Consider the following 56550-nt stretch of genomic DNA (forward strand, 5'->3'; position numbering starts at 1 on the left):
ATAGAGCGCAGTATCCGGCTGGCGCAGGAGAAATAAGACCCTGACGGCCCGGTGGCGTGGCGCCATCGGGCCTGGCTATCCCAACGATACGCTAAAGCCTGAAAGTGAAGCCCGTGTGCAGTATGATGACGAGCATCGTCTCTTATCAGGACATCCCATGAAACAAATCACCTTTACGCCGCGCCATCACCAGCTTACCAACACCAATACCTGGACACCTGACAGCCAGTGGCTGGTCTTTGATGTGCGGCCTTCAGGCGCGTCATTTACGGGCAAGACTATTGAGCGTGTCAATGTGCATACCGGCGACGTGGAGGTGATTTATCGCGCCGTGCAGGGCGCGCATGTCGGTGTGGTGACGGTGCATCCTGCCGACAATCACTATGTGTTTATTCATGGCCCTGAAAACCCTGATGAGACGTGGCATTACGATTTCCACCACCGTCGGGGCGTTATTGCAACGTCGGAGGGTGTGACTAACCTCGATGCGATGGATATTACTGCGCCGTATACTCCCGGCGCGCTGCGCGGCGGCAGTCACGTCCATGTGTTTAGCCCGAACGGCGAGCTGGTGAGTTTTACCTATAATGACCACGTTCTGCATGAGCGAGATCCGGCGCTGGATCTGCGCAATGTCGGCGTGGCCGCGCCGTATGGGCCGGTTACGGTGCCGGTTCAGCATCCGCGCGAATACAGCGGTAGCCACTGGTGCGTACTGGTTAGCCGCACGACGCCTGCGCCGAGACCTGGCAGCGATGACATTAACCGCGCCTATGAAGAGGGCTGGGTGGGCAACCGCCAGATTGCCTTTATTGGCGATACGCTGTCGCTGACGGGCAAAAAAGTCCCGGAGCTGTTTATTGTCGATTTACCGTGTCATGAAAACGGCTGGAAACAGGCAGGCGACACGCCGCTGACGGGAACCGAATCAACGATGCCATCGCCGCCGTTGGGCGTAGTTCAGCGGCGTCTTACCTTTACTCACCAGCGTGTTTACCCTGGGCTCACTAACGAACCACGCCACTGGGTCCGCAGTAATCCGCAGGCGACGGCGATCGCCTTTTTGATGCGGGACGATAACGGCGTAGCGCAACTGTGGCTGATATCGCCGCAGGGAGGCGAGCCCCGGCAGTTAACGCATCATGCGACCGGCGTACAGTCAGCGTTTAACTGGCATCCGTCGGGTAAATGGCTGGGACTGGTGCTGGAAAATCGGATTGCCTGCTGCGACGCACAAAGTGGGAGGATCGACTTCTTAACCGCCAGGCACGACAACCCGCCGTCTGCGGACGCCGTCGTTTTTTCACCGGATGGGCGACACGTCGCATGGATGGAAGAGGTGAAAGGGTTCCGTCAGCTATGGGTGACGGAAACCGGGCGATAAATCAGGGAGGAGGCATCTTCGCCGGGGGGATGACGGCATTGGTCATTTTCGTCTCCTCCTCGCTTTTCTCGACGCGCGATCTTACCGAACTGTCTTTGCGGAAGATGTCCCACGGCAGAAGGATCGTATCCATCACGGCGGTAAACGGCATATCCAGGATGGCCAACGATTTGGTGCCCCAGTTTGTCTCATCGTTACCGATCATCGTAGCGCTGGCGCGCGTGCCAGGATAAGTACCCTCTTTACCGCCGGTGTGCGACATGACGCTTGAACAACCGCCTAATAAAAGCATCCCATTCCATATTATCAGCGTTAACCACACGTTTTTTATCATCACTCATTCATCTGTTGGTTGTCGTTATTTGCATGATGAGTTATAGCGATCCGTTGCTAAAAATAACATCACCAGTACGTGGCACTGTGGCGGTAATCGCACTTTAACAATCAGTGCTGTCCCAACCAGTCTATGCAATAGCCAATAAACTGCAAAAAAAAGTCGGATTAAAATACTTGAAAAGTACGTATTCAGACCCATTTATAAGACGTAGTGAATAGAAGGGCACGCCTGATGGGTGTTCTGGCAATCCTGGCCTGTCCATGATGGAAGGTCTGACATTCTCGCTGATTTCAGGAGTTTATGATTATGCGTAACTTTGATTTATCCCCGCTGTACCGTTCTGCCATTGGTTTTGATCGTCTGTTTAACCTGCTTGAAAATAACCAAAGCCAAAGTAATGGCGGCTACCCTCCGTACAACGTTGAGCTGGTAGACGAAAACCACTACCGCATCGCCATTGCCGTTGCCGGTTTCGCGGAAAGCGAACTGGAGATTACTGCCCAGGATAATTTACTGGTGGTAAAAGGCGCTCATGCGGACGAGCAGAAAGAACGTACTTACCTGTATCAGGGCATTGCCGAGCGTAACTTTGAGCGTAAGTTCCAGTTAGCGGAGAACATTCACGTTCGTGGCGCAAACCTGGTCAACGGGCTGCTGTATATCGAACTGGAGCGCGTGATTCCGGAAGCGAACAAACCGCGCCGTATCGAAATTAACTGATTCCGTCGGGTCGCGTTGCGCGGCCTGTCATCCCATGCTCGCCGTCAGGGAGCATATTCGCACGTAAAGTGTGAAGGTAAAACTCGCTTCTTAGAAGGAGAAATGATTATGCGTAACTACGATTTATCCCCACTGCTGCGTCAATGGATCGGTTTTGACAAGCTGGCCAATGCGCTGCAAAACAGCGGCGAAAGCCAGAGCTTCCCGCCCTATAACATCGAAAAAAGCGACGATAACCATTATCGCATTACCTTAGCGTTAGCCGGTTTCCGTCAGGAAGATCTGGATATTCAACTGGAAGGCACGCGCCTGACGGTGAAAGGCACGCCGGAACAGCCGGAAAACGAGCCCAAATGGTTACATCAGGGCCTGGTCATGCAGCCTTTTAGCCTGAGCTTTACGCTGGCTGAGAATATGGAAGTTTCCGGCGCGACGTTTACCAACGGCCTGCTGCATATTGATTTAACCCGCAACGAGCCGGAAACCATTGCGCCGCAGCGTATCGCCATTAACGAACGCTCCGCATTAAATAGCTAATAAGCTCCTTGCCTTGCCCCGCCAGAGATGGCGGGGCTTTTTTGTGCCACGAAAAAGGGTAAGACGCTGCCGAAGTCAGGACGTCTGGGCGGTTTTGTAACATGAGAATGTGCGCCATGCTGTATATATGCCTTAACGGTTCAGTCATAATCCCTATAAATTGAAATGTTACTCACAGGGAAGAAAAGATGAGTGATATCGCATTGACGGTCAGCGTTCTGGCGTTGGTGGCGGTTGTCGGTTTATGGATCGGCAACATTAAAGTGCGCGGTGTCGGCTTTGGTATTGGTGGTGTGTTGTTCGGCGGTATTATCGTCGGCCACTTCGTCGATCAGGCTGGGGTGACGCTGAGCGGCGATATGCTGCACTTTATCCAGGAGTTCGGCCTGATCCTTTTTGTTTATACCATCGGCATACAGGTGGGGCCGGGGTTTTTCGCCTCGCTGCGCGTCTCCGGGCTACGTCTGAATCTGTTTGCCGTTCTGATTGTGATTATGGGCGGGTTGGTCACCGCGATTCTGCATAAAATTTTCGCTATTCCGCTGCCGGTGGTGCTGGGGATTTTTTCCGGCGCAGTCACCAATACGCCTGCGTTAGGGGCGGGTCAGCAAATCCTGCGCGATCTGGGAACGCCAGTGGATCTGGTAGATCAGATGGGGATGAGCTATGCGATGGCGTATCCGTTTGGCATCTGCGGTATTTTGCTCACCATGTGGCTGATGCGGCTGATTTTTCGCGTTAACGTCGAGGCGGAAGCGCAGAAGCACGAATCCTCTCTCGCTAACGGTCATTCATTAATTCAAACAATGAATATCCGTGTCGAGAATCCGAACCTCAATAATATGGCTATCCAGGATGTGCCGATCCTGAACAGCGATAAAATCATTTGCTCACGCCTGAAACGCGACGACACGCTGATGGTGCCGTCGCCGGGGACGATTATCCAGGCAGGCGACCTGCTGCACCTCGTCGGCCAACCTACCGACCTGCATAACGCGCAACTGGTGATCGGTAAGGAAGTGGACACCTCGTTGTCGACGCGCGGCACGGATTTACGCGTCGAGCGTGTGGTCGTCACCAACGAAAAAGTGCTCGGCAAACGTATCCGCGATTTGCACTTTAAAGAGCGTTATGACGTGGTTATCTCCCGTCTTAACCGCGCGGGCGTTGAGCTGGTCGCCAGCAGCGACGCTAGCCTGCAGTTTGGCGACATTCTCAATCTGGTGGGGCGTCCTGCCTCGATTGATGCGGTAGCCAATGTGGTCGGCAACGCGCAGCAAAAACTCCAGCAGGTGCAGATGCTGCCGGTGTTTATCGGCATCGGATTAGGGGTTCTGCTTGGGTCAATCCCGTTGTTTGTGCCGGGATTCCCGGTCGCGCTAAAACTGGGGCTGGCTGGCGGGCCGCTGATCATGGCGCTAATTTTGGGGCGTATCGGCAGCATCGGTAAGCTGTACTGGTTTATGCCGCCGAGCGCCAACCTCGCGCTGCGTGAATTAGGCATCGTTTTGTTTTTGGCGGTCGTTGGGCTGAAATCCGGCGGCGATTTTGTCGATACGCTGACGCAGGGCGAAGGATTAAGCTGGATTGGCTACGGTATTTTCATCACCGCTATTCCGCTGATTACCGTCGGTTTGCTGGCGCGAATTTTTGCCAAAATGAACTACCTGACGCTGTGCGGGATGCTGGCCGGTTCGATGACCGATCCGCCAGCGCTGGCATTTGCCAACAATCTTCATGCCACCAGCGGCGCGGCGGCGCTCTCTTACGCGACCGTCTATCCGTTAGTGATGTTCCTGCGTATTATCACGCCACAACTGCTGGCGGTGATTTTTTGGGGAATGGGTTAGCGCCTGATGGCGCGTTGTTTATCCAGCCTACGCACTGTGTTAAATCCAGGCTGGATAACGTGCGCCGCACCGGTCACACTTCTGCTCTTCTTCTTATCTCTTTCCTCAATGAACGCGCTAATCAGCGTAATGGCAATGAGCATAATTCCAATTTTTTCAGTTAGTTATCAATCTTCTTCGCCTTTTTTTTCGTCGCGACGGGTAGTTTTTCAGCTTTTAATTCGGCAATAATGCCTTTCCTGGCGGTGGCGTTGAAAAAGGTCGCAACGGAAATGAAAAATAGCGGCAATGAGCGTGGTTGCGCCAAAACGCATCACCAGTGAACTACAGTTATTTTGCAATAAGATTCCCTTGCTGCGGGATAATGTGAAGCATATCAGCAACAACGTGAGTGGTATTCTGAAAACAAACGGGAATACATAATAACGTAAAAGGAGTCGTCATGAAGATTTCCCGCCTCGGAGAAGCGCCGGATTATCGCTTCTCACTGGCAAATGAGCGTACCTTTCTGGCGTGGATCCGCACCTCGCTGGGATTTCTGGCGGCAGGCGTCGGTCTTGACCAGCTCGCTCCGGATTTTGCCACGCCGGTGATCCGTGAACTGCTGGCGCTACTGTTGTGTCTGTTTGCGGGCGGCCTGGCGATTTATGGCTATCTACGCTGGCTGCGTAATGAAAAAGCGATGCGTCTGAAAGAGGATTTGCCCTATACCCATAGCCTGTTGATCATCAGCATTATTTTGATGATTGTCGCGGTGATAGTGATGGGGCTGGTACTGTATGCCGGATAGTCGTAAAGCCCGTCGGCAGAACGATCCGGGACTGCAACCGGAACGTACCTCGCTGGCCTGGTTTCGCACGCTGCTGGGATACGGGGCGTTAATGGCGTTAGCCGTCAGGCACCACTGGCATCAGGCGGGGTTCTTGTTCTGGGTGTCAATCAGCGTTCTGGCGATAGTGGCGGTGATTCTTTGGCGTTATACCCTGAGTCGTAATTTGATGGATGTCGCGCATAGCGATTTTTCCGAAACTCATGTCGTGCGTGACAAATTTTTGATCTCCCTCGCGGTGTTGTCGCTCGCAATCCTGTTTGCTGTTACCCATATTCGCCAACTTATTGCATTTATCGGGAATTTTATATGACAGGACGTCAGGACATTGTCGTGAGTGATGACCAGATTCAGGTCGTCGTAAATCGCCAGAATAGCCAGCGCCCTCAGCAACTGTACCGTAACTTACAACGGCTCGGCATTCGCAATGTCCATTTTATCCCATTGTTGGAACATGACCGGAACGGAATGTTGACCGAGGATTCATTGTGTTCAGCAGACTGGGGGCGGTTTTTAAATAGCGTATTTGATATTTGGGTACGTGAAGATATTCAGCGTATCTCGGTTCGCCTTTTTGATGAGACGCTACAGCAGTGGTGCGGCGGCAGGAATGGCGCTGAAGCGCCGGACAAGGCGCCGCTAAGCGCTGAATGTCAGAAGTGTTCTTTATTACGATTTTGCGGCGGCGGATGCCCTGAGCATCGGGATAGCCAGGGGAAAAATCAGCTTTGCGAGGGCTACCAGACCTTTTTTAACTACTCCTCGCCGCATATGCGGGTGATGCGGGATTTACTGAAGCAGCATCGCTCGCCGGAGGAGTTGATGGCGATGCTGCGTTAACGTCACAGGCCTGATAAGCGTAGCGCCATCAGGCGATGGCGTGCCGGATGGCGTTGCCGTCTTTCCGGCACTGAGCGAGTATTAGCGTCCTTTCGCCAGGTATTGTTCCATTTCATCTTCCGGCACCATGCCGCCCCCGGTTGCCCATACCAGATGCGTCGCGTTGCCGAGCTGCGTCTGACTGAATCCATGCCTTTGCTGATACGCGGCGGCGGCGCAAATGCGCTGTGGCCCGGCCATCCCCGCCAGAGCTGATGGCTCCAGTCGAATTCCTTCCTCCTGCGCCAGCCAGCCCAGCATGTCGTACATTGTTTGATCGTCTAAGGTATAGAGGCCGTCAAGCAGACGCTCCATTGCCCGCCCAACAAAGCCCGAAGCGCGACCTACCGCCAGGCCGTCAGCCGCCGTCAGGTTATCAATACCGATATCTTGTACTGAGATGGCATCGTGCAGACCGGTATAAACGCCGAGTAACATGCAGGGTGAATGGGTCGGTTCGGCAAAGAAACAGTGGACGTTGTCGCCAAACGCCAGTTTCAGGCCAAAGGCGACGCCGCCAGGGCCGCCGCCAACGCCGCACGGCAGATAAACAAACAGTGGGTGACTGGCGTCAACGACGCGTCCCTGTTGAGCGAATTGCGCTTTCAGACGCTGACCCGCTACCGCATAGCCCAGAAATAGCGTGCGGGAGTTTTCATCATCGATAAAGAAACAGTTTGGATCGGATTGCGCTGCTTTACGGCCCTGCTCAACCGCCACGCCGTAATCATCTTCGTATTCTACGACCGTCACGCCGTGGCTACGCAGCTTCGCTTTTTTCCAGGCGCGGGCGTCGGCAGACATATGTACCGTCACTTTAAAACCGATGCAGGCGCTCATGATACCGATCGATAGCCCCAGATTGCCGGTTGAACCGACGGCGATACTGTACTGGCTGAAGAATTGTTTAAATTCCGGCGAAAGCAACACGCTATAGTCATCGTCGGTGGTTAACAGACCCGCCTCCAGCGCCAGTTTTTCCGCGTGCGTTAGCACCTCGTAGATGCCGCCGCGCGCTTTAATGGAACCAGAGATTGCCAGGTGACTGTCTTTTTTTAACAGCATTTCACCGTCGATCGTTTGCCCATACTCTTTTTCCAGCCGCTTTTGCATGGCCGGAATAGCGACCACGTCAGATTCGATCATGCCGCCAGCGGCAGCGGTTTGCGGAAACGCTTTCGCCAGATACGGCGCAAAGCGCGCCAGACGGTCATGGGCGGCGTTTACGTCCTGCTCCGTCAGGCCGACATACGGTAGACCTTGTGCAAGAGAGGTGGCGCCCGGGTTAAACCAGGTGGTTTCTTTGAGGGCGACCAGATCCTCGACCAAAGGATACCGGGCGATGAGCTTTTGTATGTTTTCCATAGTACGTCTCTTTACGATCAGATGATAAAGGAAAGCAGGAATGTGCCAGCCAGTGCAACGACAGATGCGATAAACGTGGCCGTCGTATAGTATTTAAACGTTTCATTCAGCGTAGCGCCGCAATACTGCTTGACCAGCCAGAACAGGGAATCGGTCACGATCGTGCAGCCAATGGCGCCGGAACCGATGGCAATAGCGATGATCTCCGGGCTGACGTCAGGATAGAGCGGCAGCATTGGCGCAACAATCGCGGTGGCGCCCATCATCGCCACCGTCGCAGAGCCGACCGCCGCGTGCAGAATCAGCGCTACCAACCATGCCAGCAGAATCGGGTGCATATGCATATTTGAGAGGATCACCGCCAGCGTGTCCGCCAGCCCGCTACTTTTGAGAATGGCGTTGAACGCGCCGCCCGCGCCGATAATCAGCAGGATGTTCGCAATGGCGCCAAAGCCGTTTTCGGTGTGGGTAAGTAGCGCGCTCATACCCATATGCTGGCGCAGACCGAGTATGTAATACGCCACAAAGACAGCGATAAACATCGCGGTGATCGGATTACCGATAAACTCCAGCAGCGTATACAACGTGCCGTCTTTCGCCATATTCAGTTCAGCGACGGTTTTCACCAGCATCAGGCCAATCGGCAGCAGAACGGTAAACAGTGTTGCGCCCAGCGACGGCAGGGTGTTTTCGGCGCGCACTTCAAGATCCGCAAACTCTGTCGGTACGGGCTTGAACGGCAGACGATTACCCAGAAACTTTAAGAACAGCGGACCGCCGACCAATGATGCCATCAGTCCGACCAGCAGACCGTAGACAATCACCGAGCCGATATCCGCCCCCAGTTTATTTGCGACAAACAGCGCAGCCGGATGCGGCGGTACCACGCAATGGACGGCCATCAGCGCGGTACACAGCGGAATGGCCAGCTTCAGCAGCGAGGTATGGGTTTTTTTAGCGATAGAAAACGCCAGTGGGATGAGCAACACGACGCCCACTTCCACGAACAACGTGATACCGCAAATCAGCCCCACCAGTACCATGATCACGTCAGCAGAGAGCCAGCGGCAGCGCTGGAGCGTAAGCCCGATGCGTTCCGCCGCGCCGGAAACCTCCATCATTTTGCCGAGGATGGTGCCAAGACCGATAACGGCGGCCAGAAAACCGAGCGTACCGCCTATTCCGTTTTCTATCGCCGTGACCATCTCCAGCGGCCCCATGCCCATCATCGCGCCGACAAAGAAACTGGCGAGCAGTAACGCCAGGAAGGGGTGGAATTTAAACTTCACGATGGTCAATACGATTAACACGATGCTGATCAGCAGCGTGCTCACTACCCAGATTTGAGCGTGCATATCTCACCTACCCTGTGATTAATCTGTTCTTATTGGACAGAAAAACAGCACACCCTGACAAACGATATAATTTGCCATTCACATGATGTAAATTGAATCAACTATGTGATTTCCATCTAATATTGCCTTTATTTTGCGATATGGTTCATTTTGCTTCATCTATGTGCGGATTTTTTCAGCGTGTTTTTTTACACTTCGGGAAATTAAAAGATGACTGAGGTTGCCATGGAACCCCTTCGCGATACCCGAAACCGCTTACTCAACGGTTGGCAGTTATCCAAACTCTATACTTTTGAAGTCGCGGCCAGACACCAGTCCTTTGCTCTGGCGGCAGATGAGCTGTCGTTAAGCCCAAGTGCGGTAAGCCATCGTATCAATCAACTGGAAGCCGAGTTGGGAATCCAGCTATTTGTCCGCTCTCACCGTAAAGTGGAGCTTACCCATGAAGGCAAACGGGTATTCTGGGCGTTGAAATCGTCGCTGGATACGTTGAATCAGGAAATCCTCGATATCAAAAATCAGGAACTGTCCGGCACGTTGACCGTGTATTCCCGTCCCTCTATCGCCCAGTGCTGGCTGGTGCCCGCGCTGGGGGACTTTACCCGTCGCTATCCGTCAATTTCTCTCACTATGCTGACCGGCAACGATAACGTTAACCTACAGCGTGCCGGCATTGACCTGGCTATCTATTTTGACGATGCGCCGTCGGCGCAGCTCACGCACCATTTTTTAATGGATGAGGCAATTTTGCCCGTTTGCAGCCCGGATTACGCCCATCGTTTCGCCTTGCAGGACAACCTGAATAACCTGCGGCACTGTACGCTCTTACACGACAGACAGGCGTGGAGTAACGATTCGGGCACCGATGAGTGGCACAGTTGGGCGCAGCATTTTGCAGTAAATTTGCCGGATTCATCCGGCATTGGCTTCGATCGTTCTGATTTAGCGGTGATTGCCGCGATGAACCACATTGGCGTGGCGATGGGGCGTAAACGGCTGGTGCAAAAGCGTCTCGACAGCGGTGAACTGATTGCGCCTTTTGGTGACATGAGGCTGAAATGTCATCAGCATTATTATGTCACCACTCTGCCTGGCAGGCAGTGGCCGAAAATCGAGGCATTTATTCGCTGGTTGCAGGAACAGGTGTGAAGATTTATTACGCTTTGTCGCTACACCTGCCGGGAGTGAATATGCTAAATACGTGCTATCACCGTGGTAAAAATTTTAGGGGGCGTCGTGTTTAAACCGCTTATTGCCTCTCTCATGCTGACCAGCGCGGTCGTCTATGCGAAACCGATGCCTTTGACGGCGGCGCGCTATGCGCAGCAGCTTGGCGTTGGGATGGATGTTGACTGGGCGCGAACGGAACGGGGTATCCGCGAGTTTGATCCGCTGGTCGTGCGGGATTTTAAGGCAAAAGGGTTAACGCATGTCCGTATTCGTGTGGCAGGCGCGCCGACGGAAGCGCGCCTCATCCATTTGCGTAAGCTGGTAGAGGCCTGCGAATACTATGGCGTCATACCCATTATTGCCTATCAGGCGGATGCGTATAAAACCGATCCCAGCGCCAGCCATGAAAAGGAGCTGATCAACTGGTGGAGCGTGGTCGCGCGCTATTTTGGTCAGACATCCCCGCTTCTGGGGTTCGATCTCATTTATGAGCCTGCCGACAAACTTAATCATAATATGGCGTCGCTGAATCGCGTATATGACAAAACCATCCGCCTGATTCACGCCATTGATCCACAGCGTATGATTTTCGTTGCCCCCCGCATGCGCGCCGCGCCGGAGGATTTGTCGGCGCTTAAACTGCCGGCGCAAAGCCAGAACTATGTACTGGCGGAGTGGCACATCTTCCCGTGGGGCCCCCTGAAAAGCGGCGGTAAATATCCGTGGACGTCAGGCACGGCGGCGGAAAAAGCGGCGATTCGGGCACGGATTAACGCTGCGGTTCGCTGGCAGCATAAGACCGGCCATGCAAGCTGGGTGGGCGGATGGGCGCCGGGAGAGTCGATAAAAATGACGCCGATCGCTTCACAGTTCGCGTTTGCCCGTTTTATGGCCTGCGAGCTGAAAAAAGCGCATATTCCGTATGCGATAAACGCGGACACACAGTTTTATGACGGCGAAGAAGGAGCGTGGCGTCCGGCGCAGGAGTCCCTGCTCAATGCGATGATCGCGCCGGAATGTGAAACGCCCGGCAAAAAGCCGGGCGAGGGGAATGTTAAACCGTCTGTCCCTGATGCGATATCCGTGACGCCAGCGGCAGCCAGCACGCCAGGATCAGCAATCCCATAAGGGTCATCAGCAATCCCAGACTGCCCTGACCGGTTTGCGGCAGCATTGCCGAAAGCCACGCCAGTACGCCGGAACCAATATTTTGCAGCCCGCCGACCAGCGCGCCAGCGGTGCCTGCGAGGAACGGAAACGGCTCCATCGCGCCGCTGGTGGCCAGTGGAAATAACATCCCGGCGCCGAAGAAAAACAGCGCCGCGGGGATGAGTAGCGTCCAGACGTTCATCACGCCAAACCAGCCGGGAATCCACATCATAAGGCCTGCCAGCAGACAGCAGATAACTGACTGCCACATCAGGGTTGAGAAGCGTTTATTCGGGCGTCCGGCAAACCAGGCGCCGAAGAACGCCGCCGGAATCGGCAGAATAAACAGAATGCTTACCACCATACTGCTGAGACCTAATACTGCCCCCATCAGCACGCCGGAACAGGCTTCAAAGACCGCAATGCCAGCCAGCCCGCCGATTAGCATCAGCAGGTAACAGTTAAATGCGCCGTTGCCAAACAGCGTTTTATAGCTGGCGATCAGCCGTGTGCGCGGCGCGCCGGCGGGGCGGGTTTCCGGCATCCAGCGCGCCATGCTGAAGGTGACGCCAGCGCAAAGCACCAGCAGGAAAGCGTAACACGCGCGCCAGTTCCACAGGGTATCCAGCAGGCCGCCAATCAGCGGCGCTAACAGCGGGCTGACCAGAATCCCCATATTTAACAGGCTATTGGCGTGACGAAGTTGCGTTCCTTCATACAGATCGCGCGGGAGCGTTCTCGCCATTACTCCGCCAACGCCGGTTCCCATCCCTTGCATGGCGCTGGCGGCAATCAACACCGTCAAACTATGCGTGGTCATGGCGAACAGGGTCGCTACCATAAAAATAGACATGCCGACGAGGATTACGGGGCGGCGCCCAACCCGGTCGGAAAGCGGGCCGTAAAACAGTTGCGAGACGCCGTAGGTCAGGAGGTAAGCAGCCATTACGCTCTGGACGGCGCCCTCCCGGACGTTTAGCGCTTGTGCCATATCGGCGATGGCGGGAATATAAATGGTTTGCGCCATCTGCCCTACGGCCACCAGTAACACCAACATCAACAACAAATTGACGTTTCTCTGCCTTTTCATTTCGCTGATTACTTTTCAAAAAAAGAAAAAATAAGAATAACTTGCTGCGCATTCCCATAAATGCGAGAGGAATCTATCACACCAGAAAAAGAAGGCCAGACAGCGACCAGCAATGGCAGACGAAGGAACGGCAGGATATGTAAACAAAAGCGGCAACAAATGTTGCCGAGAATGTGTTACGTCTGCAGCTGTTATTGGGCAATCATGACAGACGGAGTAAAATCGCCCCGAGGGCAATCCCGCCCGCCGCCACCAGACGTAGCCCGGCCACTTTCTCTTTAAGCAACAGCCAGGCTATCAGCGCGCCGAATAAAATCGACGTCTCACGCAGCGCGGCGACCACCGCCAGCGGCGCCTGGGTCATGGCCCATAGCGCCAGCCCATAAGATCCCATAGTGCCAATCCCGCCAAAAATGCCTTTTTTCCACTGTTGCGCCAGATAACGCGACGCTTCCCGCCGCCGCGCAATCATCGCCCAGGTTAACAGGCAGGCGCCGTTGAGAAAAAATGACCATAGCGTATAGCCCAGCGCCGTTTCTGAGAGTCTTACGCCGGTCCCGACCACCAGCGTATATCCGGCAATAAAACAGGCGTTAGTTAATGCCAGCACGACACCACGTTGAGAGCTGGCGCGGCCATTACAGGCCATCCCAAGTATCGCCATGCAGATCACTGCGATGCCAACCCAGGCTAGCGACGACAGACTGTCGCCAAGAAACAGAACGCTAATGAGCGCCACCAGCAGCGGCGCGGTGCCGCGCATAAGAGGATAGGTCTGGCTCATGTCCGAGACCTGATAGGTTTTCGCGACCAGGACGGTATACACCACCTGGAGCGCGGTAGAGGCCGCTAAAAAAGGGATACTGGCATGAGCTGGCTGCGGTGAGAAGGGCAAAAGGATCAATGCCATGACCGCCGCGGAACCGCTAACGCCGATCGCGGCGTAGAGCTTATCGTTTCCCGCTTTGACAATGGCGTTCCAGCTGGCATGTAGCAGCGCGGCGAACAGCAAAATGCAGAAAACGGAAAGGGTCATAGCGTCAGGCGTCGTTGAGGGTGTCATAAAAACGTAACATACCCGGGAAGCGAAAGACCAGCGGATAAGGTGAAAGGGGAGCGGTTGCCCGCTCCCCTTCGGTGCGGCTTGAATCTGAATTACTTAAGGTATTTCAGAACAGCATCAAGCAGTTGCAGTGCTGCAACAATGAGTTTCAGGATAAGAATGGTGATATCCACTACGCTCATACGCGTCTCCTGTGGTTAAGGAGCACTGCCAGCCGACGTACCTTTCCGCTGCCTGTTGTCAGCTGTTGCGCACGCGATCCCTTTTGCGAGGAATAGTGTGCGTGTTGACATAACACAGTGTGCTCACGAGGGGGTTAAGGCGCTGACGGCACCACCCGTTTCAGCCAGGACTTCGTTGCGCCGGTTTACGATGCGGCCCCCGCATAACACATTGTGTCAAAGACATTATAGTTAAGCACTGTATAAATGAACAGTAATTTATAGACAGAACGGAGCTTCTGATCCATACTCAAATTCATCAAAATTCGCGCCGAAATTGCGCGTTCTGCACAGAACGCGTATACTTCTGCTGTTGACATAACACAGTGTGCTTCGCGGCTACCACCCGCATTACGCTGTAAGAACCTCGCTTCGGCGAGGTTTTTTGTTTTCAGGCATTGTGAAACGCGTAATCATCAATCCCGGCGATTACCGGAGGGCGCTACGCTTATTACGCCTATACTCAAAACGTGTAAATTCGTAGAAAAATGTGATCGCTGACGCATTTTTGTGCAGATGAAAATTTTTCCGTTGTCATGCTGAAAGCGCTGTGCTTGTATAAAACGTGTTAATAACAAACAGACAAGGCCCCTAATGAACCCTTCCATGCTGAACGCGACCCTACTAACAACTGCGCCATCTCGCGCAGTGGTCGTCGTGCGTGTGGTGGTGGTCGTCGGCAATGCGCCGTAGGGTCCGGAACACACACGATTCCAAAACCCCGCCGGCGCAAACCGGGCGGGTTTTTTGTTTAAGACACCTTCCCGGAACGTCGGCTCAGAATAAAAGGAATGGAGCATGGCAAGTTCGGGCACAACATCTACACCTCAGCGCTTTACGGGCGCGGAATTTATTGTTCATTTTCTGGAGCGCCAGGGGATTCGTATCGTCACCGGCATTCCCGGCGGTTCGATCCTCCCCGTTTACGACGCGTTAAGCCAAAGCACGCAAATCCGTCATATTCTGGCGCGCCACGAACAAGGCGCGGGGTTTATTGCGCAGGGGATGGCGCGGACGGAGGGTAAACCTGCTGTTTGTATGGCCTGTAGCGGGCCGGGCGCGACCAATCTGGTCACGGCCATTGCCGATGCGCGCCTGGATTCCATTCCGTTAATCTGCATTACCGGGCAGGTTCCGGCGTCCATGATCGGTACTGACGCGTTTCAGGAAGTGGATACCTACGGTATCTCTATCCCCATCACCAAGCACAACTATCTGGTCAGAAATATCAATGAGTTGCCTCAGGTGATGAGCGATGCTTTTCGTCTGGCGCAGTCGGGGCGTCCCGGCCCGGTGTGGATAGACGTTCCTAAAGATGTGCAGACGGCGACAATTGAGCTGGATGCGTTGCCGTCGCCGGCGGAAAAATCACCCCCGCCGGAGTTTAGCGCGGAGAGTATCCGCGAGGCCGCCGCAATGATTAACGCGGCGAAGCGTCCGGTGCTGTATCTGGGCGGCGGCGTGATCAATGCGCCGACACGCGTGCGCGAACTGGCGGAAAAAGCGCAACTGCCGACGACAATGACCTTAATGGCGCTGGGAATGCTGCCTAAGGCGCATCCGCTGTCGTTAGGAATGCTGGGGATGCACGGTGCGCGCAGTACCAATTTTATTCTGCAAGAGGCCGATTTACTGATTGTCCTGGGCGCGCGTTTTGATGACCGGGCGATTGGCAAAACGGAGCAGTTTTGTCCGAACGCCAAAATCATCCATGTGGATATCGATCGCGCCGAGTTAGGCAAAATTAAGCAGCCGCATGTGGCTATTCAGGCGGATGTCGATGATGTACTGGCACAGTTAATTCCCCATATCGAGGCACAGCCGCGGGAAGCATGGCATCAGTTGGTGGCGGACTTGCAGCAAGAATTCCCTTGCAGTATTCCCCAGGAAAATAACCCGCTTAGTCACTATGGGCTGATTAATGCGGTCGCCGCCTGTGTGGACGACAACGCGATTATTACCACTGACGTAGGTCAGCATCAGATGTGGACCGCGCAGGCTTATCCGCTCAACCGTCCGCGTCAGTGGCTGACTTCCGGCGGGCTGGGCACCATGGGGTTTGGTCTGCCCGCGGCGATTGGCGCGGCGCTGGCGAATCCGGGCAACAAGGTGCTGTGTTTTTCCGGCGACGGTAGTTTGATGATGAATATTCAGGAGATGGCTACCGCCAGCGAAAACCAGTTGGATGTGAAAATCATCCTGATGAATAACGACGCGCTGGGACTGGTGCATCAGCAACAGAGTCTGTTCTATAAACAGGGCGTTTTTGCGGCAACCTATCCGGGAAGCATCAACTTTATGCAGATTGCCGCCGGGTTTGGTCTGGACACCTGTGATTTGAATAACGAAGCCGATCCACAGGCGGCGTTGCAGGCTATCATTCGTCGTCCTGGACCGGCGTTGATCCACGTGCGCATTGATGCAGAAGAAAAAGTGTATCCGATGGTGCCGCCGGGTGCGGCAAATACAGAGATGGTGGGGGAATAAGCCATGCAGAAACAATCACATGATAACGTTATTCTGGAGCTGACCGTTCGCAACCATCCTGGCGTGATGACCCACGTCTGCGGGCTGTTCGCCCGACGCGCTTTCAACGTTGAGGGTATTCTCTGTTTACCGATTCAGGGTAGCGATCAGAGCCGCATCTGGCTTCTGGTCAATGACGATCAGCGGCTTGAACAGATGATCAGTCAGATCGATAAACTGGAAGACGTGGCGAAGGTGGTACGAAACCAGTCCGATCCCACCATGTTCAATAAAATTGCCGTCTTTTTTGAGTAAGTTATTCACTTTCCGAATCAGGCGTGATGACTTTGACGGAACCATTCCGACAGTGAACGGCATAATCTGTCGGTAATGGGCGATCGCTAATCAGGACATCAAAGGCAGAAAGCGGACCAATGCTGGCAGGCGCGACCTCATCAAACAGGGCGTGACGCGCCAGCAAAATTTTGCGCAGACCGCGCTCCATCGCTTTACGTTTGGCGGCAAGATCATCCGGGTTAAACCAGCTCACGCCAAAATGTTCATGTACGCCGCTGGCGGAAATAAACACTTTGCGCGGATTAAGCGAATCCAGCGCCGAAGGATTATTGGCATCATAAAAGGCATCGCTCTTGGCCCGATAGGTGCCGCCGCACAGAATCGCCGTGGCATTAGGCTTTTCATTCAGCGCGATAAATACCCGATGCGAGTAGCAAATCCCGGTAAAGGTAATATCATCCGGTATCATGCTGATAACTAATGGCATTTCCGGACCGTTATCAAAAAAAACCAGATCGTTTTCACGCACCAGGCCGGCGGCCAGGATCGCAACGGGAAGGTCGTCCCGATGATGCGTCTTTTTCGCCGGCAGCGGCATATTGGTTGAAGACGTAGGCTTATTTACCATGACGATATAGCCGCCGAGCAGCGTCAGCGGTAAAGGGTCATCATCCTGGCTGAGATCGCGGCGAATGGTCATCACCGAAACTTCCAGCATCCGCGCGGCGTCTTTCAGATGGATTCGATCGGTCTTTTTCAGTAACTCCATCAAGCGTCGGATACGTTCTTTTTGCTTGGTCTCCATTCACCCTCTCCGCAAATCATGTTGTTATGTTCCATCAGTAACATTTATGTGTTTCTGAGAACATTACAGTGTGGCACTACTATACGTCTGGCTGTCAGGAAATAAAAGTGGGTTTATTCGCGTTTTATAACAATAAATAGTTAATTTTCAGTAAATTGTAACCCTAAAAATGATTTGTTCCGCCAGGGATTGTTAACGAAGTAAATGGCAAAATGATCCTCTAATCGCGATCATAGTCACAAATGATACGGAAGTAACATGATAATGTTATTTTAATATCATTGTCGTGTGACGATTTCTGAGAGGGAGTAAAATGGATATCGCGGTTATTGGCTCTAACATGGTGGACCTTATCACCTACACCAACCAGATGCCCAAAGAAGGGGAAACTCTGGAAGCGCCGGCGTTTAAAATCGGCTGCGGCGGAAAAGGGGCGAACCAGGCCGTGGCGGCCGCTAAGCTCAATTCAAAAGTATTGATGTTGACCAAGGTGGGCGACGATATTTTTGCCGACAACACCATTCGTAATCTCGAATCCTGGGGGATCAATACGACGTATGTAGAAAAAGTACCGTGTACCAGCAGCGGCGTAGCGCCGATTTTCGTCAACGCCAACTCCAGCAACAGCATTCTGATCATCAAAGGCGCTAACAAGTTTCTCTCGCCGGAAGATATCGATCGCGCGGCGGAAGATTTAAAAAAATGCCAGCTTATTGTTCTGCAACTGGAAGTTCAGCTTGAAACGGTTTATCACGCAATAGAATTTGGCAAGAAACACGGGATTGAAGTGTTATTAAACCCTGCGCCAGCATTACGGGAATTAGATATGTCTTATGCCTGTAAATGCGATTTCTTTGTACCCAATGAAACCGAGCTGGAAATATTAACCGGTATGCCAGTGGATACCTATGACCATATTCGCGCAGCGGCACGTTCGCTGGTAGATAAAGGGCTGAACAATATTATTGTCACCATGGGTGAGAAAGGCGCGCTGTGGATGACGCGTGACCAGGAAGTCCATGTCCCGGCGTTTAGAGTGAGCGCTGTTGATACCAGCGGCGCGGGCGATGCCTTTATCGGCTGTTTCGCGCATTATTATGTCCAGAGCGGGGATGTGGAAGCCGCCATGAAAAAAGCCGTCCTCTTTGCCGCTTTCAGCGTCACCGGGAAAGGCACCCAATCCTCTTATCCAAGCATTGAGCAATTTAATGAGTATCTTTCGTTGAACGAATAACAATCACCCTGCACTGTTAAAGGTAGCACTATGAACGATAAAAACATCGTTCAGATGCCCGACGGGTATCTGAATAAGACACCTCTGTTCCAGTTTATTTTGTTATCCTGTTTATTCCCATTATGGGGATGCGCAGCCGCGTTAAATGATATTCTGATTACGCAATTTAAAAGTGTATTTTCGCTGAGCAACTTTGCTTCGGCATTAGTACAAAGCGCCTTTTATGGCGGTTATTTTTTAATTGCTATTCCGGCCTCGCTGGTCATTAAAAAAACCAGTTATAAAGTGGCGATACTTATCGGCTTGACGCTATACATTGTCGGCTGTACGCTCTTTTTCCCGGCGTCGCACATGGCGACCTACACCATGTTCCTCGCGGCGATTTTCGCCATTGCGATTGGCCTGAGTTTCCTGGAAACGGCGGCGAATACCTACAGTTCGATGATCGGGCCGAAAGCCTACGCCACGCTGCGGCTGAATATCAGCCAGACCTTTTATCCGATCGGCGCGGCGGCAGGCATTTTATTGGGTAAATATCTGGTCTTTTCCGAAGGGGAAAGCCTGGAAAAACAGATGGCGGGCATGAATGCCGAGCAAGTCCACAACTTCAAGGTGTTGATGCTGGAAAACACTCTGGAACCCTATAAGTACATGATTATGGTTCTGGTAGTGGTGATGGTACTGTTCCTGCTGACGCGTTTCCCGACCTGTAAAGTTGCGCAAACCGCGAGTCATAAACGTCCCTCGGCGCTGGATACGTTACGCTATCTCGCCAGCAACGCCCGTTTCCGTCGCGGTATTGTGGCGCAGTTCCTGTATGTGGGAATGCAGGTGGCGGTCTGGTCGTTCACTATCCGTCTGGCGCTGGAGTTAGGCGATATCAATGAGCGCGATGCCTCAACCTTTATGGTCTACAGCTTCGCCTGCTTTTTTATCGGCAAGTTTATCGCCAACATTCTGATGACACGCTTTAACCCGGAAAAAGTCCTGATCCTTTACTCTGTGATCGGCGCGCTGTTCCTTGCCTATGTGGCGCTGGCGCCCAGCTTTAGCGCGGTATACGTGGCGGTGCTGGTCAGTGTTCTGTTTGGCCCCTGCTGGGCGACCATTTATGCCGGAACGCTCGATACCGTCGATAACGAACATACCGAAATGGCGGGGGCGGTGATCGTGATGGCGATTGTCGGCGCGGCGGTGGTTCCCGCGATTCAGGGCTACGTGGCGGACATGTTCCACTCGTTACAGCTCTCATTCCTGGTTTCCATGCTGTGCTTTGTTTACGTTGGCGTTTACTTCTGGCGCGAAAGCAAAGTGCGCGGCAACCTGGCTGAAGTCGCCGCGTCCTGAGGAGATCAACCATGACAACACGTATTACATTATGGCGGGAGCTTTTTAACGAGCAGCCGCGTATCTTGCTGGAAAATGATGATTTTACGGTTACGGCGTTTCGTTACGCCAGCGGCGTGGAAGGACTGAAAATACAAAACAGCCGCGGTCATCTGGTGATTCTGCCCTGGATGGGGCAGATGATTTGGGACGTGCAGTTTGACGGTCATGATCTGACTATGCGCAACATGTTCCGCCAGCCGAAGCCGGCTGCGGAAGTGGTGGCAACGTATGGTTGCTTTGCTTTCCATTCCGGACTATTGGCGAATGGCTGCCCGTCGCCGGAAGATACACATCCGCTGCACGGCGAGATGCCCTGCGCTGCCATGGACGACGCCTGGCTGGAGTTAGAGGGCGACAGTCTGCGCGTGACCGGGCGCTACGAGTATGTGATGGGGTTCGGTCATCATTATCAGGCGCAACCTGCGGTGGTAATGCGTAAAGCAAGCGCGCTGTTTGATATTCAGATGACAGTGACTAACCTGGCTTCAGTCGCCATGCCGCTACAGTACATGTGCCACATGAACTATGCCTATGTGCCGAACGCCACGTTCCGCCAGAATATCCCGGATACCGCGCTGAAGCTACGCGAGTCGGTGCCGGCGCATGTCAAACCCACGGCGCAGTGGCTGGCGTTTAATCAACGACTTTTGCAGGGTGAAGCCTCGTTGGCAACGCTCAACGAGCCTGGCTTTTACGACCCGGAAATCGTGTTCTTCGCCGATAAACTGGACAGGTACACGGATACCCCGGAATTCAGTATGATCGCCCCGGATGGCACCACGTTCGTGACACGTTTCGCCAGCGCGGAGCTGAATTACGTGACCCGCTGGATTCTTTATAACGGCGATCAGCAGGTAGCCGCCTTTGCCCTGCCCGCGACCTGTCGGCCTGAAGGTTTTCTCGCGGCGCAGCGAAATGGAACCTTGCTTCAACTGGAACCGCAGCAAACCCGGACGTTCACCGTCACGACAGGCATTGTCTGACCGCTCAAGGCTTGAACACCCAGGCACTTATCGTTAAGGTAAGTGCTTTTGCCGGATGGCGGCATTAATGCCTTATCCGGCCTACAACGGCACCTGCCCGTAGGCCTGATAAGCGCAGCGCCATCAGGCATGCCTTAGCGCCAGGATGAACCCATGATTACCGTTGCCCTTATCGACGACCACCTTATCGTCCGCTCCGGCTTTGCACAGCTACTGGGGCTGGAACCTGATTTGCAGGTGGTCGCCGAATTTGGTTCCGGGCGCGAAGCGTTGGCAGGCTTACCGGGGCGCGGCGTACAGGTGTGTATCTGCGATATCTCGATGCCGGATATTTCCGGACTGGAGCTGCTAAGCCAACTGCCAAAAGGGATGGCGACGATCATGCTCTCGGTTCACGATAGCCCGGCGCTGGTGGAACAGGCGTTGAATGCCGGCGCGCGCGGTTTCCTCTCTAAACGCTGTAGTCCGGATGAACTGATCGCCGCGGTGCATACGGTGGCGACGGGCGGCTGCTATTTGACCCCCGATATTGCCGTGAAACTGGCGGCGGGTCGGCAAGATCCGCTAACCAAACGCGAGCGTCAGGTGGCGGAAAAACTCGCCCAGGGTATGGCGGTAAAAGAGATTGCCGCCGAGCTGGGGCTGTCGCCAAAAACGGTGCATGTCCATCGCGCGAATCTGCTGGAAAAATTAGGCGTCAGCAATGACGTTGAACTGGCGCATCGCATGTTTGATGGTTGGTAATGAACACCTTTTTTTCCCGTTTAATCACCGTTGTTGCCTGCTTTTTTATTTTCTCCGCCGCGTGGTTCTGCCTGTGGAGTATCAGCCTGCATCTGGTAGAGCGCCCGGAGCTGGCGGCGCTACTCTTTCCCTTCGGCCTGCGCCTGGGACTTATGCTGCAATGCCCGCGTGGATACTGGCCAGTATTGCTGGGCGCGGAGTGGCTACTGGTGTACTGGTTGGCGCAGGAAGTTGCGCTGGCCCATCTGCCGCTTTTGATGATCGGTGGTGTGTTGACGCTACTGCCCGTGGCGCTGACTTCGCGTTACCGCCATCAGCGCGACTGGCGCACGTTATTGCTTCAGGGCGCCGCCCTCACCGCCGCGGCGCTACTGCAATCCCTGCCCTGGTTGGGGCAGGGGGAAGCGGCATGGAACGCGCTACTGCTGACCCTCACGGGTGGTCTGACGCTGGCCCCCATCTGCCTGGTTTTCTGGCACTATCTCACCAGCACTACCTGGCTGCCGCTGGGACCATCGCTGGTATCGCAGCCGGTAAACTGGCGCGGGCGGCATCTGATCTGGTATCTGCTGCTGTTTATCGTCAGTCTGTGGCTGCAACTGGGTTTACCTGCTGAACTTTCGCGCTTCACGCCGTTCTGCCTGGCGTTGCCGATTATCGCGCTCGCCTGGCATTATGGCTGGCAGGGCGCGCTCATTGCCACACTGATGAACGCTATCGCGCTGATCGCCAGCCAGACCTGGCACGATCATCCCGTCGATTTATTACTTTCGCTGTTGGCGCAAAGCCTGACCGGGCTACTGCTTGGCGCGGGCATTCAGCGCCTGCGCGAGCTGAACCAGTCGTTGCAAAAGGAGCTGGCGCGCAACCATCGGCTGGCGGAGCGTCTTCTGGAGACCGAAGAGAGCGTACGGCGCGATGTTGCGCGTGAGCTGCACGATGACATCGGACAGACCATCACCGCGATTCGAACCCAGGCGGGCATTGTGCAACGACTGGCGGCGGATAACGGCGGTGTGAAGCAGAGCGGGCAACTTATCGAGCAGCTTTCGCTGGGCGTGTATGACGCCGTGCGTCGCCTGCTGGGGCGCTTGCGCCCGCGCCAGCTAGACGACTTAACGCTGGCGCAGGCCATCCGTTCGCTGCTGCGCGAAATGGAGCTGGAAAGCCGCGGTATTGTCAGTCACCTCGACTGGCGAATTGACGAAACGGCGCTGAGTGAAAGTCAGCGCGTGACGCTGTTTCGCGTCTGTCAGGAAGGGCTGAATAACATCGTAAAACATGCCAATGCCAGCGCGGTGACGCTCCAGGGCTGGCAGCAGGATGAGCGGCTGATGCTGGTGATTGAGGATGACGGCAGCGGCCTGCCGCCGGGCTCTCACCAGCAGGGCTTCGGCCTGACCGGAATGCGCGAACGCGTGTCGGCGCTCGGCGGGACGCTAACCATCTCTTGTACCCACGGTACGCGGGTGAGCGTCTCGTTGCCCCAGCGTTACGTTTAAGGAAGGATAATGCTTTCGTTTTTAAAAGCCCCGGCCAACGCGCCGCTCATCACCGATAAGCACGAGGTTGACGCCCGCTATCGCTACTGGCGGCGGCATATCCTGATCACCATTTGGTTGGGTTACGCGCTGTTCTATTTCACCCGTAAAAGCTTTAACGCCGCCGCGCCGGAAATCCTTGCCAGCGGCATTCTGTCCCGCAGCGATATCGGCCTGCTGGCGACGCTGTTTTACATCACCTACGGGGTGTCGAAATTTGTCTCCGGCATCGTTAGCGATCGCTCTAACGCTCGCTATTTTATGGGCATCGGGCTGATTGCGACCGGCGTAGTGAATATTCTGTTCGGCTTCTCGACCTCGCTGTGGGCCTTTGCGCTGCTATGGGCATTGAACGCCTTTTTCCAGGGGTTTGGATCGCCGGTTTGCGCCCGTTTGCTGACCGCCTGGTACTCGCGTACCGAGCGCGGCGGCTGGTGGGCGTTATGGAACACCGCGCACAATGTCGGCGGGGCGCTGATCCCTCTCGTTATGGCCGCTGTCGCCCTGCATTATGGCTGGCGCGTCGGGATGATGGTGGCCGGATTGCTTGCCATCGGGGTGGGCATGGTCCTCTGCTGGCGGCTGCGCGACCGTCCGCAGGCGATTGGTTTACCGCCGGTAGGCGACTGGCGGCACGATGCGCTGGAGGTCGCCCAACAGCAAGAGGGCGCGGGGCTAAGTCGCAAAGAAATCCTCGCTAAATATGTGCTGTTGAATCCCTATATCTGGCTGCTTTCGCTGTGTTATGTCTTAGTGTACGTGGTGCGCGCGGCGATCAACGACTGGGGCAACCTGTATATGTCCGAGACGCTGGGCGTGGATTTGGTCACGGCCAACACGGCAGTATCGATGTTTGAGTTGGGTGGATTTATCGGCGCGCTGGTGGCGGGCTGGGGCTCGGACAAACTCTTCAACGGTAACCGCGGACCGATGAATTTAATCTTCGCCGCCGGGATTTTGCTCTCTGTGGGGTCGCTGTGGCTGATGCCGTTCGCCAGCTACGTCATGCAGGCGGCCTGTTTCTTCACCACCGGTTTCTTTGTCTTCGGCCCGCAGATGCTCATTGGCATGGCGGCGGCGGAGTGCTCGCATAAAGAGGCGGCGGGCGCGGCCACCGGCTTTGTCGGCCTGTTCGCCTATCTCGGCGCGTCGCTTTCCGGCTGGCCGTTAGCGAAAGTGCTGGAGATCTGGCACTGGACCGGTTTTTTTGCGGTCATCGCCATCGCGGCGGGGATCTCTGCGCTATTGCTGCTGCCATTTCTGAACGCCCAGGCCCCGCGCGAGACCAGCGAAGCGTGATGCACCTCACCTTTTTGCGCTGAATGGGGCAAAACTAAGAAATTTTCCCGGTTTTGCCTGGACGCTGTCGCAGGCCACTTTTCCTGTGGATTTTTACAATGCCTGCCATTCGCAGGTATAAAAATTAGCTCAGGAGTAATCCATGCTGGCCTTCTTAAACCAGGTGCGCAAGCCGACCCTGGATCTGCCGCTCGATGTGCGGCGTAAAATGTGGTTCAAGCCGTTCATGCAGTCCTATCTGGTGGTTTTTATCGGCTACCTGACCATGTACCTGATCCGCAAAAACTTTAACATCGCGCAGAACGACATGATTTCTACCTACGGGTTGAGCATGACCGAGCTGGGGATGATTGGCCTGGGCTTCTCGATCACCTACGGCGTGGGGAAAACGCTGGTTTCCTACTACGCTGACGGTAAAAATACCAAGCAGTTTCTACCGTTTATGTTGATCCTCTCCGCTATCTGTATGCTCGGCTTCAGCGCCAGCATGGGCGCGGGGTCAACCAGTCTGTTTCTGATGATCGCTTTCTATGCCCTGAGCGGTTTCTTCCAGAGTACCGGCGGATCGTGCAGCTACTCGACCATCACCAAATGGACTCCGCGTCGTAAACGCGGCACCTTTCTCGGCTTCTGGAATATCTCCCACAACCTCGGCGGCGCGGGCGCGGCAGGCGTGGCGCTGTTCGGCGCCAACTACCTGTTCGACGGTCACGTCATCGGCATGTTTATCTTCCCGTCGATTATTGCGCTGATTGTTGGCTTTATCGGTCTGCGTTTTGGCAGCGACTCCCCGGAGTCTTACGGTCTGGGTAAAGCTGAAGAACTGTTCGGCGAAGAGATCAGCGAAGAGGATAAAGAGACTGAAGAAAACGAAATGACCAAGTGGCAGATCTTTGTTGAATATGTGTTGAAAAACAAAGTGATCTGGCTGCTGTGTTTCTCCAATATCTTCCTGTATGTGGTACGTATTGGTATCGACCAGTGGTCAACCGTCTACGCCTTCCAGGAACTGAAACTTTCAAAAGAGGTGGCGATTCAGGGCTTTACCCTGTTCGAAGTGGGCGCGCTGGTCGGCACGTTGCTGTGGGGCTGGCTCTCTGATCTGGCGAACGGTCGTCGTGCGCTGGTAGCCTGTGTGGCGCTGGCGTTAATCATCGCCACCCTCGGCGTCTACCAGCACGCCAGCAACCAGTATGTCTATCTGGCCTCGCTGTTCGCGCTCGGTTTCCTGGTGTTTGGGCCGCAGCTATTAATTGGCGTGGCGGCAGTCGGTTTCGTACCGAAAAAAGCCATCGGCGCTGCGGACGGTATCAAAGGAACCTTCGCTTATCTTATCGGCGATAGCTTTGCCAAGCTGGGTCTGGGCATGATTGCCGACGGCACCCCCGTTTTTGGTCTGACCGGTTGGGCGGGTACCTTCGCCGCGCTGGACGCCGCCGCGATCGGCTGTATCTGCCTGATGGCGATGGTCGCCGTGATGGAAGAGCGCAAGATCCGCCGTGAGAAAAAAATCCAGCAAGTCAATATCGCTTAAATGTGTGCATTTGGTAACGTTTTGCCCGGCTTAACGCCGGGCTTTTTTATGCCTTGCGTTCGTCAAACAGGACATCCAGCGTCTGGCGTAAATAAATCACATTCTGACAGGCCGGAATGTCGACAGCTATAAATTTACCGTTATGATGGGCATCCTGTTTGGTGACGGATGTGCGCATGATTTGGTTGATTCTGGCCACGTTTGTGGTGGTGTTTATTGTGGGTTTTCGGGTGCTGACATCGGATACCCGCCGGGCGATTCGCCGTCTGAGCGAACGTCTGAATATTGATGTAGTGCCGATAGAATCGATGATTGATCAGATGGGTAAAACGGCGGGCGGTGAGTTTTTACAGTATCTGCATCGCCCTGATGAGTCGCATTTGCAAAATGCCGCTCAGGTGTTACTTATCTGGCAAATGGTGATTGTCGATGGCGGCGATCAGAATTTGCAGCGGTGGCATCGCTTGCTGCAAAAAGCGCGTTTAGCCGCGCCGATCACCGACACACAGGTACGGCTGGCGCTGGGCTTTTTGCGCGAAATGGAACCCGATATGCAGGAGATCAACGCGTTTCAACGGCGCTATAACGCCTTTTTTCAGCCGGAAGAGGGTGTCCACTGGCTGCATTGATACTCTTCACTATCTCGTTAACAAAAGACGAGATGAATGAGGCTGGCAAGGGCGGCGAGCCACGATTAACGGCCGGGTGGCGCGATTCATCGTTAGCCAAATAAAGCGTAGCCGCCATCGTATTTGCTAAGGGTGAACCACAGAAGTAACGCACCGAATAACCGCTAACGACGCCAAAACGTCAGAGACTTATAGCTCATCATTTCCGTGACATATATCACGGAAATGTGATCTTGTTTTGAACACTAAAACTGTGACTCCTTGCCATACCTCCTGTCTCAAAATTTCTTATCATAAACTCGAAGTTGTACATGATTGTCTATAGACAACTCTAAATGTTTAGGCGCGCACTATGAAAACATTGTAGTGGCACACTGAATTTGCCCACCCCCAGACATCCGACTTAGCCTTAACAGACCATCGGTAAAACCCTCATACCAGCACCTTTAGCCCGTGTTTTTGGACAACATTAAGTAGTTTCATTGACATCCCGCTGGGACGCTTGGCGCCGCTTTCCCACTTTTGAACCGTTGATACGCTGGTATTCAGGTACCGAGCGAAAACCGACTGGCTAACGTTGAGTTTTTCTCGTAACGCTTTTATTTCAAGTGGCTGCAGGTCTTTGATGCTGCTTAAGCAGGCCGTGTCAAAACTACGCATTGTCTCTTGGGGAATGGCTTCCACGCTAAATAATCCAGATGCCGCGCTATGAATCGCTTCAAAGGCAGGGCTTTTGAATTTAGTTTTTGCTGACATGGCGCACCTCTACCAGTTCTTTATTATTAATGAATGCCGTTATCTGATCTTCGGTCAGGCAAGCATAGTGTTTTGCTAACTCACGGAAACCCGCAAGTTCGCGATAGCTAATGTTGGCCATATCCTGTTTGGCATACAGGAAGGTGTAAAACCAATGTTCGCCTCCCTTTGCCAACACGATTGCGCGATCGCGGTTTTGATTGAGACGTTTTTTATAAACTCCGCCGCCAAGATTATCTGCTTTTCCTTGCAGTACGGCGTTGATGGCCTCGCTTAACGCGTCATCTTTTATCGTGTGGGACTTCGCTTCTCTGTTAAACCACCTGGTTTTGAAGATTCGCATCAGGTTGACATCCTGTAATCTAAAGTATAGCACCAGGTGATACACTATGTCTTACCTTTTGGTTTGCACGCAGCGAGAGAAGATAATTCTCAACGCTCGACCAGCCTCGCAAAATGCAGCGCAACAATGTCAGTTGCTAAAACGTTAATCAGATCACATTTTGTAATGTTACACTGCATGAATTTTCCGCACTAAAACGACGCAGGTGACCACAATGAATGAAAATATCGCAGAAAAATTCCGCGCTGATGGGGTTGCCAGGCCTAACTGGTCAGCCGTTTTTGCCGTGGCGTTTTGTGTCGCCTGCCTGATTACCGTTGAGTTTTTGCCCGTTAGTCTGTTGACGCCGATGGCGCAGGATCTGGGGATCTCCGAGGGCGTCGCCGGTCAGTCGGTCACCGTTACGGCGTTTGTCGCGATGTTTTCCAGCCTGTTCATTACCCAGATTATTCAGGCGACCGACAGGCGTTATATCGTTATTCTGTTCGCCGTTTTGCTGACGGCTTCTTGTCTGATGGTCTCCTTTGCCAACAGCTTTACGCTGCTATTGCTGGGCCGCGCCTGTCTTGGGTTGGCGCTGGGCGGATTCTGGGCGATGTCGGCGTCGCTGACCATGCGACTGGTTCCCGCGCGTACCGTGCCGAAAGCGCTGTCGGTGATTTTTGGCGCGGTTTCCATCGCGTTAGTGATCGCCGCGCCGCTGGGCAGTTTTTTGGGCGGTATTATTGGCTGGCGTAATGTCTTTAACGCCGCTGCGGTGATGGGCGTACTGTGCGTCATCTGGGTGGTGAAATCACTGCCGTCGCTGCCGGGCGAACCTTCTCACCAGAAACAGAATATGTTTAGCCTGTTGCAACGCCCTGGCGTGATGGCCGGGATGATCGCCATCTTTATGTCTTTTGCCGGGCAGTTCGCTTTCTTTACCTATATTCGCCCGGTCTATATGAATCTGGCGGGCTTTGACGTTGATGGTCTGACTCTGGTGTTGCTAAGCTTTGGTATTGCCAGCTTCGTTGGCACTTCTTTCTCCTCTTACGTCCTGAAACGTTCGGTAAAACTGGCGCTGGCCGGTGCGCCGCTGCTACTGGCGCTGAGCGCGCTGACGCTCATTGTGTGGGGAAGCGACAAAACCGTGGCGGCGGCAATAGCGATTATCTGGGGACTGGCGTTTGCGCTGGTGCCGGTGGGATGGTCAACGTGGATCACTCGTTCCCTTGCCGATCAGGCGGAAAAAGCCGGTTCCATCCAGGTCGCGGTGATTCAACTGGCAAATACCTGTGGCGCGGCGGTGGGCGGTTATGCGCTCGACAATTTCGGGCTGCTTTCGCCGCTGGCGCTTTCCGGCTGTCTGATGCTGTTGACGGCGTTAGTCGTGGCGGCGAAAGTCCGTATTACGCCAATGAGTTGATATTGCTGCCATTTGTAGGCCGGATACGACGTTAGTCGTTATCCGGCAATAATAAATGCTTAATCAAAACCGTTATGCTCTGCGGTGGCGGCAAACCATTCTCCGCTTTTTTTCACCGTGCGCGTTTGGGTGGCTAAATCCAGTTGTACAAAACCATAGCGATTTTTATAGCCGTTCAGCCATGACCAGTTATCGATAAAGGTCCACATGTGGTAGCCAAGACAGTGACAGCCCTCGCTAATGCCTTTATGCAGCCATTTAAGATGCTCAGAGATAAAGTCAATCCGGTAATCATCGTGAATCTGTCCCGCTTGCACAAAACGTTGCTCGTTCTCAACGCCCATCCCGTTTTCGGAGATAAAACAGCGCGGATTGCCGTAATGATCCCGCAGGTTGGTGATGATGTCGTAAATTCCTGGCGCGTAAATTTCCCAGCCGCGGTAAGGGTTCATCTTGCGCCCCGGCATGTCGTAATAGTCAAATAACCACTCCGGCATAAACGGCGCTTGCGGATTCACCGCCGTATCACGGCATTTCACGCGGTGCGGCTGATAATAGTTAATCCCCAGTAAATCGATTTTGCCGTCGGCAATAAGCTGACGGTCGCCTGGCTGACAGGCAGGCAACTGGTCATAGGTTTTCAGCAGCGCCACCAAGTCCGCCGGGTATTCTCCCTTTAATACCGGGTCAAGAAAACTGCGGTTGAATAACAGATCCGCATGATGCGCGGCTTGCACATCGGCGGGATGCTGCGAGCGTGGGTAGGACGGCGTCAGATTCAGTACTATGCCGATTTCACCGTCGTAGCGCCCGGCGCGCCAGGCGCGCACGGCGGTCGAGTGCGCCAGCACGGTATGGTACGCCACGGTGGTCGCACGTTTAAAATCCACCACATTGGGATAGTGGAAGTCGTACAAATAGCCGCCTTCCACCGGCACAATCGGCTCGTTAAAGGTAAACCAGTGCTTCACGCGGTCGCCAAACAAGGTAAAACACGTTTGCGCGTACCGACCAAACGCCTCTACGACGTCGCGATTTTCCCAGCCGCCTTTCTCCTGCATGACCATCGGCATATCAAAATGGAACAGCGTAATAAACGGCGTGATGCCCTGCGCCAGTAGCTCGTCGATGACGTGATTGTAGAAGCTCACCGCTTGTGGATTCACCTCGCCGACGCCGTCTGGAATGAGCCGCGCCCAGCTTAGCGAGGTGCGAAAACTGTTGTGTTTTAACTGTTTCAGTAGCGCGATGTCTTGCTTCCAGTGGCGATAGAACGTTGAGGTTTCTGCTGGACCGACGCCCTGATGAAAACGACCCGGCTGGCGCTCGAACCACACATCCCACGTGGTCTGGCTTTTACCGCCATTCAGACTATCCCCTTCGGTTTGCAACGCTGAGCAGGCGCTGCCCCACCAGAAGTTATCGGGAAAACGGTATCGCATTGTCGTACTCCTTGATCGCGTAAATTCGCTCCAGAATACGCGGTTTTAGCGAACAGAAACCGGTTACAGTCCGCATTTTCGCGACCAAAAAGCGGAAAAGCTGTGCTACATCTCCGGGCATTCCACCTTACCGAGAGCCTGCCAGTAGTTATGCTGATTGTTGCGCTCTATCGCGATCATCGCCTCCCGAATATGCTGCTGGTTCCCCTCGCTCGCCATGATTTTTTTCTCCCAGGCTTCATCGGTTAGCGCGCCTTTGGGCGTACACATTTTGCGCAAGTCCTTTAAAATCGTGGTTTTTTCATGCGCCGTCTGAAGCGAGCTAAACGGAGAGTCGGCATACGTGACGCCCGGTAGCGCGACAAGCGCGGCAATAAGCAGAAGCGTTTTTCGTTTCATAAACGGTATCCTTATCGGTTTGCACTTTTTCAAGAGTAAGTGTAGACCGTGCGACGTTCACTCATCGGGGCGTGCTATCCGTTGGCGTTGAAGTCAGGCAAAAGTGGGAAGGCGGTTTCTCGCTGCGCCTTCACTTTCTTGCGTGGCAGAATAGTGTATGTTCTGACTACTCTTTTATTTCGTAAGCGGTAGTGTAATGAGACGTATTGAGATCGTACTGGGAGAGCTGGAACGGCTGACGCGCGGGCTATGTCTTGCCGATTTGGCGCAGGAGACGGCGTTTACGGCGGAGGCGATAGGTTTCAATCTTGGGCTGGCGCGTAACTCCGTCAGCAAAGATCTCAATCAGTTATGGAATGACGGCCTGGCAATCAAAAGCCGTGGTCGCCCGGTCTATTTTCTGCATCGCCAGGCACTGGAAACGTTGCTGGGACGACAGCTGGAAGAGTCTGAACGCGAAGTGCGGTCGGTGGCGGATGTGCTGCCGCATGAAGAGCATTACGCGCCCGACGATCCGTTTACCAGCCTGATTGGTTACGATCGCAGCCTGCGCGATGCGGTAGAAAAAGGCCGTGCGGCGGTGCTCTATCCGCACGGTTTACACGTTCTGCTTACCGGGCCGTCCGGCGTCGGTAAAACCTTTTTTGCGGAACTGATGCACCGTTTCGCCTGTGAACAGGCGAGCGGCGCTATCCCGCCGCTGGTCTACTTTAACTGCGCGGAATACGCCCATAACCCGGAACTGCTCTCCTCGCATCTATTTGGTCATCGGCAGGGGGCGTTTACCGGCGCGAATGAACATAAAACAGGCCTTGTGGAGCAGGCGGACGGTGGTTATCTGCTGTTGGACGAGGTGCACCGTCTGTCTTATGAAGGGCAGGAAAAGCTGTTCTCTATTCTGGATAAAGGCGAGTACCGTCCGCTCGGCGTGAGCAGCCAGCCGCGATCAATTTCGGTACGCCTGATTTGCGCCACTACCGAACCGGTCGGGTCGGCGCTGTTACGTACTTTCCAGCGGCGTATTCAGGTATGCATTGATTTGCCGGGCATTCGCCAGCGCTCCGTTGAAGAACAGATCGAACTGATCGTGGGGTTCTTACAGCGGGAAAGCCGCAAAATAGAACGTACGGTCAGCATTGATAAACCGTTGTTGCTCTGGTTGCTGAATAAACCCCTGGAAGGCAATATCGGTCAGCTAAAAAGCGATATTCAGTTTCTCTGCGCTCAGGCGTGGGCATCGGGAATGACCGAGCATAACGACACGCTACAGCTGGATAAGCGGCTGGCGGAGATGTCGATTAACCCGACGCCGGAACAGCGTCTATTGGTGGATACTCTGTTTGAGGGTAAAGCGCGGCTAAATATAGACGCGCGCACGCTGCCCGCATTGAAGACGTCGCTGGCGACCGGGGCGGAAATTGAAGAGAGCGACCTCTTTTACAGCTTCCTGACGCGCGAATATGTTAATTTGCGCAACAGTAACGTCCCCCCGGCGGAGACGCTGGCGATCCTGAAAAATAAACTCAGCTCGATTTTTGAATACGGTCTCTACAGCCGCGACAGCGTGGCGCATCCGCCGCGCTATGGCGACCAGATTGAAGAGCGCGTGACGCTGCTGATAGGCTGCGTAGAGCAGGTGTTGGGTTTTTCGCTGCCGGAAAATCTGGTTAACCCACTGCGTAAACACTTCCTGGCGCTGATAGGCTACGTGCAGCGCGGCCTGATCCCGCAGCTTTACTCTTCCAGTTTGATCCTGGATCGCTGCAAAGACGAATATGACAACGCCGCGCTGCTGTGTCGGAAAATCAACGAACTGCTGCATATTCAGTGTCCGGCGACGGAAGTGGTCTGGCTATGCCTGTTCCTGAAAGAGTGCCGCCATTATCGTCAGCGTATCGATGCCAGCCCCGACTGCGGGGTTATTTTAATCGCCCACGGCGCGACCACCGTCACCAGTCAGGCGCAATATGTCAACCGCGTGCTGGAGCGCGAGCTGTTCAGCGCCATCGACATGCCGTTTGAACAGTCGGTGCATGACACGCTGGAAACGCTGACCCAAATGATTCAAACCCGCCAATATCGGCGGCTTATCCTGTTGGTGGACATCGGTTCATTAATCCATTTCGGCAGTACGATCAGTAAGTTATTCCAGATAGATGTTTTGCTCATGCCGAACATCACGCTGACCAGTCTGCTGGAAGTCGGGCTGGATTTAAGCTATGAAACCAGCGATTTACCACAGTTGACGGCGCTCCTGCAGAGTAAAAATATCCCCTGCCAGCTTTGTACGCCGCAGCAGGAGAACGGTGGCAAAGTGCTGGTCATCTCCTGTATTACCGGCATGGGAACGGCGGAAAAAATCAAAAAGGTGCTGGAGGAGAGCTTTGGCGAACTGATGTCGCAGGACACCAGGATGGTGATCCTTGATTATAACGAGGTACGCAGTCTGGAGCGCGTTCAGCAGGCATTGAATGCCAGCGAGCGGCTGGCGGGGATTGTCGGCACTTTCCAGCCGGGGCTGCCGGATATTCCGTTTATTTCGCTGGAAGAGCTTTTCTCCGAACAAGGGCCGGAACTGGTGTTGAGCCTGTTAACGCCCGATCTGTCCAACGCTGAACGCCGTCTGGAGATGGAGCGCAGCGCCATGCGCTTTATCAGCGCGCTAACGATGGAGAGCATCATCAACCATATTTCTGTGCTTAACCCGCAGCGTATTCTGAAAGAGATGGAGGGCGTTTTTAACCATCTGACGTCTTCGCTTTCCCTGAAACCAAGCCGCCAGGTGACACTGCGCTTCCTGATCCACTGCTGCTGTATGGTAGAGCGTATTGTGATTAACCGAAAACCGTTACAGATGGCGCTGGAAAGTCAGCCGAATCTGGACGCGCGCGCGTTTAGTGTCATCAAATCCGCTTTTCTGCCGATCGAAGACGCCTACGCCATCCGTTTATCGGATGCGGAATATTTTTATATCTACGAACTGCTCTATAGCTAATCCTTTTACTGGCGGGGCTTCGCGCCTCGCCAGACCTTTCTTCTTCCTCGCGTGACACAAATTCTGGCACAACCTTTGCTCTTCTGATGATGCGTTATGCCGGATAGCGGCGTAAACGCCTTATCCGGCCTACCGGGAGTGTCCTGTAGGTCCGGTAAGCGCAGTGCCACCGGGCAATATATGCCGGTGTTCTCATGTAATTGCGCCAGGAGGCCATTTTGACTACCACACAACCGTTGCCCCACATCCTGCTGCTGACGCATGGCGGCTGGGGACAACCGCTTTGCAACAGCCTGCGTATGGTCACGGGCGAAATTAAAGGCGTGACGGAAATCGCGCTAATGCCTGTCGATACGCTGGGCGAGTTTTATCAACGCGTCGAGGCCGTGGTGAAAACGCTGCCGGAAGGCTCGCTGATCCTGACGGATTTTGTCGGCGGCACGACGTCCAACGTCGCGGCGCGGCTAAGCGCCGATTATCCGGTGGCGGTGATTGCCGGATTGAATGCGTCGCTACTGCTGGAGGCGCTGGACAGGCGCGAACAAGGGATGCTAACCGCCTGCGTGGATGAGTTAGTTGAGGCCGGGCGCAGTAGCTGCCTGGATGTGGTCGCCCATGTACGTCAGCTACAACAATCACTCTAAGGAAAACATCATGGCCAATATCGTTTTATGCCGCATCGACAGCCGTCTCATTCATGGACAGGTTGTCACGAAGTGGGTCGGACAATCTCAGGCGAACCGGATAGCCGTTGTGAGTGATGAACTGGACGCCGATCCGTTTATGAAAAATATCTACCTGATGGCGGCGCCGCCAAATATCAAAGTGGATTGCTTCGGCAACCAGAGTTTTGCCGCTGCATGGAAAGAAAATCAGCTTGGCGACGGTAACGTGCTGGTGCTTTTTCCCTCACTGGCGGCGGTGCAGGACGCCATACAATTGGGCTTTGACGTCACCCGCATTCAGGTTGGCGGTCTCGGCGGCGGGCCAAACCGCAAGGCGGTTTTTCAGAATATTACGCTGGATGAAAAAGACGTCGGCATTCTTAACGACCTGAAAAACCGTGGCGTTCAGGTATTTTTCCAGACCATTCCGGAAGATAAGCCGCAGCCGCTCGACGATATCCTGAAAAAATTCTAACCCTTTAATAGACACAAAATCATTCTGGATGCATCGAGGCGGCAACTGAGTGAATCCCCTGGAGCTTACTAAAGTAAGTGACTGGGGTGAGCGAAGGCAGCCAACAAAGAGGCAGCCTGAAGGATGAAGTGTATAGGATAACACTATGGATACCTTACTCTTTGCAAGCCTGATGGGGTTGTATTACTGGTTTGCCCGTTTACGCCTCGGCTACACCTTCTCCGCGATGCTGTTACAACCGGTGGTGATCGCGGTATTTGTCGGGCTTTTGCTTGGCAATATGCAGACCGCGATGATCATCGGCGCAGGGATGCAGCTCGTTTATTTGGGCGTGACCTCAACGCCGGGCGGCAACGTGCCGTCGGACCCGGCGCTGGCGGCCTGTATCTCCATTCCTATCGCGGTGAAGGCCGGTATGGACCCAAACCTGGCGATCGCGCTGGCAATCCCGTTTGGCGTGATTGGCGTGTTTCTCGATCAGCTTAGGCGCACGCTGAACGCCGCCTGGGTGCATATGGCGGATAAACACGCGGAAACGGCAAACATGGCGGGCATCATGCGTTGCGCCTTTCTTTACCCGGCATTGCTGGGGCTGGTGCTGCGCTTCCCGGTGGTCTTTGCCGCTAACTACTTTGGCCAGGATGTGGTGGAAAGTTTCCTTAAACTGATGCCGCACTGGTTAACCCACTCCTTTGAAATCATGGGCGGCATTCTGCCGGCGCTGGGCTTTGCCATCACCATTATGGTGATCGGTAAAAAGAGCCTGTTGCCGTGGTTTATCGGCGGGTTCTTCGCGGTGTTATACCTCAAGGTCGACATCATGGCGATGGCCATCTTCGGCACCTGTGTCGCCTTCCTGATTAAAGGCCTGGCGAAAAATGAAGGAGCAGCATGATGAGCAGTGACGTAATGCAACATGAACTGGTTGAGCGCGCGCGGGAAAGCGGGGCGCTGACCAAAGCAGATATCACCAAAGCCTGGTTTATCTACTGGCTGGGCGCCGAGGTTTCCAGCTCCTATGAGCGCTTACAAAGCCTGATTTTCTGCGCCTCGATGACGCCGATCATCAAAAAACTTTACCCACAAAAAGAGGAGCAGGTAGAAGCGCTAAAACGCCACCTTAACTTCTTTAACTCCGAGCAGACTTTCGGCGCGGTGATTCAGGGCATCTCTATTGCCATGGAAGAACAAAAAACGCGCGGCGAGCCGATTAACGACTCGTCTATCACCGGCATTAAAACTGGCCTGATGGGGCCGCTTGCCGGGATGGGCGACTCGATTATCTGGGCGGCGGTGATGCCGCTGTTGATAGCGATCTTTATTCCGTTCGCGGCAAATGGCAGCGCGATGGGCGGTATTATCCCGCTGATTCTTTACCCGGCGATCACCCTGGCGATCAGCTACGGTATGGTCCACAAGGGATATACGCTGGGGCGTGATTCGATTATCGGCCTGCTGCAAGGGGGGCGAATCAAAGAACTGATCTACGGGGCCAACGTGCTGGGTTTGATCATGATGGGCGCGCTTTCCGCCAGCTACGTCAAAATCACCACGCCGTTAAAAATTAGCGCCTTGAAAGGATCTGAAGTGGTGGTTCAGCAGATCCTCGACTCTATCGCGCCGGGCTTACTGCCACTGGCGGCGGTATTCGCCATCTACTTCTATCTGGTAAAAAAAGGGCCGCGCTACACCACCATTTTGCTGTCGATTGTCGCACTGAGCATAGTCTGTTCATTGTTGGGAGTGCTGTAAATCATGACGCCGAATATCTATCAACAACTGGGGTTGAAAAAGGTCATTAACGCCTGCGGCAAAATGACCATTCTGGGCGTCTCAAGCGTCGCGCCGGAGGTCATGCAGGCCACCGCGCGCGCGGCTTCCGCTTTCGTCGAGATTGACGCGCTGGTGGAAAAAACCGGCGAACTGGTATCGCGCTATACGGGTGCTGAAGATAGCTATATCACCTCGTGCGCCTCGGCGGGTATTGCCATTGCCGTCGCTGCCGCTATCACCCACGGCGATCGGGCGCGCGTCGCCCTGATGCCGGACAGTACCGGTATGGCCAATGAGGTAGTGATGCTGCGCGGGCATAATGTGGACTACGGCGCGCCAGTCACCAGCGCCATTCGTCTTGGCGGCGGGCGCATAGTGGAAGTGGGGTCGAGCAATCTGGCGGCCTGCTGGCAACTGGAAAGCGCCATTAATGAAAAGACCGCCGCGCTACTGTATGTGAAATCACACCATTGCGTACAGAAAGGCATGTTGAGCATTGACGATTTTGTACAGGTGGCGCAGGCCAACCACCTGCCGTTGATTGTCGATGCCGCGGCGGAAGAGGATTTGCGCGGCTGGGTGGCGAGCGGCGCGGATATGGTTATCTATAGCGGCGCGAAAGCCTTTAATGCGCCAACCTCCGGCTTTATCACTGGTAAGAAAACGTGGATTGCCGCCTGCAAAGCGCAGCACCAGGGGATTGCCAGGGCAATGAAAATCGGCAAGGAAAACATGGTTGGGCTGGTGTATGCGCTGGAGAATTACCACCAGGGCCAGACGACCGTGACCGCAGCACAGTTACAGCCGGTCGCGGAAGCGATTTCCGCCATCCATGGGCTTTATGCCGATATCGAACAGGATGAGGCCGGGCGTGCAATCTGGCGTATTCGTGTGCGGGTGAACGCATCTGAATTGGGGCTGAACGCGCATGACGTCGAAGCGCAGTTGCGCGGCGGCGAGATAGCGATTTACGCCCGTAAATACCAGCTTCATCAGGGGGTTTTTAGCCTCGACCCGCGAACGGTCGCCGAAGGGGAAATGGCATTGATTGTGGCGCGACTCAGGGAGATTGCAGAACATGCAGCAGATTAATTTTTATCGTCAGCGGGTAGCGATTAACGTGCTGGCAAAGGATATCGCCAACGCGAAGGCTATCTATGAAGCCGCCGAAGGCCATGCGGTCATCGGCGTACTTTCCGCGCAGTTCGCTACGGTAGAAGAGGGCGTGCCGGAGGTGAAACGCTGGATGGCGGAGGTGCCGTCTATCTCGGTGGGACTGGGCGCAGGCGACCCGGCGCAGTACTACAAAGCGGCGATGATTGCCGCCCATACTCACCCGGCCCATGTCAACCAGACCTTTACCGGCAGCGGCTTCGCAGCGGGCGCACTGGCGGCGACAGGCGGCGAGCAAACACATATTAACGCCCTGGTCAGCCCGACGGGAACGCCTGGCGAGGTGTTGATTTCTACCGGCGTCAGCAGCAGCCAGGGAACGCCAGCCCGCGTTTCCTGTGAAGCGGCGGTACGCATGATGCAGGATATGGGCGCACATGCGGCGAAGTTTTTCCCGATGGGCGGCGAAAAGTCGTTACCGGAACTCTATGCGCTGGCGACAACCGCCGCCCGCCACGGCATGACGCTCATCGAGCCGACCGGCGGTATCTCACTGGATAATTTCGGTATTATCCTGCAAACCTGCCTGGAAGCAGGCGTGCCGCGCGTCATGCCGCATGTTTACAGCTCGATTATCGATCCGCAAACCGGCAATACGCGCCCCGAAGACGTCATTCGGTTGATGGAGATAGTCAAAGCGCTGGTGTGAGATTTATCGCCGAAGAGCGCTACGTTTACCTGGCCTACAGATGACGTGTATTTGTAGGCCCGGTTAGCGTTACGCTACCGGGCGATAATGCGTAGCAGGCTGGGCAAAAAATGTACGTATTGCAGCCGTCAGTGATTCTCTTTCGAGCCTCCTCGCAGGGTTAAATTTTCCTGAATGCTGTCTGTATTTTTGGCGAGTACAGTGGCGTCATCTTATTCCTCAGGTGACGGATCGCCATGAAAAAAAGCCCCACGTCCACGCCTCATGATGCGGTATTCAAAACGTTTTTACGCCATCCGGATACCGCGCGGGATTTTCTCAATATTCATCTTCCCCATTCGCTAAGAATACGTTGCGATCTGACGACGTTAAAACTGGCGCCGGACAGTTTTATCGAGAAAAATTTACGCGCGTTTTATTCCGACGTCCTTTGGTCGCTAAAAACGTGTGAAGGCGACGGTTATATCTATGTCGTTATAGAGCATCAGAGTACGCCGGACGCGCATATGGCGTTCCGGTTAATGCGTTACGCGACTGCCGCGATGCAGCGCCATCTGGATGCTGGCCATAAAACGTTACCGCTGGTGATTCCCATGCTGTTTTACCATGGCGCGAAAAGCCCGTATCCCTTTTCGCTGTGCTGGCTGGATGAGTTTGACGATCCTGCACTGGCGCGTCAGCTTTATGCGACGGCATTTCCACTGGTAGACATTACGGTGGTGCCGGATAACGAGATTATGCAGCATCGACGTATCGCGATGCTGGAGCTGGTACAAAAGCATATACGTCAGCGCGACCTGATGGGATTGGCCGAGCGCTTAGCGGTACTTCTGATTACGGGAAACGCTAATGACAGTCAGCTAAAAGCGCTGTTTAATTATTTGCTAATACAGCATGGCAGCACGCCTCGTTTTGGCAAGTTTATCCGCGAGGTGGCGCGCCGTGTTCCCCAACACAAGGAGAGATTAATGACGATCGTAGACAGAATACGTGAATCGGGGCGCAGAAAAGGTAAGCGTGAAGGCGTGCAACAAGGCATACAGCAAGGTATACATCAAGGTAAGCAGGAGGAAGCCTTGCGTATTGCGCATACGATGCTGGAACAGGGGATCGATCGGCAGATGGTGCTGATGATTACCGGGCTTTCTGACGAAGAGATTAAGGCAAAGCGCCATTAAACTTTTCCCTTTTCCGCCCGGTCATCGTGATTATCAACGGCGTTAAGCGGCCCGCGCGCGTCGACGGGAATCGAGGGAGATCAGAATCACTGACGAGAGAATGAGCAGCGTGCCCAGCCAGTCCGGCAAGGTAAAACTAATCCCCAACAGCAGTAGCGACAGCAGGGCGCTGCTTAACGGTTCCGCGCAGCTTAAAATGCTGGCTTTGGGGCCACCAATCAGTTGCGCGCCTTTCAAATACAGGCTGAACGTCAGCGACGTACCGATCACCACCAGGTAGAAAAAGGCCAGAATCAGGCTGCCGCTCACCGCAAAGTGCGTTCCTTCTTTAGCGTAGAAGGGCAGCAGAATAAGGCCGCCAAAGGACATACTCCAGCCGACCACTGGCAGTGTGCCGTATTGGGCGATTAGCCTGGAAGGCCAGGTCGTATAAAAGGCTGCGGCAAATGCGGAGGCGATACCCCAGAACAGCGCGCCTGAAGAGATCGACAGCGATGTTGGATTGCCGTGAGTCACCAGTAAAAAGGTGCCGATAAGCGATGTAAGAATGGCGGTTAAGACCAGAATGCCTGGTCGTGTTCTTCGCGCTAATGCAAACCACGCTACAATAATGGTCGGCGATAAAAATTGCAGCACTGTCGCGGTGGCGGCATTGGATTTTTCAATCGTGAGCAGGAAGGTTAGCTGAACGGTGAGCGCGCCCACCACGGAGAAAATCAGCAGACTCAGTGCATCTTTGCGGTTTTTAAGAATCGAAAATATCTTATCGCCGTGCATAAAGGAGAAGGTCACCAGTATCAGCCCGGCGAATAACAAACGTATCATCGTCAGGAACTGTGACGACATACGGCTTTGCTCCATGATGTACTGCGCGCAAACGCCTGAACTCCCCCACAATACGGCGGCAATCAGGACGTTTAGCATCCCTTTTCTGGTGGAACCCATTTTTTCCTCGTCATGTTGTTTTATTTTTTTACGTGCAGGCATCATAACAGAGCTATCGCCGGTATTAAGCAGGAATTTATTGTTTAATGATTTCAGACGAGCCTGTTATTGACATAATATTGTCATTTTTTTGTCATAGAAAATATCAAACAAACTTAAACAAATCGTCACTATCCCCGCCTTTGCACTTTACAGAACATATTGACTGACTATAATAAGCGCAAATTCATGCAGGAGTAATATGTTGGACAGTCACTTTTACGTAAATCATCTGGCAAGTTAACGCACGCTATTCCTGCGCTGCTTGCCGAACCGGTGGGCAGCAATCTCCCCTTGTGACGATTGTCATCCCAATAATGTTACAACACGCGCATTGTCGCGAGGTAATCGTCATGTTCATGTTTAAACACGCTTTATTTCCTCCGCCGTTAACACGACGCTAATTGCCTCAGGGCAGAAATTTGTCGTGTGCTAAATATAGCACGTACTTATTCTTCCAGAAAAAATGGAGGAACGTATGTTAATGTTTCCTTATATTTTGAATTTACTGGCCGCTATGCTGTTGGGCGCGCTGATTGGCGCGGAAAGACAATGGCGTCAACGTATGGCGGGATTACGCACTAATGCGCTGGTGGCGACAGGCGCCGCCGTTTTTATTCTGAGCTCCATGACGACATCGCCAGACAGCCCCGGGAGAATTGCGGCGCAGATTGTCTCTGGTATTGGCTTTCTGGGGGCGGGCGTCATCATGCGCGAAGGGATGAATGTGCGCGGACTGAACACTGCGGCAACGCTATGGTGTTCGGCGGGCATCGGCGTGTTATGCGGCTTAGGGCAGTTCAAAAATGCGCTGGCGGCGACGATCATTATTCTTTGTGCCAATATTTTACTGCGTGAAGCGGCGCAGCGTATAAATCAACTCCCGGTATCCGCCGAGGCAGAAAAACGTTATATCCTGAAAGTAACCTGTAATAAAGAAGATGAGAGCGCGGTTCGTCAGTGGTTACTGAATATCGTAAAAGAGGCCGCGATCTGTTTACAAGGGTTAGGTTCGGTCCCCGCTCAGGAACAGGGCTATAAAGAAATTCGTGCCGAGCTCGTGGGTCATGCTGATTATCGTAAAACGCGAGAACTGATTATATCCAGAATAGGTGATAACGATAATATCACCGCAATTCACTGGAGCATTGATAGTCAATAATAGTTTTTTATTCAATTGCAACATTACGCCAGGCGTATAAGGAGGGAATGATGGATATTCCCGAGTCGATAAAATAAAACCCACTCAAAATAGTGAGTAAGCAATAACCTTTTTTATGCATAGATAATTCTCCCGGGGCATTCACCTTGAAATCGTGAGTTTGCTATTCCCCGGGCGTGATATGCAGGAAACACTACACCTTAATTTTGGGGATTCATCATGACTGACATGAACATTGAAAACCGGAAACTCAATCGCCCGGCGTCAGAAAATGATAAGCAGCATAAAAAAGTATTTCCGATCGAAGCGGAAGCTTTTCATAGCCCGGAGGAGACACTGGCGCGGCTGAACAGCCATCGTCAGGGCCTCACGATAGAAGAGGCCAGCGAACGGTTGAAAGTGTATGGGCGCAATGAAGTGGCGCATGAGCAAGTTCCTCCGGCGCTGATTCAGCTTCTGCAGGCATTCAATAACCCGTTTATTTACGTTCTGATGGCACTGGCAGGGGTTAGTTTCATCACGGATTACTGGCTCCCGTTACGCCGTGGCGAAGAGACCGATCTCACCGGCGTGCTGATTATTCTGACGATGGTCAGTTTGAGCGGGTTATTGCGTTTCTGGCAGGAGTTTCGCACTAACAAAGCAGCCCAGGCGCTGAAAAAGATGGTGCGCACCACCGCCACGGTGTTGCGTCGTGGGCCGGGCAATATAGGCGCGGTGCAGGAAGAGATTCCCATTGAAGAACTGGTGCCGGGCGATGTGGTTTTTCTGGCCGCAGGCGATCTGGTGCCCGCCGACGTCCGTCTGCTGGCGTCGCGCGATCTCTTTATCAGCCAGTCAATTCTTAGTGGTGAATCATTACCCGTAGAAAAATACGATGTTATGGCTGATGTGGCAGGTAAAGACAGCGAGCAATTGCCTGACAAAGATAAAAGCCTGTTAGATTTGGGCAATATCTGTCTGATGGGAACCAATGTAACCAGCGGCAGAGCGCAAGCGGTCGTGGTTGCGACGGGAAGCCGTACCTGGTTCGGCTCGCTGGCGAAATCCATTGTGGGTACGCGTACCCAGACGGCTTTCGATCGGGGAGTCAACAGCGTGAGCTGGCTGTTGATACGCTTTATGCTGATCATGGTGCCGGTTGTCCTGCTGATCAATGGTTTCAGTAAGGGAGACTGGGTAGAGGCTTCGCTGTTCGCGCTGGCGGTTGCGGTGGGGTTGACGCCGGAAATGTTGCCCATGATTGTCAGTTCCAACCTGGCAAAAGGCGCGATTGCGATGTCGCGGCGCAAAGTGATCGTCAAACGCCTGAACGCTATTCAAAACTTCGGCGCGATGGATGTGCTGTGTACAGATAAAACCGGCACCTTAACCCAGGACAATATTTTTCTGGAGCATCATCTGGATGTGAGCGGTGTAAAAAGCAGCCGGGTATTGATGCTGGCCTGGCTGAATAGTAGCAGCCAGAGCGGCGCCCGGAATGTGATGGATCGCGCCATACTGCGTTTTGGCGAGGGCCGCATCGCGCCATCGACAAAAGCGCGCTTCATTAAACGCGATGAACTGCCATTCGACTTTGTACGTCGCCGGGTATCGGTCCTGGTGGAGGATGCGCAGCATGGAGACAGATGTCTGATCTGTAAAGGCGCTGTTGAAGAGATGATGATGGTAGCCACCCATCTTCGCGAAGGCGATCGTGTGGTGGCGCTGACGGAAACACGCCGCGAGCTACTGCTGGCGAAAACCGAAGATTACAATGCGCAGGGATTCCGTGTATTGCTGATAGCGACACGTAAGCTGGATGGTTCCGGGAACAATCCGACATTAAGTGTGGAGGATGAGAACGAACTTACCATCGAAGGGATGCTCACTTTTCTCGATCCGCCGAAAGAGAGCGCCGGAAAAGCTATTGCCGCGTTGCGGGATAACGGCGTGGCGGTCAAAGTCCTCACCGGCGATAATCCGGTCGTGACGGCGCGTATCTGTCTGGAAGTGGGTATTGATACGCACGATATCCTGACCGGAACCCAGGTTGAGGCGATGTCAGATGCCGAACTGGCGGCTGAGGTGGAGAAACGCGCAGTATTCGCCCGGCTGACGCCGTTACAAAAAACGCGTATTTTACAAGCGCTACAGAAAAATGGTCATACCGTTGGTTTTCTTGGGGATGGGATCAACGACGCGCCCGCGCTTCGTGATGCGGATGTGGGGATTTCCGTCGATAGCGCCGCCGATATTGCTAAAGAGTCATCAGATATTATTCTGCTGGAAAAAGATCTCATGGTGCTTGAGGAAGGCGTTATCAAAGGGCGGGAAACCTTTGGCAATATCATTAAATATCTGAATATGACCGCCAGCTCTAATTTCGGCAATGTTTTTTCGGTACTGGTAGCCAGCGCGTTTATTCCGTTTCTGCCGATGCTGGCGATTCATCTGTTGATCCAGAATTTGATGTACGATATTTCGCAGTTGTCGTTGCCGTGGGACAAAATGGATAAAGAGTTCCTGCGTAAGCCGCGGAAATGGGACGCGAAAAATATTGGTCGTTTTATGCTATGGATTGGCCCAACGTCTTCTATTTTCGATATCACAACCTTTGCGTTGATGTGGTACGTCTTTGCGGCTAATAATGTAGAGGCGCAGGCGCTCTTTCAGTCCGGCTGGTTTATTGAGGGTCTGCTCTCGCAGACACTGGTCGTGCATATGCTAAGGACGCAGAAAATACCGTTTATCCAAAGTCGGGCGACGTTGCCGGTATTATTGACGACCGGCTTGATTATGGCGATAGGCATTTATATTCCATTCTCACCTCTGGGCGCGATGGTTGGACTGGAGCCGCTGCCGCTGAGCTACTTCCCGTGGTTGGTGGCGACATTATTGAGCTACTGTCTGGTGGCGCAAGGCATGAAGCGCTTTTATATCAAACGCTTTGGCCAGTGGTTTTAATAATGTTTGAGGATCGCCCAGATGAATCGCTCACCCGATAAAATCATCGCGCTGATATTTTTACTGATTAGCCTGTTGGTGTTGTGTTTAGCCCTCTGGCAAATCGTTTTCTAACGAGGTGACGCCATGCAAAAAAGAGGGTTGGACAAAATTTTTTATCAGGTTGTCCTGATAGCAATCATCCTGATTTTACTGACTATCTGGATACGATAAGCTGCTGTTGGCGAGCCCCGCTTAAAATAAGAATCGATGTAGTTGTTCTTTTTATGGCGGGGCGCTATTTTCATGGTATCCCACATCAGAAGGGCAATATCATGAATAATCGTCGTGGTTTAACCGCCGTCCTGGCGACGTTGATTACGTTTTCCCTGAGCGCTACGCCTGTGCTGGCGAATCCGGGAAATGGCAATGGCGGCGGACATGGTAATAACGCGGCTAATCAGGGTAATAACGGTAACGGACATAAAGGAAATGCCGGGCAAAAAACGGAACACCGTAAAAATGGCGGTAAACCGGATCACGTCGAGTCGGACATTAGCTACGCTGTCGCCAGGCAACTGGCAGTGAATTTAGGGCTGACGGGTTATCAGTCTTTACCACCGGGGATTGCGAAAAATCTGGCGAGAGGAAAACCGCTGCCGCCGGGAATCGCTAAAAAAACGGTGCCGGCGTCTATGCTGGGACAATTACCTTATTATCCGGGCTATGAGTGGAAAATCGTTGGGGATAATCTGGTGCTGATCGCACTCAGTACTGCGGTGGTCACGGCGATTATTAATGGCGTATTTGATTAAGAGCCTATCCCACCAGGCGTTATTGGCGCAGCCAGTTTGGACACGGACAGCGCGCAAAAACCGGAGCGTACACGTAGTACGTGAGGTTTGACTCGCTACGCTCGCCCTTCGGGCCGCCGCTAGCGGCGTTCAAAACGCTAACGCGTTTTGGCGAGCACTGCCCAGGTCCAAAATGGCAAGTAAAATAGCCCCATTAAATGGGGCTATTTAGCCTCTTCAGGGCGTTATTTATGCGCGTTGAGAATCCAGCAGTTCATTATTTTTTACTACTTCCTGCGCTTTGGTATAACTTTCAATCAGTAGCTGATAGGCCGGGAATATTTTGGTATATACATCCGCCCATTCTGCGGCATCTTCCCGATTCCAGGTACGTTGCAGCTCAGAGGCTACCGCCGCGGTATCCATTGGTACTACGCCCGCCTGCACCACGCGGGCCATCGTAATTTCCTGCGCCATTTTACTGTACGTACCGGAGGCATCAATTACCGCAAATACCTTGTACCCTTCCGCGACGGCGCTGATGGCTGGAAAAGCCATGCAGACACTGGTAATAGTACCGGCGACGATCAGCGTTTTACGGCCTGTCGCTTTTACCGCTTGTACAAAATCGGCATTATCCCAGGCATTAATTTCCCCTTTACGCGCGACATATTGCGCGTGGGGCGCATTCGCATGGATTTCCGGAATCAGCGGACCATTCGGTCCCTGTGGTACGGATGCGGTAGTAATGACCGGCATATTGCATAAGGTAGCGATCTTAGCCAGCGCCGCGGCGCGCGCGCGTAATTCCGGCATCGGCATGTCGCCGACGGTCTGAAACAGGCCACTTTGGTGATCAATCAGCAGCATTACTGCGTCGTTAGCATCAATGGCAGGGCGTTGACCGTTAAAATTCGCGGGTGTAGACATAATTCATTCCTTGTTGTTGCCTTTCACTGATAGTCACTATCAGTGTTAAAGTCATTAATCGCCGGGGCGATTTCCGTTTTTAAGCTGATGACAGTAATCCGTTGCCGATTCTGGATTAACCTGTTGAGTTCTTTCTGAAGGAATATTCATCGGCATCACCTTCAGTCGATTTACTTTCACGCGAATTTGTTATCACAACAATATTCATATTATGAATAAATGTTTCTATTTTACATGTCAGAGAGGATTATTGATTGAAAAAACAAACTATGCCCCTACAAATTGTTTCTGATAGATAGTTTTAAAATTATTTGGTATAAACTTGAAATATGTTGGTTAAGGATTAACTTATTTATATTTAAATAACATAAAGCACAGCTTAAATATTAAGTGGGAAGCGTGCTTTTATTAAGTATGGCTACTGTAACTCTTAATAAATTGGAAACTATCCCTATATAACGAGTGCTGCTTTTTGGGATATTACAAGCCATTATAGGAACACATTGAATAAAACCTTGTCTTTCATGTGGGGTAGATTATCAGGATATTTTTTCTCATGATTTATATATAAGATATTAAAGCGTAGTGGCACAGTAAATTTGGCCACTTGATTAAAGGTGATATTCTCACCTCAATACAAAACAGGAGACTTAACGAACAAGAAAACCAAACGTACTTTCACCCCTGAGTCTGCTATAATGAGAAACGCGGTGTCTACGCTTACCTGTTAATGTCTTATGCCTCTCGCTCTTCTATATGATCGGTATGCGCAGGGGACAATCCATGTCCTGCTACGCAGCCACAGCATCAGACTATACTCAGTGGTGTCTATTAACCCTCTCCAACTACGTTATGTTTTGGCATGGTAACAATGCGATGTTATGGATAATTAACGATAATATTGAATTTAATCCAGAAATGAATCGCCTGGCGTCATTATCGAGGCCAGATCTCAACATTATTCTGACAACGCCCGCCAGCCGCTGCTTGCGCCTTCTGCTGGAAAACGCCCCCTCCGTCGTCTCACAACAAACATTCTTTCAAAAAGTGTGGGAAGAAGACGGCATGGTGGTGTCGGCAAATACGCTTTATCAGAATATCTCCATTATTCGCCGCGGATTACGTACCGTTGGCGAAAATGAAGATACGCTGATAATCACGGTTCCGCGTAGAGGCTTTCAGATTGAGCCTGGCGTGAGCCTCATGACCATCCGCAAAGACTTCGCTCAGACAATAGAAAAAAAGGGTGAGACGCCGCCGCGTACGTCAGGGCGTTGGTTTAAACATTATGTACCTGTACTTTGGATGACCGGGACATTTGCTGTCGGTATTTTGCTTGGCACCATAAGCTGGCAAACCGTTCCTGATAAGGATTTTTATGATCGCTACACGCTGGTTGAAACAACTCAGGGCTGTCATTTTTTCTCGCGGAATGAAGATATCGAAAGCGGTAGCCGCTTTGCAAGCTATAAGTCAATGATTCTAAAAACCGGTATGGATTGTCAGAAATACCCATGGGTCTATTTCCCTTCCAGCAGTCGCACCCCAGCGGTTACGGCATTGATTTGTCAGCAACCTTATAAAACGCGCGGTGATACAGGCTGCGTGACGCTTTTTTTCCGCGGGGTGACACATGGGTAAAAAGGCACTGATGTTAGCCTGCCTGACGCTACTGTGTCTGGGAGTAGGGCTTGGGCATCTTTTTCATTTGTATACGGAAAAGAACCGGGATCCAGAGAAATGTACGGCGCCTGTGATTGTGTTTTATAACAACACTCAGGCTAACCTGACGCTGGACTTTATGTATTCGCTGAAAAAACGCACTGGGGTGGTTTCCATCAGCGGAACATATTACGTCGATAATAAAATGAGCGGCGTGATCCGCCGTGATGTTTCCTATGTATGGAGTGAAAATAAAGACAGCACCCATTTTATATCGACGGATATCAACAAAGTCACGCGTGACGAAACACTGTCCGATGCGGTTATCGAGACGGTTTTACCCGACTTTTATGTCTACCCAGGGAAAAGTATCAGTTACACCATCCTGACTCAGGGCCATCGTGGTTTTATGTTCACTATCGGGAAACGCCCAATATTTTTCTGTACGCATTAAGCTTTTTTGGGAGCCGTTCATGAAACCTATCAGCCAAATGAAAGCGTTTCCGGGTAAAAGCCGCTGAAGATCAGCGGCTCTGTTGTTACCTGAGTCAGAAACTGTATTTCATCCCCAGCATTCCTTGGGTATCACTATAACCTGTGTCACCCACCTGTTGCGCCACGTTACCCCATACGTTCAGGCGCGGGGTAACTTGTCCTTCAATACCCACTTTCAGTTCTCCAATATTCTTCGTACCACGCATATCGCTGCTGACATCGTCCATCTTCACGCTGGCAGGCTGCGTATTATGGATCCAGTTCGCTTCCACGAATGGCTGGAACTCTCGAGATTTATTGTCATCAATAGCATTGTGGCCGTTAATATAGGCTTTTACGCCCATGCGGGTTAGCAGATTACCGGCGGTATCATCCTTGACGAGGGTACCATTGGCTTCGCGATTGTCGTCAGCCTGCACGCCCATCCATACCACCTGCGCTTTGGGCTGCAACCAGTAGCTTTGATGCGCGCTTTCACCTAACCTGAAGCTGTAACCGGCTTCAACCGAGGCGGTAATTCCTTTGGATTTATATTTCTCAGCGGCCTGATCCTGACCCATGACCTTGTTATCAAACCAGTTGTACAGCATCCAGGTATCCACATAAGCCCCAGACCGATCGATATTGTTAGCATACCAGGTGCCGTAAAGGCCGACGCTGTAACCGGTGACTTGACCACGGGAATGATAGTCACTCACGGACGACTGCGTGCGGTTCTGGCTGTTGGCATAACCTGCCATTGCACCAATATGCCAACGGTCAAGACCGTCAGTGCTCCACTGTGCCAGATCGCCTCCCAGTTGTAACACATAGCTGTTGATGCGGGTTTTTAGCTGCCCGCTGCCATCGTTGAAGCGAGTATGGGCGCCGACGTTACGCATCCACAGGCTGGTGACCTTCTTCTCACCCGTCAGCATGTCGGTGTACTGGGTTTCACCCAGACGGTCATGGAGACGCGTCATGAACAGCGTATTTGCCGCATAGTTGTTGGCAAGGTAGCTACCCACTTCCGGACGGAACTGATGTTCTGTTATCGGCGGTGTGTCAGATTGCCCTATGTCAGGAATTGTCGGATCAGGGATGACCGGGTCTACTGGCTCAGGGTCTACTGGATCAGGGTCCACCGGATCGGGAATAACAGGGTCAGGGATAACCGGGTCTACTGGATCAGGGTCTACCGGATCGGGAATGACAGGGTCAGGGATAACAGGGTCTACCGGATCGGGAATAATCGGTTCGTCCGGCTCAATGTAGCTGGTCAGATACCAGTTTTTACCTTTCTGCACCACGTTGTAGTCATAGGCTCCGGCAACAATACGGCTTGCTTTTTCGAAAGTACCGTTGGAATTGCCAGCAACGTTAACAATTTCAATACCTTCAATGGTTTGAGCCCCGGCTCCTCCAATATTATTTACTGCAACAAATGTGTTGCCTGAAGTATTGCCGAGAACCTGCAGCCTGTCCGTTTCGGAATCATCATCGTTGAGCACAGTATTAAAGACCAGCTTACCGCCGTTGCCTACATAATCTTCATTGATGGTGAGCGTTTGCCATGGCTCGCCATCTTCATGGCTGAAGTTAATGGTTGCGCCACTATTCAGCGTCAGGTCAGTGAGCGTTGAGCTGCTGGTCATATTCCAGGTCGCATCGCTCATTTGTACAGAGATAACGCCTGTGCCCGCCGTAGCGCTGGTGATGTATGACGCCCCGTCCCATCGCGAGTTGTCCGTCATATTGAGCTTAATCGTACTGTTCTGCTGCGGTAGCGTACTGGTAGCAGCGGTGGCGCCAGCAGCACGAATATCACCGTCGATGACGAAACGTCCTCCTGAAGAACCGTCAACAATGCCGCCAGTTTCCGTGCTGATAGCGTAACTTTCGCTACTGTTATCGCCCACCATAGTAATAGCCGCACCGCCTGCCAGATTAATGGCGCCTCGGGAGAGGGCGTATAAACCGGCAGGAGCCTTACTATAGGATGCGGCCTTACTGGCGCTGTTAACGCTAATAGTGGCATTCTCTCCCAAATTAACGGTAGCGTTAGTTGCATATACCGCGTGTGCGCTGGCACCGTTCACCGTAATAGTAGCGTTGTTGCCAAGCTCGGTTCTGGAGGAGGATGCTGCGTAAATCCCCGTTGAGGATGCGCCGGAGGTTTCGATGGTTGCATCGTCACCCAGACGAATCAACGAACCGCTTTGTCCGGTACGCAGCCCCTCCGAACTGTCGCCGGTAGTAACAATATGCGCACGATTGCCAACGACAATCGTATTTTTGGCACGTGACGCATCCCTCATGGCGTTGGCTGTAATGCCACGTCCCTGGCTACCGGTCGTTTTGATATACAGATCGTCGCCGACGTAAATATTGGCCGATCCGGTCCAACCCTGGCCCAGTGAGTTATATCCGGCGTTAATACCGTCACCATCCTGACCATCCACGTAGATGTTGGTACGGTCACCGGTAATAATAAATACCGGGTTATCCGGAGTATTTGCGCCGTGAGTACGGATGCCATCGACGTCTCTACCATTATTTGCGGCATTCGCCGACTGCGTCCGAATGGTCAGGTCGTTGCCAAAAATCACGCCCGGACTTCCCGTCCCGCTGTTTTGAATAACCGTGACAGTGTGTTCAAACGCCTCCGCGCCCGGCCCATTAAGCGTGAGGCCATTGCCATAAACCGGGATGGTGCCGGTGTTCCACTGATAAACGTAGTTGGGCATGGTCCCGACTTTGGTGAAACCGGTACTGGCCTGAGCGGGAATAATAGCCTGTAATTCCGGCGGCAACTGACTGACCAGCCCACTGGATGGCAGACTATCAACGTCAACCCAGGCCGCCTGGGAGGGAAATACCATAGAGGCTAATGCTGCTGATACCGCTATGGCGATGAATGAGTAATTTTGGGGAGTTGGCATTCTGCCTCCTGCATTATGGCGTAAAGCGTCTTCCACATCGCAATAATATGGAAATAATAAAAATGGAAACGGATCTATAAAATATTTGATATTATTTTATGAATGCTATGCCCTAGCTTATTTTCAAGCCGCAGCTTATGCACATAAAGTTTCTTAATATCAATATTGTCAATATTTACAATCTGCTGAATACTTATTCCTGATACAAAGCGCTTCAGTAATATAAATTCCGTATAGTTAAGCGTTCGTCCACGTTTACTGTTGGCAAGCCGACCGGTAAACAAGCGGTGCATCTTTTGCTGTTGCACAATATCATCGTCATCGGAATAAATAATTCCTTGTATTTTATTGCTTTTCAAAATCCAGTAATTGGCCAGCGGAGTTAAACTTCTGTCAGAAATCAGGACAATATGCATGCCACTGTCTGCCAGACTGTCAGCCCATTGCAAATCGGTAAATCGTCGAAGATTCGGGAAAGAAAAATCAACAAAGATAAAACCGCTGGATAAATGATTGTGTCTATCAAGCAATAACTTTTCAATAAACCCTTTTTTCAGGAAAGCATTACCATCTGGCCAGATGGAAAATGCCGCATTATGACAGTATTGCACCCGTACTGCGCTGTCAGGAAATAATTGACAGGATAAATCGCAACTAATGCAATGGACAATTTGTGAAGGCTTTCTCATCATCCTGAACGACTCCCGTCGATGTTTCTATTAATATTTCATTGGTAAATAAATGTGTCAATCCAGATAATATACAGTGCTACGGCTGTCAAAAGTCGCGAAATATTGTCAGTGTCATAAACTCCTGGAAAGCACTAAAATACAGCTTTAAAAAACCATGACAGATCCGACAGTCGTAATACATCATTTCGGATTTGTATTTCACGCATTGAGATTTTTATACAGTATCTCCAATATCATAAAAAATCTTAAAACAGCACTATTTGCTAAATCATGAGAGTGATAAATAACGGTTCTCAATACCATCTGTCTGCTGCCTTTGTCACTATCGGGGTGATGTGATGAAATATAAAAGTAATTCCTGTAAACCTGTAATGAATTCTTATTATTAAAAGCTAATTTAAGATTTTTTCTTTTATTGCATTGTTATTCAATGACTTAATGGTGACATTTGTGCTCTCATCAACTTCTTATATACAAATTTAAGACTATTTTATAGAGACGCATGTAAACTTTAAGAGGGTGTAATGCTAATGCCATGAGAAAATTTTGTAACTTAACGCCGGGAGTCATACCTTGCCAATAAGTTGATCTGACTTAATTCTGATCGTGACAGTCTGAGCAACCGACAGACTTATCGGTCGAAGCAACTTCAGCTTCTGGCTTCTCTTTTCAATCGCTCATCTGATGAAAACTCTTTCCCGGAGCACATTAGTGAGAAACAGGATGTGGTGAAACCCAATGTCCATAGATGTCGTCAGTCACTTCACAAATATCCGCCTCAGGGCAGATATCTTTAACCATTCATCCGGCTTCGGCCAACTTAATTACGGCGATGTTCTGATGCTCAGTGAGACGGGATTTACACATAGAGATTCCTTCGTTAGCAGATCGATGACGTGATCTCTAAATGTGAATAGCACGATTATGTGGGATACGTACAAAAAATTAAATGAATCGCCACAGGTTTAACAGACACCGCAGAGTCATTTAAGATGGCTTAAAGAGAGGAGCCCATGAGCGGTAAACGTTATCCCGAAGAGTTTATAATTAAAGCGGTAAAACAGGTTATTGAGCGCGGCCATTCTGTTTCCAGCGTCGCAACACGTCTTGATATTACTACCCACAGTCTTTACGCCTGGATAAAGCCGCCATATTCACGACGGTATCATGCAATCACAGGAGTCTAATTTGATATCTTGGCCTGTTGAATTCATTGATTTTTATCTTGTTGGATTTTTACTGGTGCCCACTATTGTGCCCCCAAATGATTTTGCTTGTGGGGTTCTGGGCATTTTGAGCTACTTTTAAGGTTCTGTTTTCCATTGTAGCAAACCGGCGATATCCTTCTCACCTTCGGCTTCTTTTAAGCGCCGTTGTTGTTCAGCAAACTGACTATATTCCGCCTGCGCTTTTTCATCGGCCATTTTCTTACTGACTTTACCTGCGCCTTGTAAAACCTCACGGTCGTTAAATTGCAGGAACTGATCCAGCTTATCCTGCCAGTCGCGTAAAAAGACCTGCTGACGACGACGGGCCTGATCCTCGGCAAAATCCAGCCACATGTTAACTACGCGGTTAAGCTCGCTGACTTCATCTTGAGTGAGATAATTTTTTGCCACCGTCACGTCACCCTTACGTACCTCTTCACCTTTATAGCTGGTTAGCCCCATATGCGGCTGGCTGGCGTCAGCACGCTGATGAATGAGTTCAGCAGCGGTATGTCCGGTACAGGCAAAATGCAACTTGTTCTGGATGGTTTGAAAAAATTGCGTGGTTTCTTTGAGCGGTGGTTGATAGTCGGCGGCTAACGCAAAGATCTCTCGTACCCGCAAATAAACCCGACGCTCGCTGGCGCGAATATCGCGGATACGCTCCAGCATCTCATCAAAATAGTCGGGTACAGCCGATGAACCCACGGGCGGATTTTTCAGCCGCTCATCGTCCATCACAAAACCTTTGATCAGGTATTCCTGGAGCGTCTGGGTTGCCCACTGGCGGAACTGTGTGCCGCGCGGGGAGCGAACGCGGTAGCCGACAGCAAGGATGACAGGCAGGCTGTAGTGAAGCCTGTTGCGGCTTACCTGACGGCTACCTTCCTGTTGAACTTGTAAGTAAGACTTACAGGTTGCGTTTTGCTCAAGTTCGCCTTCTTCATAGATCGCTTTAATGTGCTGTGTAACTGCCTGGGGAGTGATCTGATAAAGGTTGGCGATGGTTGCCTGAGGGAGCCATAGCGTCTCTTGCTCAAAGCGGCACTCCACACGAACTTCACCGTCATCGCTGGCAAACATAACAAATTCGCCTGCCGGGGATTGGGTTAAGTATTTGTCTGCCATGCCGCCTCCGCTTATATCTGACTCGCAATGCCGTAATCTGCCTAGTATGCCAGAAATTCCTGGTGAAGCTTATTACGCAGATAGCGTTTATTTTGCGGGCAGCGCCCCCGGATAATGCTTCGCCACGATATCATTCATCTTCTCCACCAGATCCAGACGCTTAAATGTGATATGTCCGCTGCCCTTCTGAAAGTAGCGGATGGTGAACATATCGTCTTCAAAGACCTGCTCACGCGGATTATCGCGCACGAAGTCCATAAACCGGATAGAGACATCATGCCGGTTGTCAGGAATGGTTTTACTATCCAGCAGGTAGAGTATTCGTTCCAGATCGGCGAGCTGGTCGCGTCGCCAGCCCCAGTTCAGGCTGTAGCCCCATCGGTCATGCTTCACCAGATTGTTGACGATAATCTTCTTGCCGAAATAACAAGGATTATTGGTTTTGTAGTCCTGGCTTAACCCCTTAAATACATTGATAATCCCACGTTCGAAAACATCCTGTTCCTTAACCGGAGGTTGGGGATCGACGCCCATCACGCTGTGCAGTACATCATTACTTGGCTCGCCGTAGGTCGCCCCGGTGGTATTGACGCCAGACCATTACCTTTCTCGTCCTGTTCAAGTAGGCGAACAGACTCACGTTTTACCGTGCTGATAACCTGCGGGCTATGGGTAGTGACAATAAACTGGATTAGTGGAAATGCGCTGCGCAAAGACTGGATAATTTGCTGCTGCCAGGCTGGGTGCAGGAACATATCGACTTCATCGATCAGCACAATCCCCTGTGTTTTTAAGGCGGCTTCATCGCGTAAATGGGGGTTGAGTTTGACACAGCGAAACGCGATATCCGCTACCATCGCAACCGCATTACGCAGGCCGTCGCTGAGCTGGGCTAAGGGGATCTTGCCGTGCTGCGGATGATTCATTACCAGTTGCTGGTTATGGCTGGAGCTGTATTCCAGATCGCGCCAGCCAGTTACGTCTTTTGTCAGACAGTTAATGGCTTGCTGGATAGCCTGAATAGCTTCTTTCATCCGCGAATACGAACATCTTCTTTTAACTTTGTTGAAGGTGATTCAAGTTGTGTGATTTGATGTTCACGGTAGCTATGCCATAGCCAGCTATACCACTGCTCAAACTGTTTATAGTTTGATGTGGCCGAGAGGCAATCGTCATAACCAGACAAACGTGAAAAGGCGCTGTTATCCAGACGCTGTTCAGTAGGCTGTGCCTCATAACGTTCCTGATACCACAAGCGAGCAGTCCCCAGATAAAGCATTAGGAGAAGTTCAACCTGCAGCAAATTATGCTCTTCACGCACCAGCGTCTGAAGTTGTTCACCCCAACGGGTAAGCTGCGCCGCCGTCTTATCTTCATGCGGCGGCTGTTCTCCTCGCTTGTCGAGCATCCAGGTTGCCGTCTTTCCGCTTTCCCATTCTCCGGTAGCTGTAATCATGACCGGAGATGACATTTCCATGTTCAGCGCTTCAGGGCGGAAAACCAGACGTACATCTTCTGTACGG

General features: G+C 52.5%; 54 protein-coding genes, 5 pseudogenes and 1 other annotated feature (1 of these 60 only partly in view). Of the genes and pseudogenes, 37 read left to right on the forward strand and 22 right to left on the reverse strand.

What is annotated here, in order from left to right:
* The first annotated feature begins 157 nt into the window (after window positions 1-157).
* Window positions 158-1384 carry a DUF3748 domain-containing protein gene (locus tag NA197_RS10630; RefSeq protein ID WP_000809950.1) on the forward strand — a complete coding sequence of 409 codons (1227 nt, stop codon included), beginning with the start codon at window positions 158-160 and terminating at the stop codon, window positions 1382-1384.
* Between the two features lies 1 nt (window position 1385).
* Here the strand turns inward: NA197_RS10630 and NA197_RS10635 are convergent, their stop codons facing one another.
* Window positions 1386-1718 (reverse strand): YceK/YidQ family lipoprotein, encoded by a 333-nt coding sequence (locus NA197_RS10635; RefSeq protein WP_001675643.1) that lies wholly within the window; start codon window positions 1716-1718, stop codon window positions 1386-1388.
* Between the two features lie 242 nt (window positions 1719-1960).
* Window positions 1961-2034, forward strand: a sequence feature (ROSE (Repression Of Heat Shock gene Expression) occurs in the 5'-region of heat shock genes and acts as an RNA thermometer to modulate expression.).
* On the opposite strand from NA197_RS10635, the gene ibpA reads away from it, so the two are divergent.
* From ibpA to NA197_RS10650, 3 genes are all read left to right on the forward strand, one after another.
* On the forward strand, window positions 2028-2441 hold the full coding sequence (gene ibpA / locus NA197_RS10640; RefSeq protein ID WP_001532742.1) for a small heat shock chaperone IbpA: 414 nt from the start codon (window positions 2028-2030) through the stop codon (window positions 2439-2441). Its footprint overlaps the feature before it by 7 nt.
* 108 nt (window positions 2442-2549) lie before the next feature.
* Entirely contained in the window at window positions 2550-2978 is a 429-nt protein-coding gene (ibpB, locus tag NA197_RS10645) for a small heat shock chaperone IbpB (RefSeq protein WP_001246919.1), read from the forward strand.
* Window positions 2979-3166: 188 nt separating this feature from the next.
* On the forward strand, window positions 3167-4828 hold the full coding sequence (locus NA197_RS10650) for a putative transporter (RefSeq protein WP_001279787.1): 1662 nt from the start codon (window positions 3167-3169) through the stop codon (window positions 4826-4828).
* A gap of 160 nt (window positions 4829-4988) precedes the next feature.
* Here NA197_RS10650 and NA197_RS10655 read toward each other — a convergent pair whose 3' ends face one another.
* Window positions 4989-5135, reverse strand: coding sequence for a hypothetical protein (locus NA197_RS10655; protein ID WP_000068501.1), 147 nt, complete (start codon window positions 5133-5135; stop codon window positions 4989-4991).
* Between the two features lie 135 nt (window positions 5136-5270).
* Here NA197_RS10655 and NA197_RS10660 point away from each other — a divergent pair, with 135 nt between their 5' ends.
* From NA197_RS10660 to NA197_RS10670, 3 genes are read left to right on the forward strand one after another with little or no spacing between them, the layout of a single operon-like run.
* On the forward strand, window positions 5271-5618 hold the full coding sequence (locus NA197_RS10660) for a YidH family protein (protein WP_000703963.1): 348 nt from the start codon (window positions 5271-5273) through the stop codon (window positions 5616-5618).
* Window positions 5608-5970: a DUF202 domain-containing protein gene (locus NA197_RS10665; RefSeq protein ID WP_001113454.1), complete on the forward strand. Its 363-nt coding sequence runs from the start codon at window positions 5608-5610 to the stop codon at window positions 5968-5970. Before NA197_RS10660 ends, NA197_RS10665 begins: the two co-directional genes overlap by 11 nt.
* On the forward strand, window positions 5967-6497 hold the full coding sequence (locus NA197_RS10670; RefSeq protein WP_000147830.1) for a radical SAM protein: 531 nt from the start codon (window positions 5967-5969) through the stop codon (window positions 6495-6497). Before NA197_RS10665 ends, NA197_RS10670 begins: the two co-directional genes overlap by 4 nt.
* Before the next feature lie 81 nt (window positions 6498-6578).
* Here the strand turns inward: NA197_RS10670 and dsdA are convergent, their stop codons facing one another.
* Entirely contained in the window at window positions 6579-7901 is a 1323-nt protein-coding gene (gene dsdA / locus NA197_RS10675) for a D-serine ammonia-lyase (RefSeq protein WP_000427986.1), read from the reverse strand.
* Window positions 7902-7918: 17 nt separating this feature from the next.
* A complete protein-coding gene (dsdX, locus tag NA197_RS10680; RefSeq protein ID WP_000543317.1) occupies window positions 7919-9256 on the reverse strand; it encodes a D-serine transporter DsdX in 1338 nt (445 codons plus the stop codon).
* Between the two features lie 225 nt (window positions 9257-9481).
* On the opposite strand from dsdX, the gene dsdC reads away from it, so the two are divergent.
* Window positions 9482-10405 carry a DNA-binding transcriptional regulator DsdC gene (gene dsdC, locus NA197_RS10685; RefSeq protein WP_001522218.1) on the forward strand — a complete coding sequence of 308 codons (924 nt, stop codon included), beginning with the start codon at window positions 9482-9484 and terminating at the stop codon, window positions 10403-10405.
* A 63-nt stretch (window positions 10406-10468) separates the two neighbouring features.
* Window positions 10469-11554 (forward strand): cellulase family glycosylhydrolase, encoded by a 1086-nt coding sequence (locus tag NA197_RS10690; RefSeq protein WP_000238923.1) that lies wholly within the window; start codon window positions 10469-10471, stop codon window positions 11552-11554.
* On the opposite strand, the gene emrD is transcribed toward NA197_RS10690, so the two are convergent.
* From emrD to NA197_RS10710, 4 genes and pseudogenes are all read right to left on the reverse strand, one after another.
* Window positions 11481-12665, reverse strand: a complete 1185-nt coding sequence (gene emrD, locus NA197_RS10695) for a multidrug efflux MFS transporter EmrD (RefSeq protein ID WP_000828737.1) — start codon at window positions 12663-12665, stop codon at window positions 11481-11483. The two genes, NA197_RS10690 and emrD, sit on opposite strands and share 74 nt — an antisense overlap.
* A gap of 202 nt (window positions 12666-12867) precedes the next feature.
* Complete coding sequence (locus NA197_RS10700) at window positions 12868-13728, reverse strand: DMT family transporter (protein WP_074181621.1); 861 nt, start codon at window positions 13726-13728, stop codon at window positions 12868-12870.
* Window positions 13729-13820: 92 nt separating this feature from the next.
* Window positions 13821-13910, reverse strand: coding sequence for a type I toxin-antitoxin system toxin TisB (gene tisB, locus NA197_RS10705; RefSeq protein ID WP_000117642.1), 90 nt, complete (start codon window positions 13908-13910; stop codon window positions 13821-13823).
* Window positions 13907-14021, reverse strand: a pseudogene (locus NA197_RS10710) (hypothetical protein). Before NA197_RS10710 ends, tisB begins: the two are co-directional and overlap by 4 nt.
* 522 nt (window positions 14022-14543) lie before the next feature.
* Here NA197_RS10710 and ivbL point away from each other — a divergent pair.
* The 3 genes from ivbL (at window position 14544) to ilvN (ending at window position 16730) form a co-directional block, all read left to right on the forward strand.
* Entirely contained in the window at window positions 14544-14642 is a 99-nt protein-coding gene (ivbL, locus tag NA197_RS10715) for an ilvB operon leader peptide IvbL (RefSeq protein WP_001541152.1), read from the forward strand.
* 105 nt (window positions 14643-14747) lie between these two features.
* Window positions 14748-16436: an acetolactate synthase large subunit gene (ilvB, locus tag NA197_RS10720; protein ID WP_000168439.1), complete on the forward strand. Its 1689-nt coding sequence runs from the start codon at window positions 14748-14750 to the stop codon at window positions 16434-16436.
* 3 nt (window positions 16437-16439) lie between these two features.
* A complete protein-coding gene (gene ilvN / locus NA197_RS10725) occupies window positions 16440-16730 on the forward strand; it encodes an acetolactate synthase small subunit (protein WP_001171826.1) in 291 nt (96 codons plus the stop codon).
* A gap of 1 nt (window position 16731) precedes the next feature.
* Here the strand turns inward: ilvN and NA197_RS10730 are convergent, their stop codons facing one another.
* Entirely contained in the window at window positions 16732-17517 is a 786-nt protein-coding gene (locus NA197_RS10730) for a DeoR family transcriptional regulator (protein WP_000448642.1), read from the reverse strand.
* A 313-nt stretch (window positions 17518-17830) separates the two neighbouring features.
* Between NA197_RS10730 and rbsK the strand changes: the two genes are divergently transcribed.
* Genes rbsK through NA197_RS10745 form a run of 3 tightly spaced genes read left to right on the forward strand, consistent with a single transcriptional unit; the run spans window position 17831 to window position 21123 of the window.
* A complete protein-coding gene (rbsK, locus tag NA197_RS10735; protein WP_023227699.1) occupies window positions 17831-18751 on the forward strand; it encodes a ribokinase in 921 nt (306 codons plus the stop codon).
* A 30-nt stretch (window positions 18752-18781) separates the two neighbouring features.
* The gene (gene fucP, locus NA197_RS10740; RefSeq protein ID WP_000998359.1) at window positions 18782-20098 is read left to right on the forward strand and encodes an L-fucose:H+ symporter permease; all 1317 of its coding nucleotides are present in this window, start codon (window positions 18782-18784) and stop codon (window positions 20096-20098) included.
* 11 nt (window positions 20099-20109) lie between these two features.
* Entirely contained in the window at window positions 20110-21123 is a 1014-nt protein-coding gene (locus NA197_RS10745; RefSeq protein WP_023233625.1) for an aldose 1-epimerase family protein, read from the forward strand.
* On the opposite strand, the pseudogene NA197_RS10750 reads toward NA197_RS10745, so the two are convergent.
* Window positions 21069-21254 (reverse strand): annotated as a pseudogene (locus tag NA197_RS10750) (hypothetical protein); the annotation flags it as partial. The gene NA197_RS10745 and the pseudogene NA197_RS10750 overlap by 55 nt on opposite strands.
* Before the next feature lie 22 nt (window positions 21255-21276).
* Between NA197_RS10750 and uhpA the strand changes: the two are divergent.
* The 4 genes from uhpA (at window position 21277) to uhpT (ending at window position 26241) form a co-directional block, all read left to right on the forward strand.
* Window positions 21277-21867, forward strand: a complete 591-nt coding sequence (gene uhpA / locus NA197_RS10755) for a transcriptional regulator UhpA (protein ID WP_000633672.1) — start codon at window positions 21277-21279, stop codon at window positions 21865-21867.
* Complete coding sequence (gene uhpB / locus NA197_RS10760) at window positions 21867-23369, forward strand: signal transduction histidine-protein kinase/phosphatase UhpB (RefSeq protein WP_001091257.1); 1503 nt, start codon at window positions 21867-21869, stop codon at window positions 23367-23369. The genes uhpA and uhpB overlap by 1 nt, the downstream gene beginning before the upstream one ends.
* 9 nt (window positions 23370-23378) lie before the next feature.
* Window positions 23379-24707, forward strand: a complete 1329-nt coding sequence (locus NA197_RS10765; RefSeq protein ID WP_000948164.1) for an MFS transporter — start codon at window positions 23379-23381, stop codon at window positions 24705-24707.
* Between the two features lie 142 nt (window positions 24708-24849).
* Window positions 24850-26241 (forward strand): hexose-6-phosphate:phosphate antiporter, encoded by a 1392-nt coding sequence (uhpT, locus tag NA197_RS10770; RefSeq protein ID WP_000879181.1) that lies wholly within the window; start codon window positions 24850-24852, stop codon window positions 26239-26241.
* A gap of 46 nt (window positions 26242-26287) precedes the next feature.
* Here the strand turns inward: uhpT and NA197_RS10775 are convergent, their stop codons facing one another.
* On the reverse strand, window positions 26288-26419 hold the full coding sequence (locus NA197_RS10775; protein ID WP_264371441.1) for a hypothetical protein: 132 nt from the start codon (window positions 26417-26419) through the stop codon (window positions 26288-26290).
* Between NA197_RS10775 and NA197_RS10780 the strand changes: the two genes are divergently transcribed.
* The gene (locus tag NA197_RS10780) at window positions 26418-26870 is read left to right on the forward strand and encodes a DUF1198 domain-containing protein (RefSeq protein WP_064043366.1); all 453 of its coding nucleotides are present in this window, start codon (window positions 26418-26420) and stop codon (window positions 26868-26870) included. The two genes, NA197_RS10775 and NA197_RS10780, sit on opposite strands and share 2 nt — an antisense overlap.
* 432 nt (window positions 26871-27302) lie before the next feature.
* Here the strand turns inward: NA197_RS10780 and NA197_RS10785 are convergent, their stop codons facing one another.
* Both NA197_RS10785 and NA197_RS10790 read right to left on the reverse strand, forming a co-directional pair.
* Window positions 27303-27626 carry a helix-turn-helix domain-containing protein gene (locus NA197_RS10785; protein WP_064043365.1) on the reverse strand — a complete coding sequence of 108 codons (324 nt, stop codon included), beginning with the start codon at window positions 27624-27626 and terminating at the stop codon, window positions 27303-27305.
* Window positions 27610-27969 (reverse strand): type II toxin-antitoxin system RelE/ParE family toxin, encoded by a 360-nt coding sequence (locus NA197_RS10790; protein WP_064043364.1) that lies wholly within the window; start codon window positions 27967-27969, stop codon window positions 27610-27612. Before NA197_RS10790 ends, NA197_RS10785 begins: the two co-directional genes overlap by 17 nt.
* 214 nt (window positions 27970-28183) lie before the next feature.
* Between NA197_RS10790 and nepI the strand changes: the two genes are divergently transcribed.
* Window positions 28184-29377 carry a purine ribonucleoside efflux pump NepI gene (nepI, locus tag NA197_RS10795; RefSeq protein WP_064043363.1) on the forward strand — a complete coding sequence of 398 codons (1194 nt, stop codon included), beginning with the start codon at window positions 28184-28186 and terminating at the stop codon, window positions 29375-29377.
* Window positions 29378-29436: 59 nt separating this feature from the next.
* On the opposite strand, the gene NA197_RS10800 is transcribed toward nepI, so the two are convergent.
* Window positions 29437-30819, reverse strand: coding sequence for a glycoside hydrolase family 1 protein (locus tag NA197_RS10800; protein ID WP_064043362.1), 1383 nt, complete (start codon window positions 30817-30819; stop codon window positions 29437-29439).
* A 105-nt stretch (window positions 30820-30924) separates the two neighbouring features.
* On the reverse strand, window positions 30925-31218 hold the full coding sequence (locus NA197_RS10805; protein WP_000824215.1) for a YicS family protein: 294 nt from the start codon (window positions 31216-31218) through the stop codon (window positions 30925-30927).
* A gap of 196 nt (window positions 31219-31414) precedes the next feature.
* Between NA197_RS10805 and dagR the strand changes: the two genes are divergently transcribed.
* From dagR to NA197_RS10845, 8 genes are all read left to right on the forward strand, one after another.
* Window positions 31415-34213 (forward strand): transcriptional regulator DagR, encoded by a 2799-nt coding sequence (dagR, locus tag NA197_RS10810; protein ID WP_438796688.1) that lies wholly within the window; start codon window positions 31415-31417, stop codon window positions 34211-34213.
* A 218-nt stretch (window positions 34214-34431) separates the two neighbouring features.
* On the forward strand, window positions 34432-34857 hold the full coding sequence (locus tag NA197_RS10815; RefSeq protein ID WP_000214106.1) for a PTS sugar transporter subunit IIA: 426 nt from the start codon (window positions 34432-34434) through the stop codon (window positions 34855-34857).
* A 10-nt stretch (window positions 34858-34867) separates the two neighbouring features.
* Entirely contained in the window at window positions 34868-35353 is a 486-nt protein-coding gene (locus NA197_RS10820) for a PTS system mannose/fructose/N-acetylgalactosamine-transporter subunit IIB (protein ID WP_001284295.1), read from the forward strand.
* A gap of 145 nt (window positions 35354-35498) precedes the next feature.
* On the forward strand, window positions 35499-36248 hold the full coding sequence (locus tag NA197_RS10825; protein ID WP_000380259.1) for a PTS mannose/fructose/sorbose/N-acetylgalactosamine transporter subunit IIC: 750 nt from the start codon (window positions 35499-35501) through the stop codon (window positions 36246-36248).
* The gene (locus NA197_RS10830) at window positions 36245-37105 is read left to right on the forward strand and encodes a PTS system mannose/fructose/sorbose family transporter subunit IID (RefSeq protein WP_001526325.1); all 861 of its coding nucleotides are present in this window, start codon (window positions 36245-36247) and stop codon (window positions 37103-37105) included. The genes NA197_RS10825 and NA197_RS10830 overlap by 4 nt, the downstream gene beginning before the upstream one ends.
* Window positions 37106-37108: 3 nt before the next feature.
* A complete protein-coding gene (gene dgaE / locus NA197_RS10835; protein WP_064043359.1) occupies window positions 37109-38218 on the forward strand; it encodes a D-glucosaminate-6-phosphate ammonia lyase in 1110 nt (369 codons plus the stop codon).
* Window positions 38205-38948, forward strand: a complete 744-nt coding sequence (gene dagF / locus NA197_RS10840) for a 2-dehydro-3-deoxy-phosphogluconate aldolase (protein WP_001186140.1) — start codon at window positions 38205-38207, stop codon at window positions 38946-38948. Before dgaE ends, dagF begins: the two co-directional genes overlap by 14 nt.
* A 236-nt stretch (window positions 38949-39184) precedes the next feature.
* The gene (locus tag NA197_RS10845; protein WP_064043358.1) at window positions 39185-40126 is read left to right on the forward strand and encodes an Rpn family recombination-promoting nuclease/putative transposase; all 942 of its coding nucleotides are present in this window, start codon (window positions 39185-39187) and stop codon (window positions 40124-40126) included.
* Window positions 40127-40168: 42 nt separating this feature from the next.
* Here the strand turns inward: NA197_RS10845 and NA197_RS10850 are convergent, their stop codons facing one another.
* Window positions 40169-41071, reverse strand: coding sequence for an EamA family transporter (locus tag NA197_RS10850; RefSeq protein ID WP_000535970.1), 903 nt, complete (start codon window positions 41069-41071; stop codon window positions 40169-40171).
* A 505-nt stretch (window positions 41072-41576) separates the two neighbouring features.
* On the opposite strand from NA197_RS10850, the gene NA197_RS10855 reads away from it, so the two are divergent.
* The 5 genes from NA197_RS10855 to cigR all read left to right on the forward strand — a co-directional run bounded on the left by NA197_RS10855 (window position 41577) and on the right by cigR (window position 46012).
* Window positions 41577-42272 carry an MgtC family protein gene (locus NA197_RS10855; protein WP_000392697.1) on the forward strand — a complete coding sequence of 232 codons (696 nt, stop codon included), beginning with the start codon at window positions 41577-41579 and terminating at the stop codon, window positions 42270-42272.
* 219 nt (window positions 42273-42491) lie between these two features.
* Window positions 42492-45218, forward strand: coding sequence for a magnesium-translocating P-type ATPase (mgtA, locus tag NA197_RS10860; RefSeq protein WP_061375563.1), 2727 nt, complete (start codon window positions 42492-42494; stop codon window positions 45216-45218).
* Between the two features lie 21 nt (window positions 45219-45239).
* Window positions 45240-45332 (forward strand): protein MgtR, encoded by a 93-nt coding sequence (gene mgtR / locus NA197_RS10865; protein ID WP_001082117.1) that lies wholly within the window; start codon window positions 45240-45242, stop codon window positions 45330-45332.
* A gap of 12 nt (window positions 45333-45344) precedes the next feature.
* Window positions 45345-45431 (forward strand): magnesium transporter protection protein MgtU, encoded by an 87-nt coding sequence (mgtU, locus tag NA197_RS10870; RefSeq protein WP_252515021.1) that lies wholly within the window; start codon window positions 45345-45347, stop codon window positions 45429-45431.
* A 101-nt stretch (window positions 45432-45532) separates the two neighbouring features.
* On the forward strand, window positions 45533-46012 hold the full coding sequence (cigR, locus tag NA197_RS10875; RefSeq protein WP_001065324.1) for an anti-virulence regulatory inner membrane protein CigR: 480 nt from the start codon (window positions 45533-45535) through the stop codon (window positions 46010-46012).
* Window positions 46013-46240: 228 nt separating this feature from the next.
* Here the strand turns inward: cigR and NA197_RS10880 are convergent, their stop codons facing one another.
* The gene (locus NA197_RS10880) at window positions 46241-46921 is read right to left on the reverse strand and encodes an isochorismatase family protein (protein ID WP_000106464.1); all 681 of its coding nucleotides are present in this window, start codon (window positions 46919-46921) and stop codon (window positions 46241-46243) included.
* A gap of 783 nt (window positions 46922-47704) precedes the next feature.
* Between NA197_RS10880 and NA197_RS10885 the strand changes: the two genes are divergently transcribed.
* A complete protein-coding gene (locus tag NA197_RS10885; protein ID WP_001278066.1) occupies window positions 47705-48562 on the forward strand; it encodes a winged helix-turn-helix domain-containing protein in 858 nt (285 codons plus the stop codon).
* A gap of 10 nt (window positions 48563-48572) precedes the next feature.
* Entirely contained in the window at window positions 48573-49037 is a 465-nt protein-coding gene (locus NA197_RS10890; RefSeq protein ID WP_001653911.1) for a membrane protein, read from the forward strand.
* Between the two features lie 94 nt (window positions 49038-49131).
* Here the strand turns inward: NA197_RS10890 and misL are convergent, their stop codons facing one another.
* Together misL and NA197_RS10900 are read right to left on the reverse strand one after the other, a co-directional pair.
* Window positions 49132-51999 (reverse strand): intestinal colonization autotransporter adhesin MisL, encoded by a 2868-nt coding sequence (misL, locus tag NA197_RS10895; protein WP_023234023.1) that lies wholly within the window; start codon window positions 51997-51999, stop codon window positions 49132-49134.
* 74 nt (window positions 52000-52073) lie between these two features.
* Window positions 52074-52691, reverse strand: a complete 618-nt coding sequence (locus NA197_RS10900) for a helix-turn-helix transcriptional regulator (RefSeq protein ID WP_000984806.1) — start codon at window positions 52689-52691, stop codon at window positions 52074-52076.
* Window positions 52692-53704: 1013 nt separating this feature from the next.
* On the opposite strand from NA197_RS10900, the pseudogene NA197_RS10905 reads away from it, so the two are divergent.
* A pseudogene (locus NA197_RS10905) lies at window positions 53705-53836 on the forward strand (transposase); the annotation flags it as partial.
* Window positions 53837-53995: 159 nt separating this feature from the next.
* Here the strand turns inward: NA197_RS10905 and rhuM are convergent.
* The 3 genes and pseudogenes from rhuM to NA197_RS10920 form a co-directional block, all read right to left on the reverse strand.
* A complete protein-coding gene (rhuM, locus tag NA197_RS10910; protein WP_023234022.1) occupies window positions 53996-55027 on the reverse strand; it encodes a virulence protein RhuM in 1032 nt (343 codons plus the stop codon).
* Window positions 55028-55114: 87 nt separating this feature from the next.
* Window positions 55115-55531: pseudogene (locus NA197_RS10915) on the reverse strand (DUF4942 domain-containing protein); the annotation flags it as partial.
* Between the two features lie 29 nt (window positions 55532-55560).
* Window positions 55561-56550 (reverse strand): annotated as a pseudogene (locus NA197_RS10920) (AAA family ATPase); it runs 196 nt beyond the window's last position.

Origin of the sequence: Salmonella sp. NW884, from assembly GCF_051700745.1 — a bacterium.
GTDB lineage: Bacteria > Pseudomonadota > Gammaproteobacteria > Enterobacterales > Enterobacteriaceae > Salmonella > Salmonella enterica.

Excerpts from the sequence above, each read along its gene's own strand:
- NA197_RS10765 (WP_000948164.1), top strand. The coding sequence starts at position 23,379 with ATGCTTTCGTTTTTAAAAGCCCCGGCCAACGCGCCGCTCATCACCGAT.
- NA197_RS10730 (WP_000448642.1), bottom strand. The coding sequence starts at position 17,517 with ATGGAGACCAAGCAAAAAGAACGTATCCGACGCTTGATGGAGTTACTG.
- NA197_RS10800 (WP_064043362.1), bottom strand. The coding sequence starts at position 30,819 with ATGCGATACCGTTTTCCCGATAACTTCTGGTGGGGCAGCGCCTGCTCA.
- NA197_RS10635 (WP_001675643.1), bottom strand. The coding sequence starts at position 1,718 with ATGATAAAAAACGTGTGGTTAACGCTGATAATATGGAATGGGATGCTT.
- NA197_RS10785 (WP_064043365.1), bottom strand. The coding sequence starts at position 27,626 with ATGTCAGCAAAAACTAAATTCAAAAGCCCTGCCTTTGAAGCGATTCAT.
- tisB (WP_000117642.1), bottom strand. The coding sequence starts at position 13,910 with ATGAGCGTAGTGGATATCACCATTCTTATCCTGAAACTCATTGTTGCA.
- ivbL (WP_001541152.1), top strand. The coding sequence starts at position 14,544 with ATGAACCCTTCCATGCTGAACGCGACCCTACTAACAACTGCGCCATCT.
- uhpA (WP_000633672.1), top strand. The coding sequence starts at position 21,277 with ATGATTACCGTTGCCCTTATCGACGACCACCTTATCGTCCGCTCCGGC.
- rhuM (WP_023234022.1), bottom strand. The coding sequence starts at position 55,027 with ATGGCAGACAAATACTTAACCCAATCCCCGGCAGGCGAATTTGTTATG.
- NA197_RS10830 (WP_001526325.1), top strand. The coding sequence starts at position 36,245 with ATGATGAGCAGTGACGTAATGCAACATGAACTGGTTGAGCGCGCGCGG.
- NA197_RS10670 (WP_000147830.1), top strand. The coding sequence starts at position 5,967 with ATGACAGGACGTCAGGACATTGTCGTGAGTGATGACCAGATTCAGGTC.
- ibpB (WP_001246919.1), top strand. The coding sequence starts at position 2,550 with ATGCGTAACTACGATTTATCCCCACTGCTGCGTCAATGGATCGGTTTT.
- misL (WP_023234023.1), bottom strand. The coding sequence starts at position 51,999 with ATGCCAACTCCCCAAAATTACTCATTCATCGCCATAGCGGTATCAGCA.
- dsdC (WP_001522218.1), top strand. The coding sequence starts at position 9,482 with ATGGAACCCCTTCGCGATACCCGAAACCGCTTACTCAACGGTTGGCAG.
- nepI (WP_064043363.1), top strand. The coding sequence starts at position 28,184 with ATGAATGAAAATATCGCAGAAAAATTCCGCGCTGATGGGGTTGCCAGG.
- NA197_RS10850 (WP_000535970.1), bottom strand. The coding sequence starts at position 41,071 with ATGGGTTCCACCAGAAAAGGGATGCTAAACGTCCTGATTGCCGCCGTA.
- NA197_RS10880 (WP_000106464.1), bottom strand. The coding sequence starts at position 46,921 with ATGTCTACACCCGCGAATTTTAACGGTCAACGCCCTGCCATTGATGCT.
- rbsK (WP_023227699.1), top strand. The coding sequence starts at position 17,831 with ATGGATATCGCGGTTATTGGCTCTAACATGGTGGACCTTATCACCTAC.
- NA197_RS10650 (WP_001279787.1), top strand. The coding sequence starts at position 3,167 with ATGAGTGATATCGCATTGACGGTCAGCGTTCTGGCGTTGGTGGCGGTT.
- NA197_RS10820 (WP_001284295.1), top strand. The coding sequence starts at position 34,868 with ATGGCCAATATCGTTTTATGCCGCATCGACAGCCGTCTCATTCATGGA.
- uhpT (WP_000879181.1), top strand. The coding sequence starts at position 24,850 with ATGCTGGCCTTCTTAAACCAGGTGCGCAAGCCGACCCTGGATCTGCCG.
- NA197_RS10630 (WP_000809950.1), top strand. The coding sequence starts at position 158 with ATGAAACAAATCACCTTTACGCCGCGCCATCACCAGCTTACCAACACC.
- dsdA (WP_000427986.1), bottom strand. The coding sequence starts at position 7,901 with ATGGAAAACATACAAAAGCTCATCGCCCGGTATCCTTTGGTCGAGGAT.
- NA197_RS10775 (WP_264371441.1), bottom strand. The coding sequence starts at position 26,419 with ATGCGCACATCCGTCACCAAACAGGATGCCCATCATAACGGTAAATTT.
- NA197_RS10780 (WP_064043366.1), top strand. The coding sequence starts at position 26,418 with ATGATTTGGTTGATTCTGGCCACGTTTGTGGTGGTGTTTATTGTGGGT.
- emrD (WP_000828737.1), bottom strand. The coding sequence starts at position 12,665 with ATGAAAAGGCAGAGAAACGTCAATTTGTTGTTGATGTTGGTGTTACTG.
- ilvN (WP_001171826.1), top strand. The coding sequence starts at position 16,440 with ATGCAGAAACAATCACATGATAACGTTATTCTGGAGCTGACCGTTCGC.
- NA197_RS10665 (WP_001113454.1), top strand. The coding sequence starts at position 5,608 with ATGCCGGATAGTCGTAAAGCCCGTCGGCAGAACGATCCGGGACTGCAA.
- NA197_RS10890 (WP_001653911.1), top strand. The coding sequence starts at position 48,573 with ATGTTAGCCTGCCTGACGCTACTGTGTCTGGGAGTAGGGCTTGGGCAT.
- NA197_RS10825 (WP_000380259.1), top strand. The coding sequence starts at position 35,499 with ATGGATACCTTACTCTTTGCAAGCCTGATGGGGTTGTATTACTGGTTT.
- NA197_RS10805 (WP_000824215.1), bottom strand. The coding sequence starts at position 31,218 with ATGAAACGAAAAACGCTTCTGCTTATTGCCGCGCTTGTCGCGCTACCG.
- dagR (WP_438796688.1), top strand. The coding sequence starts at position 31,415 with ATGAGACGTATTGAGATCGTACTGGGAGAGCTGGAACGGCTGACGCGC.
- dsdX (WP_000543317.1), bottom strand. The coding sequence starts at position 9,256 with ATGCACGCTCAAATCTGGGTAGTGAGCACGCTGCTGATCAGCATCGTG.
- NA197_RS10700 (WP_074181621.1), bottom strand. The coding sequence starts at position 13,728 with ATGACACCCTCAACGACGCCTGACGCTATGACCCTTTCCGTTTTCTGC.
- fucP (WP_000998359.1), top strand. The coding sequence starts at position 18,782 with ATGAACGATAAAAACATCGTTCAGATGCCCGACGGGTATCTGAATAAG.
- NA197_RS10885 (WP_001278066.1), top strand. The coding sequence starts at position 47,705 with ATGTCCTGCTACGCAGCCACAGCATCAGACTATACTCAGTGGTGTCTA.
- NA197_RS10790 (WP_064043364.1), bottom strand. The coding sequence starts at position 27,969 with ATGCGAATCTTCAAAACCAGGTGGTTTAACAGAGAAGCGAAGTCCCAC.
- NA197_RS10900 (WP_000984806.1), bottom strand. The coding sequence starts at position 52,691 with ATGATGAGAAAGCCTTCACAAATTGTCCATTGCATTAGTTGCGATTTA.
- dagF (WP_001186140.1), top strand. The coding sequence starts at position 38,205 with ATGCAGCAGATTAATTTTTATCGTCAGCGGGTAGCGATTAACGTGCTG.
- mgtU (WP_252515021.1), top strand. The coding sequence starts at position 45,345 with ATGCAAAAAAGAGGGTTGGACAAAATTTTTTATCAGGTTGTCCTGATA.
- ibpA (WP_001532742.1), top strand. The coding sequence starts at position 2,028 with ATGCGTAACTTTGATTTATCCCCGCTGTACCGTTCTGCCATTGGTTTT.
- NA197_RS10845 (WP_064043358.1), top strand. The coding sequence starts at position 39,185 with ATGAAAAAAAGCCCCACGTCCACGCCTCATGATGCGGTATTCAAAACG.
- dgaE (WP_064043359.1), top strand. The coding sequence starts at position 37,109 with ATGACGCCGAATATCTATCAACAACTGGGGTTGAAAAAGGTCATTAAC.
- ilvB (WP_000168439.1), top strand. The coding sequence starts at position 14,748 with ATGGCAAGTTCGGGCACAACATCTACACCTCAGCGCTTTACGGGCGCG.
- NA197_RS10660 (WP_000703963.1), top strand. The coding sequence starts at position 5,271 with ATGAAGATTTCCCGCCTCGGAGAAGCGCCGGATTATCGCTTCTCACTG.
- uhpB (WP_001091257.1), top strand. The coding sequence starts at position 21,867 with ATGAACACCTTTTTTTCCCGTTTAATCACCGTTGTTGCCTGCTTTTTT.
- mgtA (WP_061375563.1), top strand. The coding sequence starts at position 42,492 with ATGACTGACATGAACATTGAAAACCGGAAACTCAATCGCCCGGCGTCA.
- NA197_RS10745 (WP_023233625.1), top strand. The coding sequence starts at position 20,110 with ATGACAACACGTATTACATTATGGCGGGAGCTTTTTAACGAGCAGCCG.
- mgtR (WP_001082117.1), top strand. The coding sequence starts at position 45,240 with ATGAATCGCTCACCCGATAAAATCATCGCGCTGATATTTTTACTGATT.
- NA197_RS10855 (WP_000392697.1), top strand. The coding sequence starts at position 41,577 with ATGGAGGAACGTATGTTAATGTTTCCTTATATTTTGAATTTACTGGCC.
- cigR (WP_001065324.1), top strand. The coding sequence starts at position 45,533 with ATGAATAATCGTCGTGGTTTAACCGCCGTCCTGGCGACGTTGATTACG.